43 protein-coding genes (2 of these 43 running past the window's edge) are annotated in these 57671 nt (G+C 57.5%); 27 read left to right on the forward strand and 16 right to left on the reverse strand.

Annotated features, from left to right (window positions below):
* Positions 1-302: the end of an ATP-dependent Clp protease ATP-binding subunit ClpA gene (clpA, locus tag KOL70_RS02520; protein ID WP_021508362.1), read on the forward strand. It extends 1978 nt beyond the left edge of the window; the window shows 302 of its 2280 coding nt (coding positions 1979-2280); its start codon lies beyond the left edge, outside the window; its stop codon occupies positions 300-302.
* Between the two features lie 93 nt (positions 303-395).
* Here the strand turns inward: clpA and infA are convergent, their stop codons facing one another.
* The 5 genes from infA to trxB all read right to left on the reverse strand — a co-directional run bounded on the left by infA (position 396) and on the right by trxB (position 6299).
* Positions 396-614 carry a translation initiation factor IF-1 gene (infA, locus tag KOL70_RS02525; protein ID WP_002211347.1) on the reverse strand — a complete coding sequence of 73 codons (219 nt, stop codon included), beginning with the start codon at positions 612-614 and terminating at the stop codon, positions 396-398.
* 346 nt (positions 615-960) lie between these two features.
* A complete protein-coding gene (aat, locus tag KOL70_RS02530; protein ID WP_058769537.1) occupies positions 961-1653 on the reverse strand; it encodes a leucyl/phenylalanyl-tRNA--protein transferase in 693 nt (230 codons plus the stop codon).
* Between the two features lie 32 nt (positions 1654-1685).
* Positions 1686-3416 (reverse strand): cysteine/glutathione ABC transporter ATP-binding protein/permease CydC, encoded by a 1731-nt coding sequence (cydC, locus tag KOL70_RS02535; RefSeq protein ID WP_215480161.1) that lies wholly within the window; start codon positions 3414-3416, stop codon positions 1686-1688.
* Positions 3416-5188, reverse strand: coding sequence for a cysteine/glutathione ABC transporter permease/ATP-binding protein CydD (gene cydD / locus KOL70_RS02540; RefSeq protein WP_215480162.1), 1773 nt, complete (start codon positions 5186-5188; stop codon positions 3416-3418). Before cydD ends, cydC begins: the two co-directional genes overlap by 1 nt.
* A gap of 145 nt (positions 5189-5333) precedes the next feature.
* Positions 5334-6299: a thioredoxin-disulfide reductase gene (gene trxB, locus KOL70_RS02545; protein ID WP_058775366.1), complete on the reverse strand. Its 966-nt coding sequence runs from the start codon at positions 6297-6299 to the stop codon at positions 5334-5336.
* A 521-nt stretch (positions 6300-6820) separates the two neighbouring features.
* On the opposite strand from trxB, the gene lrp reads away from it, so the two are divergent.
* The 6 genes from lrp (at position 6821) to KOL70_RS02575 (ending at position 15848) form a co-directional block, all read left to right on the forward strand.
* Positions 6821-7315 carry a leucine-responsive transcriptional regulator Lrp gene (gene lrp, locus KOL70_RS02550; RefSeq protein WP_006118610.1) on the forward strand — a complete coding sequence of 165 codons (495 nt, stop codon included), beginning with the start codon at positions 6821-6823 and terminating at the stop codon, positions 7313-7315.
* A gap of 119 nt (positions 7316-7434) precedes the next feature.
* The gene (locus tag KOL70_RS02555; RefSeq protein ID WP_215480163.1) at positions 7435-10854 is read left to right on the forward strand and encodes a DNA translocase FtsK 4TM domain-containing protein; all 3420 of its coding nucleotides are present in this window, start codon (positions 7435-7437) and stop codon (positions 10852-10854) included.
* A 173-nt stretch (positions 10855-11027) separates the two neighbouring features.
* Positions 11028-11639 (forward strand): outer membrane lipoprotein chaperone LolA, encoded by a 612-nt coding sequence (gene lolA / locus KOL70_RS02560; RefSeq protein WP_010618286.1) that lies wholly within the window; start codon positions 11028-11030, stop codon positions 11637-11639.
* A 7-nt stretch (positions 11640-11646) separates the two neighbouring features.
* On the forward strand, positions 11647-12993 hold the full coding sequence (locus KOL70_RS02565) for a replication-associated recombination protein A (protein ID WP_021508355.1): 1347 nt from the start codon (positions 11647-11649) through the stop codon (positions 12991-12993).
* Between the two features lie 97 nt (positions 12994-13090).
* Positions 13091-14383 (forward strand): serine--tRNA ligase, encoded by a 1293-nt coding sequence (serS, locus tag KOL70_RS02570; RefSeq protein WP_215480164.1) that lies wholly within the window; start codon positions 13091-13093, stop codon positions 14381-14383.
* Positions 14384-14696: 313 nt separating this feature from the next.
* Complete coding sequence (locus KOL70_RS02575; RefSeq protein ID WP_058769542.1) at positions 14697-15848, forward strand: MFS transporter; 1152 nt, start codon at positions 14697-14699, stop codon at positions 15846-15848.
* A gap of 98 nt (positions 15849-15946) precedes the next feature.
* Here the strand turns inward: KOL70_RS02575 and pflA are convergent, their stop codons facing one another.
* The 4 genes from pflA to ycaO all read right to left on the reverse strand — a co-directional run bounded on the left by pflA (position 15947) and on the right by ycaO (position 22180).
* Positions 15947-16687 carry a pyruvate formate lyase 1-activating protein gene (pflA, locus tag KOL70_RS02580; RefSeq protein ID WP_058757766.1) on the reverse strand — a complete coding sequence of 247 codons (741 nt, stop codon included), beginning with the start codon at positions 16685-16687 and terminating at the stop codon, positions 15947-15949.
* Between the two features lie 163 nt (positions 16688-16850).
* Positions 16851-19133, reverse strand: a complete 2283-nt coding sequence (gene pflB, locus KOL70_RS02585; RefSeq protein WP_058769544.1) for a formate C-acetyltransferase — start codon at positions 19131-19133, stop codon at positions 16851-16853.
* A 69-nt stretch (positions 19134-19202) separates the two neighbouring features.
* A complete protein-coding gene (focA, locus tag KOL70_RS02590; RefSeq protein ID WP_215480165.1) occupies positions 19203-20063 on the reverse strand; it encodes a formate transporter FocA in 861 nt (286 codons plus the stop codon).
* A 353-nt stretch (positions 20064-20416) separates the two neighbouring features.
* Positions 20417-22180: a 30S ribosomal protein S12 methylthiotransferase accessory factor YcaO gene (gene ycaO, locus KOL70_RS02595; protein ID WP_215480166.1), complete on the reverse strand. Its 1764-nt coding sequence runs from the start codon at positions 22178-22180 to the stop codon at positions 20417-20419.
* Between the two features lie 311 nt (positions 22181-22491).
* Here ycaO and serC point away from each other — a divergent pair, with 311 nt between their 5' ends.
* From serC to KOL70_RS02655, 12 genes are all read left to right on the forward strand, one after another.
* On the forward strand, positions 22492-23577 hold the full coding sequence (gene serC / locus KOL70_RS02600; RefSeq protein WP_215480167.1) for a 3-phosphoserine/phosphohydroxythreonine transaminase: 1086 nt from the start codon (positions 22492-22494) through the stop codon (positions 23575-23577).
* A gap of 85 nt (positions 23578-23662) precedes the next feature.
* A complete protein-coding gene (aroA, locus tag KOL70_RS02605; RefSeq protein WP_215480168.1) occupies positions 23663-24949 on the forward strand; it encodes a 3-phosphoshikimate 1-carboxyvinyltransferase in 1287 nt (428 codons plus the stop codon).
* A 198-nt stretch (positions 24950-25147) separates the two neighbouring features.
* On the forward strand, positions 25148-25828 hold the full coding sequence (gene cmk, locus KOL70_RS02610) for a (d)CMP kinase (RefSeq protein ID WP_215480169.1): 681 nt from the start codon (positions 25148-25150) through the stop codon (positions 25826-25828).
* A 122-nt stretch (positions 25829-25950) separates the two neighbouring features.
* Positions 25951-27624: a 30S ribosomal protein S1 gene (rpsA, locus tag KOL70_RS02615; protein ID WP_021508345.1), complete on the forward strand. Its 1674-nt coding sequence runs from the start codon at positions 25951-25953 to the stop codon at positions 27622-27624.
* Between the two features lie 86 nt (positions 27625-27710).
* Positions 27711-27995 (forward strand): integration host factor subunit beta, encoded by a 285-nt coding sequence (gene ihfB / locus KOL70_RS02620; protein WP_010618275.1) that lies wholly within the window; start codon positions 27711-27713, stop codon positions 27993-27995.
* Between the two features lie 231 nt (positions 27996-28226).
* On the forward strand, positions 28227-30455 hold the full coding sequence (locus tag KOL70_RS02625; protein WP_254185830.1) for a DNA internalization-related competence protein ComEC/Rec2: 2229 nt from the start codon (positions 28227-28229) through the stop codon (positions 30453-30455).
* Between the two features lie 34 nt (positions 30456-30489).
* A complete protein-coding gene (gene msbA / locus KOL70_RS02630; protein WP_021508343.1) occupies positions 30490-32238 on the forward strand; it encodes a lipid A ABC transporter ATP-binding protein/permease MsbA in 1749 nt (582 codons plus the stop codon).
* Positions 32235-33236, forward strand: coding sequence for a tetraacyldisaccharide 4'-kinase (lpxK, locus tag KOL70_RS02635; RefSeq protein ID WP_215480171.1), 1002 nt, complete (start codon positions 32235-32237; stop codon positions 33234-33236). Before msbA ends, lpxK begins: the two co-directional genes overlap by 4 nt.
* 20 nt (positions 33237-33256) lie before the next feature.
* Positions 33257-34474, forward strand: coding sequence for a winged helix-turn-helix domain-containing protein (locus KOL70_RS02640; RefSeq protein ID WP_215480172.1), 1218 nt, complete (start codon positions 33257-33259; stop codon positions 34472-34474).
* A gap of 78 nt (positions 34475-34552) precedes the next feature.
* Complete coding sequence (locus KOL70_RS02645) at positions 34553-34735, forward strand: Trm112 family protein (RefSeq protein WP_010618270.1); 183 nt, start codon at positions 34553-34555, stop codon at positions 34733-34735.
* On the forward strand, positions 34732-35481 hold the full coding sequence (kdsB, locus tag KOL70_RS02650; RefSeq protein ID WP_215480173.1) for a 3-deoxy-manno-octulosonate cytidylyltransferase: 750 nt from the start codon (positions 34732-34734) through the stop codon (positions 35479-35481). Before KOL70_RS02645 ends, kdsB begins: the two co-directional genes overlap by 4 nt.
* A 109-nt stretch (positions 35482-35590) precedes the next feature.
* On the forward strand, positions 35591-36484 hold the full coding sequence (locus KOL70_RS02655) for a YcbJ family phosphotransferase (RefSeq protein WP_215480174.1): 894 nt from the start codon (positions 35591-35593) through the stop codon (positions 36482-36484).
* Here the strand turns inward: KOL70_RS02655 and elyC are convergent.
* A complete protein-coding gene (elyC, locus tag KOL70_RS02660) occupies positions 36464-37249 on the reverse strand; it encodes an envelope biogenesis factor ElyC (RefSeq protein ID WP_021508338.1) in 786 nt (261 codons plus the stop codon). The two genes, KOL70_RS02655 and elyC, sit on opposite strands and share 21 nt — an antisense overlap.
* Before the next feature lie 124 nt (positions 37250-37373).
* On the opposite strand from elyC, the gene cmoM reads away from it, so the two are divergent.
* From cmoM to KOL70_RS02695, 7 genes are all read left to right on the forward strand, one after another.
* A complete protein-coding gene (gene cmoM, locus KOL70_RS02665; protein ID WP_127833876.1) occupies positions 37374-38144 on the forward strand; it encodes a tRNA uridine 5-oxyacetic acid(34) methyltransferase CmoM in 771 nt (256 codons plus the stop codon).
* 11 nt (positions 38145-38155) lie between these two features.
* Complete coding sequence (gene mukF / locus KOL70_RS02670) at positions 38156-39478, forward strand: chromosome partition protein MukF (protein ID WP_058757757.1); 1323 nt, start codon at positions 38156-38158, stop codon at positions 39476-39478.
* The gene (mukE, locus tag KOL70_RS02675) at positions 39459-40187 is read left to right on the forward strand and encodes a chromosome partition protein MukE (protein ID WP_031279857.1); all 729 of its coding nucleotides are present in this window, start codon (positions 39459-39461) and stop codon (positions 40185-40187) included. The genes mukF and mukE overlap by 20 nt, the downstream gene beginning before the upstream one ends.
* The gene (gene mukB, locus KOL70_RS02680) at positions 40184-44650 is read left to right on the forward strand and encodes a chromosome partition protein MukB (protein WP_127833877.1); all 4467 of its coding nucleotides are present in this window, start codon (positions 40184-40186) and stop codon (positions 44648-44650) included. Before mukE ends, mukB begins: the two co-directional genes overlap by 4 nt.
* Before the next feature lie 156 nt (positions 44651-44806).
* Complete coding sequence (ldtD, locus tag KOL70_RS02685; protein WP_215480175.1) at positions 44807-46609, forward strand: L,D-transpeptidase; 1803 nt, start codon at positions 44807-44809, stop codon at positions 46607-46609.
* Positions 46610-46797: 188 nt separating this feature from the next.
* Positions 46798-47349, forward strand: a complete 552-nt coding sequence (locus tag KOL70_RS02690) for a YcbK family protein (protein ID WP_031279855.1) — start codon at positions 46798-46800, stop codon at positions 47347-47349.
* A gap of 36 nt (positions 47350-47385) precedes the next feature.
* The gene (locus KOL70_RS02695; protein WP_127833878.1) at positions 47386-48015 is read left to right on the forward strand and encodes an MBL fold metallo-hydrolase; all 630 of its coding nucleotides are present in this window, start codon (positions 47386-47388) and stop codon (positions 48013-48015) included.
* A gap of 33 nt (positions 48016-48048) precedes the next feature.
* On the opposite strand, the gene KOL70_RS02700 is transcribed toward KOL70_RS02695, so the two are convergent.
* From KOL70_RS02700 to pncB, 4 genes are all read right to left on the reverse strand, one after another.
* Entirely contained in the window at positions 48049-49239 is a 1191-nt protein-coding gene (locus KOL70_RS02700; RefSeq protein WP_127833879.1) for an amino acid aminotransferase, read from the reverse strand.
* 200 nt (positions 49240-49439) lie between these two features.
* Positions 49440-50540, reverse strand: coding sequence for a porin OmpC (ompC, locus tag KOL70_RS02705; RefSeq protein ID WP_276469386.1), 1101 nt, complete (start codon positions 50538-50540; stop codon positions 49440-49442).
* 300 nt (positions 50541-50840) lie between these two features.
* A complete protein-coding gene (asnS, locus tag KOL70_RS02710) occupies positions 50841-52241 on the reverse strand; it encodes an asparagine--tRNA ligase (protein WP_127833880.1) in 1401 nt (466 codons plus the stop codon).
* Between the two features lie 155 nt (positions 52242-52396).
* Positions 52397-53602, reverse strand: a complete 1206-nt coding sequence (gene pncB, locus KOL70_RS02715) for a nicotinate phosphoribosyltransferase (protein ID WP_215480176.1) — start codon at positions 53600-53602, stop codon at positions 52397-52399.
* 245 nt (positions 53603-53847) lie between these two features.
* Between pncB and pepN the strand changes: the two genes are divergently transcribed.
* The gene (pepN, locus tag KOL70_RS02720; protein ID WP_215480177.1) at positions 53848-56463 is read left to right on the forward strand and encodes an aminopeptidase N; all 2616 of its coding nucleotides are present in this window, start codon (positions 53848-53850) and stop codon (positions 56461-56463) included.
* A gap of 164 nt (positions 56464-56627) precedes the next feature.
* Here the strand turns inward: pepN and ssuB are convergent, their stop codons facing one another.
* Positions 56628-57419 carry an aliphatic sulfonates ABC transporter ATP-binding protein gene (ssuB, locus tag KOL70_RS02725; protein WP_021508325.1) on the reverse strand — a complete coding sequence of 264 codons (792 nt, stop codon included), beginning with the start codon at positions 57417-57419 and terminating at the stop codon, positions 56628-56630.
* Positions 57416-57671, reverse strand: the 3' end of a protein-coding gene (ssuC, locus tag KOL70_RS02730; RefSeq protein WP_125308465.1) for an aliphatic sulfonate ABC transporter permease SsuC. It continues 536 nt past the right edge of the window; 256 of the gene's 792 nt are visible here — the last part of the coding sequence; its start codon lies off the right edge, out of view; it ends in the stop codon at positions 57416-57418. Before ssuC ends, ssuB begins: the two co-directional genes overlap by 4 nt.

Here is a 57671-nt window from a genome sequence, read left to right on the forward strand (position 1 = left end):
AGGTGGTGGATAAATTTATTGTTGAGCTGCAGGCACAGCTGGATGCGAAAGGTGTGTCGCTGGAAGTCAGCGATGATGCGCGCGACTGGCTGGCCGAAAAAGGTTACGACAAAGCGATGGGCGCGCGTCCGATGGCGCGTACCGTGCAGGAAAACCTGAAGAAACCGCTGGCTAACGAGCTGCTGTTTGGCTCGCTGGTAGATGGCGGATCGGTGTCGGTTGGACTGGATAAAGAGAAAAACCAGCTCACCTACCACTTCATGAGTGCGGAAAAACGCAAAACCGAGGGCACCGTGCATTAAGCCGGTGCGCAGATAAGAAAAAGGCCGGATTAAAATCCGGCCTTTTTTTTCGCGCTTAGTTTACATCAGCAAACGCGAGGCGAGTGCAACAACTTAGCGACTACGGAAGACAATGCGGCCTTTGCTCAGGTCGTACGGGGTCAACTCGACAGTCACTTTGTCGCCCGTCAGGATGCGGATGTAGTTTTTACGCATTTTACCGGAGATATGAGCGGTAACCACGTGCCCGTTTTCAAGCTCTACGCGGAACATGGTGTTAGGTAACGTATCCAGTACGGTACCTTGCATTTCAATATTGTCTTCTTTGGCCATCGAATCCTCTGGGTGAACTACCAAACTGTTGAACCGGCAAGATAATGCCGAATTCCATGATTTATGTAAAGAAACGTTGGTTGTTTTTGCCAACGCTTCGCCGTGCGTCGCGCCGCTGCGCGTGCATTACGGATAAATTCGGGTGTTTTTGACGTCTGCGGGGGATTAGCGGGCTAAGAATCTGCAGCAATCGGCATCGGGTGCGCAACTGAAACAGCTTCGGGAACAGGGTGAGATTCCCAGCCTGGCAATTCCGGCTCGCCACAGCGAAGCGCGGACGACATACCAAACTTGCTTATTGTATCACTTTTGTCGGGAATTGTGTGCAAAACATCTGCGGGGTCGGTCAAAAAAGGGTTTGTGTTTGCCAGCAGCCGGTCTGCACCGGTTGCCACGCCAGCGTTTGCACGTATTGCAGATAGTCGACACGCGGAATTTCAACTGCGCCCAGCGAGGCGGTATGCGGATTCAGCACCTGACAATCGATCAGCCGTCCCTGATGCGCAATAAAGTGCTGTGAGAAAACCCACAGCGCGGTTTTAGAGGCATTTTCCGCCCGGCTAAACATCGACTCGCCGCAAAAAATCTGTCCGAGCGCCAGGCCATACATGCCGCCAACCAGGCGTTGATCCTGCCAGACCTCAATTGAGTGCGCATGACCCAGCTCATACAGGCGAAGCCAGGCGCGTTTCACTTCAAAGGTGATCCAGGTGCCTTCCTGACGCCCGCTGGCGCAACCTTCCACCACCTGAGCAAAGGCGTGATTCATGGTGACGCGATAGGGCGAACGGCGATGGAAGCGCGCCATGCTGCGGCTGAGATGAAACGACTCCGGCAGCAGGACCGCGCGTGGATCTGGCGACCACCATAAAATTGGATCGCCGGGCGAAAACCACGGAAAAATACCGCGCTGATAGGCATTCATCAGGCGGGCAGGGGAGAGATCGCCGCCCATGGCCAGCAGGCCGTTTGGTTCACGCAGCGCCATCTCCGGCGGCGGGAAATTGAGCGAATCCCGGGAAAGTTGTACCAGTCTCATGGCGTCGGTCACCCTCAGGCTAAACGCATAGACTATAGCGCAAAGCGCTGCTGGAAACGCCAGTAGCGTCCAGCTTTTGAGATTAATTCGTCATGGCTGCCGGATTCGATAATCTGCCCACCGTCAAGCACACAGATGCGATCCATTTTTTCCAGTCCGCTCAGGCGATGCGTCACCATGATCAGCGTTTTTCCCTGGCTAACCTGCTGTAGCAACGTGAGAATCTGCTGCTCGGTCGCGGCATCCAGACCTTCGGTCGGCTCATCCAGCAGCCACAGGTCGCCATCGTGCAGCAGCGCACGGGCAATCGCCAGCCGGCGCAGTTCACCGCCGGACAGCGGTCGGCCGCCTTCTCCCATCCACGCATTCAGCCCTTCACTTTGCTGCGCCAGATGCGCCAGCCCAACCCGCTGCAATACGTCAATCAGCTGTGCATCGCTGGCGTGTGGTGCTGCCAGTAGCAGATTAGCGCGCAGCGTCTGGCTGAACAGATGGACGCGCTGCGTGACAACGCTGATGCGCTGACGCAGGCTGGCTTCGTCCCACGCCGTCAGATCAATCCCGTTCAGGCGAATCGTGCCGCGCTGCGCTTCCCAGCCGCGCGTGATCAGCGCCAGCAGGCTGGATTTCCCGCAGCCGGTCGGGCCCAGCAGCGCCAGATGTTCACCGGCTGCTAACGTCAGGGAGAAATTGTGCAGCACCGCTTCTGGCCGCTGCGGATAGCTGAAATCGATCTGTTCCAGCGTCAGGCTGAGGCCGCGCTGCGTCGCAACCGGTTGTGTCGGGAAGTGAATGGCTGGCGGTTGATCGATGATCTCCTGCACGCGCTGCGCCGCGTGCGTCACCTGCGCCAGTGGCAGAAATGCGCCGGCCACCGGTGCCAGCGCTTCAAACGCGGCCAGCGCGCAAAACACAAACAGGGCAATCAGTGCACCCGGTGTGCTATTGGTGCCGACGCCGCTGGCGGCCAGCCACAGCAGCAGCGTAACGGTACTGCCGGCGATCAACGTAAGCAGGCTCTGCGCCACCGCCTGCAGCCGGTGTTGCTGCTGCTGCGCCTGTTGCCACGCACGTTCTTCCTGATCCAGCCGCTGTCGCCACAGCGCCGCCGCGCCGTAAATCTGCAGCTCGGCCAGTCCGCTGAGCCAGTGCGTCAGTTGCAGGCGCCAGCGAGCCTGGTAACGGGCAATCTGCGCGCCGGTGCGCGCGCCGAGCCGCCAGAATAGCGGCGGCATCAGCAGCAGCGTCAGCAACATGATCGCCCCAAGCAGCAGCGCCAGTCGCATATCGAGTAGCGCCAGGCCACAGGTCACCACCACAATCACCACCGCCGCACCCAGCAGTGGAGAAATAACGCGTAAATAGAGATGGTCGAGAGTATCGACATCGCTGACAAAGCGGTTCAGCAGTTCGCCGTGACGAAAGCGCGCCAGCTGCGCCGGTGCCAGCGCCATCAGCCGGCTGAAGGTAAAGACGCGCAGATGTTGCAGCACGCGGAAAGTGGCGTCATGGCTGACCAGCCGTTCAAAATAGCGCGCGGCGGTGCGGGTGATTGCCGCGCCACGCACGCCGGCTGCGGGCAGCATGTAATTTAAGCTGTACAGGCCGGCGACGCCAGCCAGCGAGGAGGCAGCAAGAAACCAGCCGGACAGCGTCAGCAAGCCGATGCTGGCGAGCAGCGTGACAATCGCCAGCACCACGCCAAGACCTAAACGCCACGGATGGCGGCGATACAGGCGCAGGAAAGGCAGTAACGTGCGCATCAGGCAATCTCCTTCTGACGATGCTGCGCCAGCTCGCGCAGCGGGCCGGCTTCTGCGATCAGCTGTTGCCAGTGGCCCTGCTGCACCAGTTGTCCGGCCTGCATCACCCACACTTCATCCCACTGGTCGAGAGCGTGCAGCTGATGGGTAATCATTAACGTAGTTTGCTGCTGTGCGGCCTGCTGTAGTGCGCCCATCACGTGCTGCTCGCTCTGGCTGTCGAGCCCGGATCCCGGTTCGTCCAGCAGCAGCAGGCGAGCCGGTTTCAGCAGCGCCCGCGCAACGGCGATGCGCTGTGCCTGCCCAACGGACAGGCCGATGCCGCCATCGCCAACTGGCGTATCCAGCCCCTGCGGCAGACGCGATAAAAATTCGCTGACGCCAGCGCGCTGCAGCACGGCGGTCAGCGTGGCCTCGTCCACCGGCGTGTCAGTGAGCTGGAGATTGTCACGCAGCGTCGCCGCCGGCAGCTGCGGATTTTGTCCTACCCAGGCCAGCTGCTGCTGCCAGCTGCTGCGGCTGATGTCGCGCAGTTCCTGGCCGTTAATGCACAGTGAACCCTGATAGGGCAGAAAACCGAGCAGGACATTCATCAGCGCACTTTTTCCGGCCCCGCTTTGTCCGACCAGCGCCACGCGCTGACCGGGAGTAAAGCTGAAATTCAGCGGCTGTGACAGCGCCTCGCCGTTGGCGGTCATGATCACCAGATCCTGCGCCCGTAGGGAGAGTGGCGCGTCAGCATCCAGCGTCTGCGTGGCCGCCTGCGGCGCGCGCTGGGGCGTTTCGCGCAGGAAGGTATCCAGCGCGTCTGCGCCGCCCACCGCCTGCGCTTTGGCATGGTAAAAGGTGCCAAGATCGCGCAGCGGCTGGAAAAATTCGGGGGCAAGAATCAGCGCGAGGAAACCGGCGAACAGCGTCACGCCGGTGTCGTAGTGGCCAAAATTGAGTTCACCCAGGTACGAGAAGCCGAAATAGACCGCGACCACGGCAATCGCCAGCGAGGCGAAAAACTCCAGCACCGCAGAGGAGAGAAAGGCGAGGCGCAGCACTTCCATGGTGCGCTGACGAAAATCCTGCGTAGTGGCGGCAATCGCCTGCTGCTCAGCGTCCGCGCGGTGAAACAGGCGCAGCGTTTCGCGTCCGCGCAGCCGGTCATAGAAATCGCCGCTCAGACGCGCCAGCGCAAGGAAATTACGCCGGTTGGCATCGGCCGCTCCCATGCCGACCAGCGCCATAAACAGCGGAATCAACGGCGCGGTCGCCAGCAGAATCAGTCCGGCGGCCCAGTTAATCGGGAAAATGGCGATCAGGATGGCGCAGGGCATAAAAACCGCCAGCGACATCTGCGGCAGATAGCGCGCGTAATATTCCTGCATCTCTTCGATCTGTTCCAGCAGCAGCGTCGCCCAGCTCCCGGCCGGTTTGCCCTGAATCCAGGACGGACCGAGCGCGTTCAGCCGGTCCAGCACCTGTTGCCGCAGCGCACGGCGAATCGCCACGCCGGCCCTGAAGCCGGCCATCTCACGACCGTAGTGCAGCGCGGCGCGCAGTGCGAAGCACAGCAGTAGTAACAGGAAATCACTCACCAGTTCAGCGCGGGGTTGCTGTTCCACCAGCAGTTTTTGCAGCAGGGAGGCCAGTAGCCAGGCCTGGGCGATGAGAATTAACGCCGCAGCAAAACCTGCCAGCGAGGCCAGTCGCAGGCTGCGTGCGCCATGATGACGTTGCTGGCGTAACCAGCGCAGCAGTTCGTGTTGCCGTGATTTGTTCATGCGAAGCCGTTTGATCACCGTGACGAGAGGCAAAATCCGACGCTAAATGCCGGACAGACGGGTGGCAGAACTGTAGCACGCAGGCGATAAAAAAGGCGACCAAAAGTGGCCGCCTCAGTGCAATTATGATCAGATAATTAACAACTTACTTATCGTTTTTAACCAGACCATCCAGATAACGTTCCGCATCCAGCGCGGCCATACAGCCGGTACCGGCAGAGGTAATGGCCTGACGATAGATGTGGTCCATTACGTCACCGGCAGCGAACACGCCCGGCACGCTGGTCTGCGTGGCGTTGCCCTGCAGGCCGGACTGCACTTTGATATAGCCGTTTTCCAGATCCAGCTGGCCATCGAAAATCGCCGTGTTCGGACTATGACCGATGGCGACAAACAGGCCCGCCACTTCCAGCGAGAGCGGGGCTTCACCTTTGGTTGACGAGAGTTTCAACCCGGTGACACCCATCTGATCGCCTACCACCTCGTCCAGCGCGCGGTCAGTGTGCAGCACGATGTTGCCGTTACGCACTTTCTCCATCAGACGGTCGATCAGGATTTTCTCAGCGCGGAAGCTGTCACGACGGTGAATCAGGTGCACTTCGGAAGCGATGTTCGCCAGATAGAGGGCCTCTTCAACGGCGGTGTTACCGCCGCCGATAACCGCGACTTTTTGGTTACGATAGAAGAAACCATCACAGGTGGCGCAGGCCGAAACCCCTTTGCCTTTGAATGCCTCTTCTGACGGCAGGCCGAGGTAGCGCGCTGAAGCACCGGTCGCGATGATCAGCGCATCCGCCGTGTATTCGCCGCTGTCGCCGGTCAGGCGGAACGGACGGTTCTGTAAATCAACCGTGTGAATATGGTCAAAGATGATTTCGGTGTTGAACTTCTCAGCATGCTCCTGCATGCGTTCCATCAGCGCAGGGCCGGTCAGATCGTGCGGGTCGCCCGGCCAGTTTTCGACTTCAGTCGTGGTGGTGAGCTGGCCGCCTTTTTCCAGTCCGGTAATCAAAACCGGGTTCAGGTTAGCGCGGGCGGCATAAACCGCTGCGGTGTAACCGGCAGGGCCGGAGCCCAGAATGAGCAGCTTACTGTGTTTGGCCGTACTCATGCGTTCCTCAGTGTGTGTCTGACAACATAGTTTTCGATTGTAGGGAAATTACTGTCGCAAAAAAAGGTTTCAGCAATTTTGTTAACAATCACTGCAAGCGGCGTAGACGATGAATGGCAATTCTGCACGCGTGCTGCGCCAAAAGGGGGCATTGCTCGGCAATTTGTGGTGCAGCTGTATAAAAATTCTCATTTAAAAACAGCAACCCAGTACGCTGTCTGGCATCTTGTACTGAATTTGGATGTTTTACTTTGACAATCGCCTGCGCTTTTGCGAAAACATTGTCAGAAGCAGAGAAAATTTAGCGGTTCGAAACAGAATTTCAGCTCTGTTTTGCGCAATTTCGCCAAATAAACTCAGCCTGACATTGGTAATGACGCATGATGTGGACAGACAGCATGCGTCATACGGATGGTCGCGTTACTGCACAGGCTTAAAGACTTCACTTCAGTAAGGCCCTGAACATTGAACGTTTTCAGGGTTTGGCAGGTAAAGGGAAGGAATTAAGAGAGACAATAATAATGGTAGACAACAAGAAACGCCCCGGAAAAGATCTGGATCGGATCGACAGAAATATTCTGAATGAACTGCAGAAAGACGGTCGTATTTCCAACGTTGAGCTTTCAAAACGTGTCGGCCTCTCGCCAACACCTTGTCTTGAACGCGTACGTCGCCTGGAACGTCAGGGTTTCATTCTGGGCTACACCGCGCAGCTGAACCCGCACTATCTCGATGCTTCACTGCTGGTATTCGTTGAGATTACTCTGAATCGCGGCGCGCCGGATGTGTTTGAACAATTTAACGCCGCCGTACAAAAACTTGAGGAAACTCAAGAATGTCACCTCGTTTCCGGTGACTTTGACTACCTGTTGAAAACCCGCGTGCCGGATATGTCCGCCTACCGTAAACTGCTGGGTGAGACCTTGCTGCGCCTGCCGGGCGTCAACGACACCCGTACCTACGTGGTGATGGAAGAGGTCAAACAGAGCAATCGTCTGGTGATTAAGACCCGGTAACGCAGGGCAGGTGCAAAGCTTGCAGGATTTCGGTACACTCCTGTGAATTCATACAGGACCAGCGTCAGGCAAGCCTGGCGCTGTTGCCTTCTTAATTTACAGGCACCTGGAGAGTTCTCTTGAGCCAGGAATATACAGAAGACAAAGACGTTTCATTACAACCACTGAGCAGCGGACGTCGGCTGCTGGAAGCGTTGCTCATTTTGGTGGCCTTGTTTGCCATCTATCTGATGGTGTCGCTGGTTAGCTTTAATCCCTCCGATCCCAGCTGGTCACAAACCGCCTGGCACGAGCCGATCCACAATCTGGGCGGCAGCGTGGGCGCATGGCTGGCCGATACCCTGCTGTTTATTTTTGGTGTGATGGCCTACGCCATTCCGCCAGTGATTATTGGTCTGTGCTGGATCACCTTCCGTCAGCGCGATCGCCAGGATTACATCGACTATTTTGCGGTGGGCCTGCGGCTGATTGGTGTGCTGGCGCTGGTGGTGACCACCTGCGGACTGGCTGCGCTGAACGTGGACGATATCTGGTATTTTGCCTCCGGCGGCGTAATTGGCAGCCTGGTGAGCAATGCGATGGCGCCGTGGTTCAGCGGTGCCGGTGGCACGCTGACGCTGCTGTGCGTCTGGGCGGCGGGTATCACGCTTTATACCGGCTGGTCCTGGCTGGCGATTGCCGAGAAGATCGGCAGCGTGGTGATGGGCGTGCTGACCTTTGCCAGCAACCGCTCGCGCCATGATGAACCCTGGCAGGAAGAAGACGACTACGACGAGGCGCAACCCGACGAAGCGGTTCCGCCACTGCGCGCTGCGCCGGCTCAGGACGACGAAGATGACGTACTGCTGGCTAAGCCCCGACAGGTAGCGGAACCTGCGGCTGAAGTCGCCAGCGACGATCCCCTGCTGGCGAAAGCCAGTGCGGCTACCGTGGCTGCGCTGGCCGCCACCAGTGACGCCGCACGTCAGGCGCCGGCCGTCGCTGCGCCTGAACCATCCGCACCGCCGGTAAACGTAGCTCCACAACCTGCGCCGTCACAGCTGGCTGCGGCTGCTCCGGCATCGGTATCCGTTGCCAGTGCGCCTGCGGCTCCAGCTATTCCGCCAGCAGAACCCACGCCAGCGGCTCCCCCGTTATATCGCTTCGAAGTGCCTGAGTCACCGGCCGCCGACGCCTTCTCGCTCGCTGAAGAAGACGATGGCCCGCGCATGGGTAACTGGCAGAGTGCCGATCAGGCCGCCACACCGCTGAATACGGCAGCCGCTGCCGCACTCGGTTCAGCGACGGCTACTGCTGCTGCCCGCTCTGCGGCTTACACGCCAGCCTTTGATGTCGTGCCGGAGCGCGATTACAATCCGCAGGTGAAACAGGGCATCGGCCCGGAACTGCCGCGTCCTAACAAGGTTAAGCTGCCAACCCGGCGTGAGCTGGCCTCATACGGTATCAAACTGCCATCGCAACGCATGGCAGAAGAGAAGGCCCGTGAAGAGGCCGACCAGCAGCAGCCGGAAATCAGCGCCAGCTGGCAAGTGCCACAGCCGCACGATGATGATAATGCTGCGCTGCAGGAAGCCCAGCTGCGCGAAGCGTTCCATTCGCAGCAGCAGCAGCGGTACGGCGACAGCTGGCAGCAGCAGCCGGCAGAGGAAGAAGATGAAGAGGCGCTGCAGCAGGCTCAGCTGGCGCAGCAGTTTGCTCAGCAGCAGCAACAGCGTTACAGCCAGCCTGAGCAGGAGAGCGCGCCGGTATTTAATCTGGATACCTCAGCCGCGTTTGATTTCTCTCCGATGAAAGATCTGGTTGATGACACGCCGAGCGAACCGCTGTTTACCATTGCCGCCACGCCAGAGCAGGACGCTCCGGCCCAGTGGCAGCAGTCAGCGGCACCTGAGCCGGCGGTACCCGCATCGCTGAGTGAGGAAACCAGCCCGTGGTCAACGCCAGACGACGAGGTTTACGCCGCGCCGGCTGAAACGCCGAAGCCTGTCGCCCCTGCGCAGGACAGCCTGTTCCACCCCTTCCTGGTACGTCACGAACAGCCGCTGGAGAAACCTTCCACGCCGCTGCCGACGCTGGATCTGCTGACGTCGCCGCCGGCGGAAGAGGAGCCGGTGGATATGTTCGCACTGGAACAGACCGCGCGTCTGGTTGAAGCGCGTCTGGCGGATTACCGCGTGAAAGCCGAAGTGGTGGGCATCTCTCCGGGGCCGGTAATCACCCGCTTTGAGCTGGAGCTGGCGCCGGGCGTCAAGGCGGCACGTATTTCTAATCTGTCGCGCGACCTGGCACGTTCGCTCTCTGCCGTTGCGGTGCGCGTGGTTGAGGTGATTCCGGGCAAGCCTTATGTCGGCCTGGAGCTCCCCAATAAACATCGTCAGACCGTTTACCTGCGTGAGGTGCTGGACTGCGATAAGTTCCGCGACAACCCTTCGCCGCTATCGGTGGTGCTGGGTAAAGATATTTCTGGTCAGCCCGTGGTGGCCGATCTGGCGAAGATGCCGCACCTGCTGGTGGCCGGTACCACCGGTTCCGGTAAGTCGGTTGGCGTCAACACCATGATCATCAGCATGCTGTATAAAGCCACGCCGGAAGAAGTGCGCTTTATCATGATCGACCCGAAAATGCTCGAGCTGTCAGTGTATGAGGGCATTCCCCATCTGCTGACGGAAGTGGTCACCGACATGAAAGACGCGGCCAACGCGCTGCGCTGGAGTGTGGTCGAAATGGAGCGCCGCTATAAGCTGATGTCTGCGCTGGGCGTGCGTAATCTGGCTGGCTATAACGAGAAGATCGAGCAGGCGGCCGCGATGGGCCGGCCAATTCCGGACCCGTTCTGGAAACCGGGCGACAGCATGGACACCACGCCGCCGGTGCTGGAAAAACTGCCGTACATTGTGGTGTTGGTTGATGAGTTTGCTGACCTGATGATGGCGGTGGGCAAGAAGGTCGAAGAGCTAATCGCGCGCCTGGCACAGAAAGCCCGTGCCGCAGGTATTCACCTGGTGCTGGCTACCCAGCGTCCGTCGGTGGATGTGATTACCGGCCTGATTAAAGCCAACATTCCGACGCGTATCGCCTTTACCGTATCCAGTAAAATTGACTCGCGTACCATTCTCGATCAGGGCGGTGCGGAATCCCTGCTGGGTATGGGTGACATGCTTTACATGCCACCTAACTCCTCCATGCCGGTACGTGTTCACGGCGCCTTTGTGCGTGACCAGGAAGTGCATGCAGTCGTGCAGGACTGGAAAGCGCGTGGGCGACCGCAGTACATCGACAGCATTACCGCCGGTGAAGAGAGTGAAAGCGGTGCTGGCGGCCTGGACGGCGATGAAGAGCTGGATCCGCTGTTTGACCAGGCGGTGGCGTTCGTGGTGGAGAAACGCCGCGCGTCGATCTCCGGCGTGCAGCGCCAGTTCCGTATTGGCTACAACCGCGCGGCGCGGATTATCGAACAGATGGAGGCGCAGGGCATTGTCTCGGAGCCAGGTCACAACGGTAACCGTGAAGTGCTGTCACCGCCACCTCACGAAATGTAAGACTTTTCTCCGCAGTGTTATGCCGGGCCAGTGTAAACTGGCCCGTTGTTTATCTGTGGTCCGATCCCCATATCATTGGGAGCTTTCGGCTTTTTCTCCTGTCGAACTGACGGAGCGGCGACTACGGTTAATGCAGTAAGTGTCAGGAAACCATGAATAAGGAATCGTATCAGATGAAATTTCGCGTTATTGCCTGTGGCCTGCTGGCCGGTTTTGTTGCTTCTTCTGCCCTGGCGGATGCTTCCAGCGATCTGCAGCAGCGCCTTAATAAAGTGAACAGCTTCCATGCCAGCTTCAGTCAGAAGGTGACTGACGGTAGCGGCGCAAATGTGCAGGACGGCGAAGGCGAACTGTGGGTAAAACGTCCGAGCCTGTTTAACTGGCACATGACTGCACCGGACGAAAGCGTGATTATCTCCGACGGTAAAAATCTGTGGTTCTATAATCCTTTTGTGGAACAGGCGAGCGTAAGCCTGCTGCAGAATGCCACCAGCAACACGCCGTTTATGCTGATTGCGCGTAACCAGCCCTCTGACTGGCAGCAGTACAACATTAAGCAGCAGGGTGATAATTTTGAGCTGACGCCTAAAAGCAGCGATGGCAACCTGAAACAGTTCACCATCAATGTCACTTCCGCAGGCACCATCAATCAGTTCAGCGCGATCGAGCAGGATGGACAGCGCAGCAGCTATCAGCTGAAGAGCCAGAAAAACGGCGCTATCAGCCCGGATAAATTCACCTTTACGCCGCCAAAAGGGGTAACGGTGGACGATCAACGTCAGTGAGGTGAGGGTGAGTAACCTGTCGCTGGATTTTGCACCGTCAAATGAGTTCAGACCGCTGGCTGCGCGTATGCGGCCAGCGACGCTGCAGCAATATATTGGTCAGCAGCATCTGCTCGCGGCCGGTAAGCCGTTGCCGCGCGCTATTGAGGCGGGTCAGCTGCACTCCATGATCTTATGGGGACCGCCGGGTACCGGTAAAACCACGCTGGCGGAGATCATCGCGCATTACGGCAAAGCCGATGTCGAACGCATTTCAGCGGTGACTTCCGGCGTTAAAGAGATCCGCGAGGCCATTGAGCGCGCGCGGCAGAATCGCCAGGTGGGGCGTCGCACTATTCTGTTTGTTGATGAGGTGCATCGCTTCAATAAGAGCCAGCAGGATGCGTTTTTGCCACACATTGAAGACGGCACCATCACCTTCATTGGCGCAACCACGGAAAATCCCTCCTTTGAACTGAACTCGGCACTGCTGTCGCGCGCCCGCGTTTATCTGCTTAAATCGCTGACCAGCGCGGATATCGAACAGGTGCTGGATCAGGCGATGCAGGATAAAACGCGCGGTTACGGCGACAGCGATATTCTGTTACCGGACAATACCCGGCGCATGATCGCTGAACTGGTCAATGGTGATGCACGACGCGCACTGAATACGCTGGAAATGATGGCCGATATGGCTGAGCTCAATGCGCAGGGACAGCGGGAGCTAACGCCACAGCTGCTGAATGAAGTATCGGGTGAACGCGCGGCGCGTTTCGATAACAAAGGCGACCGCTTTTACGATCTCATCTCGGCACTGCACAAATCGGTTCGTGGTTCAGCCCCGGATGCGGCGCTTTACTGGTACGCGCGCATCATCACTGCCGGTGGCGATCCGCTGTACGTGGCGCGGCGGCTGCTGGCGATTGCTTCGGAAGATGTCGGTAATGCTGATCCGCGCGCCATGCAGGTAGCAATTGCCGCGTGGGACTGTTTTACCCGCGTCGGGCCTGCGGAAGGGGAACGTGCAATTGCCCAGGCAATTGTTTATCTGGCCTGTGCGCCAAAAAGCAATGCTGTTTATACCGCCTTCAAAGCGGCGATGCGTGATGCGCGTGAGTTCCCGGATTACGATGTGCCGGAACATCTGCGTAATGCACCGACGAAGCTGATGAAAGAGATGGGCCTCGGCAAAGAGTACCGTTACGCGCATGACGAACCCAATGCCTATGCGGCCGGCGAGGTGTTTTTCCCGCCGGAAATGGCGCAGACGCGCTACTATCAACCCACCAATCGTGGCCTTGAAAGCAAGATCGGTGAAAAACTCGCCTGGCTTGCTGAACAGGATCAAAATAGCCCGATAAAACGCTACCGCTGATAAACGCGTTACGGTAAGGTGAGCAAGGATTTCAATGCATTCCGGTGGAATGCATCCCTCCATTCGTTCAATCAACCTTTTATTACACAGGATAAGCATGCTCGATCCCAATCTGCTGCGTAATGAGCCAGACGCAGTCGCAGAAAAACTGGCACGCCGGGGATTTAAACTGGATGTGGATACGCTGCGCTCCCTCGAAGAGCGTCGTAAGGTTTTGCAGGTAGAAACTGAAAACCTGCAGGCTGAGCGTAACTCCCGCTCCAAATCCATCGGTCAGGCCAAAGCACGTGGGGAAGATATCGAGCCGCTGCGTCAGGAAGTGAACGCGCTGGGCGAACGCCTGGATGCGGCGAAAGCAGAGCTGGATACCCTGCAGAACGAAATTCGTGACTTTGCGCTTGCGCTGCCTAACCTGCCGGCCGACGAAGTGCCGCTGGGTAAAGATGACAGCGAAAACCAGGAAGTGTGCCGCTGGGGCCAGCCGCGCCAGTTCGATTTCCCGGTGAAAGACCATGTAGAGCTGGGTGAAGCGGTCAAAGGGCTGGATTTCGCCTCGGCGGTGAAACTGACCGGTTCGCGCTTTATCGTGATGCAGGGCCAGATTGCTCGTCTGCATCGCGCGCTGAGCCAGTTCATGATCGATCTGCACAGCCAGCAGCACGGTTATCTGGAAACCTACGTGCCGTATCTGGTGAACCACGAGACGCTGTACGGTACCGGTCAGTTACCAAAATTTGGTGAGGATCTGTTCCATACCAAACCGCTGGGCGAAGAAGCAGGCAGCAGCAACTATGCGCTGATCCCGACCGCCGAAGTGCCGCTGACTAACCTGGTGCGCGATGAGATCGTTGAAGAGGAATCTCTGCCGATCAAACTCACTGCCCACACGCCTTGCTTCCGTTCCGAAGCCGGTTCTTACGGCCGCGACACGCGCGGTTTGATCCGTATGCACCAGTTCGACAAAGTGGAGATGGTGCAGATCGTCGCACCGGAAAACTCCATGGACGCGCTGGAAGAGCTGGTCGGCCATGCAGAAAAAGTGCTGCAGTTGCTGAACCTGCCGTACCGTAAAGTGCTGCTGTGCACCGGCGACATGGGCTTCGGCTCAGCCAAAACCTATGACCTGGAAGTCTGGCTGCCGGCGCAGGACACCTATCGTGAAATCTCCTCCTGCTCGAATATGTGGGATTTCCAGGCGCGCCGCATGCAGGCTCGCTGCCGCAGCAAAACGGACAAAAAACCGCGTCTGGTGCACACGCTGAATGGTTCAGGCCTGGCGGTGGGGCGTACGCTGGTAGCCGTGCTGGAAAACTATCAGCAGGCGGATGGTCGCATTGCGGTGCCGGACGTGCTGCGCCCGTATATGGGCGGGCTGGAATATATCGGCTAATTTGCACTCATGCACAAACCCGGCTCAGGCCGGGTTTTTTATTTCTTAAGCGCATCAGCCATTATTTTTTAACCGGAATTAATCAGAAATAAACGTTATCGTCATGGCTGCGCGTCAAACCATCAAAAATGTATAAATTCATGTAGATAGATTCAGACATAAGACCTTTCTCAAGCCCTGTAACCCGCTGAAGATAAAAATAATAAATTGTTCAGCAGCAAAATGTGCGGCGCTGTTTTTTTGCACATTGACTTTGCCATCGCCAATGGCAAACTGCGCGCAAATCTGTTCATTTCTTTTGGTTTTATTCCCTATGTCAACCTGGTCGCGCCCCGTCCTGCTGCTGCTTTGCGGCTTAATGCTGATGACGGTGTCTATTGCTGTGCTTAATACGCTGGTGCCGCTGTGGCTCACCCACGATCAACTGCCGACCTGGCAGGTGGGCATGGCGAGCTCTGCTTATTACACCGGTAACTTACTGGGCACCTTGCTGGCGGGCTGGTTGATTAATCGCTATGGCTTTAACCGCTGCTTTTACCTTGCCAGCGTACTGTTTGCGCTGGCAACCATGGGCATGGTGCTGCTGGACGGCTTTTACAGCTGGACGCTGCTGCGCTTCACCGCGGGCGTAGGCTGTGCACTGATTTGGGTGGTGGTTGAGAGTGCACTGTTGTGCAGTGGTACCGTGCGCAATCGCGGTCAGCTGCTGGCCGCTTACATGATCATCTATTATCTTGGCACCGTTGCCGGTCAGCTGCTGGTGAGCCGTGTCTCGACAGAACTGCTGCACGTCATTCCCTGGGTGAGCGCGCTGATCGTCTGTGCCGTGCTGCCCGTGGTATTTGTGCAGGTCAACGCCGGTGCGGCTACTGAAGAAGCCTCAACCGGGCGTATCTGGAGCATGCTGCGCCGCCGCAGTTCGCGCTTGGGTATCAACGGCTGCATTATCTCCGGTATCGTGCTCGGTTCGCTCTACGGCCTGATGCCGCTTTATCTTTCGCATCAGGGTATGAGCGATGCCACCGTGGGTTACTGGATGGCGCTGCTGGTCAGTGCCGGGATTGTCGGTCAGTGGCCGGTAGGACGTCTTGCCGACCGCTTTGGTCGCCTGATGGTGCTGCGCGTGCAGGTGTTCGTGGTGATTCTGGGTGCGATTGCTATGCTGAGCGGAACGGCAATGGCACCGGCACTGTTTGTGCTGGGGCTGGCTGGCTTTACGCTTTATCCGGTGGCCATGTCCTGGGCGTGTGAAACGGTGGCGCATCATGAACTGGTGGCGATGAATCAGGCGCTGCTGTTCAGTTATACCGTTGGCAGTCTGGTCGGGCCGGGGATGACCGCGATGCTGATGCAGAACTATTCCGATCGCCTGCTGTTTGTGATGATTGCGGTGGTGGCGCTGGTCTATCTGGTGATGCTGCTGCGTAAAGCCGATCAGCACGCAACACCGGTGGCGCATGCCTGATGGCGGTGCTTAAACGGGACATTCGCAACCTGTCGCAAATGTCCCGGCGGTAACGCTCTGTTTCTTGCCGGTAAAGCTTCAGCTACAGGCCAACCGTCTTAATACATGACGTTATGGCCGTAACCGGCAAGAATATTTTTCACCCGCTCCATGGTCTCTTTCGTTGGCGGCTTCACGCCTTCCAGCTTGTACTCTTCACCCATCGCAATCCATTTATGCTTGCCGAGTTCGTGATAAGGCAGAAGCTCGATCTTTTCAATGTTACTCATGTCTTTAGTAAATTCACCGAGGCGATGCACCGAATCGTCATCGTCCGAATAACCCGGCACCACCACATAGCGAATCCAGGTCCTTTTACCGCGCTTTTGCAGATAGCGGGCGAAATCCAGCGTGCGGTGGTTTGACACGCCGACCAGAATCTCATGGATATCGTCATTGATCTGCTTGAGGTCGAGCATCACCAGGTCAGTTGCATCAAGCAGTTCATCGATCACCGGATCGTAACGGCGCACAAAGCCGTTGGTGTCGAGGCAGGTATGGATGCCCTCGGCCTGGCAGGCGCGGAACCAGTCGCGCACAAATTCAGCCTGCAGAATGGCTTCACCGCCGGAGGCCGTCACGCCGCCACCAGACGCATTCATAAAGTGGCGATACGACAGCACATCCCTCATCAGCTCATCGACGGTAATTTCCTTACCGCCGTGAGTGTCCCAGGTATCGCGGTTGTGGCAGTACAGGCAGCGCATCAGGCAGCCCTGGAAGAAGGTGATAAAACGGATGCCGGGACCGTCAACGGTGCCGCAGGATTCAAACGAGTGGATACGACCGATGGTTGACATTGCGATGTATTCTCCGGTTCAGCCTGGCGTGCAGGCGGCACAATCTGTGTTGTGCTCTGAGGATGTAAGTCGGTTTTGCCAGACTGCCTGCAAAAGCAGACTGGCAAAACTGGCTTGTGGAGAAAAGGCTCCCGCAGGAGCCTTTCGATTACAGTGAGGAGGATTACAGCGACTGAGTAAAGGTACGGGTAATCACATCCTGCTGCTGCTCTTTCGTCAGCGAGTTGAAACGTACGGCATAACCGGAAACGCGGATGGTCAGCTGTGGATATTTCTCAGGGTGCTCCATGGCATCCAGCAGCATTTCACGGTTCATGACGTTAACGTTCAGGTGCTGGCCGCCCTCGATACTGGCTTCGTGATGGAAGTAACCATCCATCAGGCCAGCAAGGTTGGTTTTACGCACGTTATCATCTTTGCCCAGCGCATTCGGTACGATAGAGAAGGTATAAGAGATACCGTCTTTGGCGTAGGCAAATGGCAGTTTGGCCACGGAAGTCAGTGAAGCGACAGCACCTTTCTGGTCACGGCCATGCATTGGGTTGGCACCTGGTCCAAATGGCGCACCGGAGCGACGACCATCCGGGGTGTTACCGGTTTTCTTACCGTATACCACGTTGGAGGTGATGGTCAGTACCGACTGCGTTGGCACCGCATTACGGTAGGTCTGCAGTTTCTGAATTTTCTTCATGAAACGTTCAACCAGGTCACAGGCCAGGTCATCCACGCGCGGATCATTGTTACCGAACTGCGGATATTCACCTTCAATTTCGAAGTCCACTGCCAGACCATCGGCGTCCCGGACAGGTTTCACTTTGGCATATTTAATCGCTGAAAGTGAGTCCGCGGCGACTGACAGGCCCGCGATACCACACGCCATGGTACGATAAACGTCACGGTCGTGCAGTGCCATCAGCGCGGCTTCATAACTGTACTTATCATGCATGTAGTGGATGATGTTGAGTGACGTGACGTACTGTTTTGCCAGCCAGTCCATGAAGTGGTCCAGACGCGCCATCACGGTGTCATAATCCAGCACATCGTCAGTGATTGGCGCTTCTTTCGGGCCGACCTGCATTTTCAGCTTCTCGTCCACACCGCCGTTGATTGCGTACAGCAGTGTTTTAGCCAGGTTGGCACGTGCGCCGAAGAACTGCATTTGTTTACCGACAATCATCGGGCTCACGCAGCAGGCGATGGCGTAGTCATCATTGTCAAAGTCCGGACGCATCAGGTCATCGTTCTCATACTGCAGCGATGAGGTGTCGATGGAGACTTTTGCCGCATACTTTTTGAAGTTAACCGGCAGTTTCTCAGACCACAGGATGGTCATGTTTGGTTCCGGTGATGGCCCCATGGTGTACAGCGTGTTCAGGAAGCGGAAGGTGCTTTTCGTCACCAGCGTACGACCGTCAACGCCCATACCTGCCAGTGATTCAGTGGCCCAGATTGGGTCGCCAGAGAACAGCTCATCGTATTCCGGCGTACGCAGGAAGCGCACCATACGCAGTTTCATCACCAGATGGTCAATCAGTTCCTGTGCCTGCTCTTCGCTCAGTTTACCGGCTTTGATATCGCGCTCGATGTAAACGTCAAGGAAGGTGGACACGCGACCAAACGACATCGCGGCACCGTTTTGTGATTTCACTGCTGCGAGGTAACCGAAGTAGGTCCACTGTACTGCTTCCTGCGCGGTGGTGGCTGGCAGGGAGATATCAAAGCCATATTTGGCGGCCATCTCTTTGATCTGGCCCAGTGCGCGGTGCTGTTCAGAAATCTCTTCACGCAGGCGAATGGTGGCTTCGAGATCAACGCCATTTTCCATGTCACTCTGCAGTGAGTTGAACTGAGCCACTTTGTCTTTCATCAGGAAGTCGATGCCGTACAGCGCGACGCGACGGTAGTCACCGATAATACGACCGCGGCCATACGCATCTGGCAGACCGGTCAGCACGCCGGATTTACGGCAGCGCAGGATATCCGGGGTGTAAACGTCAAACACGCCCTGGTTGTGGGTTTTGCGGTAATCGGTGAAAACTTTCTTCAGCGCCGGGTCCAGCTCGCGGCCGTAAACTTTACAGGAGCCTTCCACCATTTTAATGCCGCCAAACGGGATAATGGCGCGTTTCAGCGGGGCTTCAGTCTGCAGACCAACGATGGTTTCCAGCGATTTGTTAATATAGCCCGCATCGTGTGAGGTGATGGTAGACGCTAAATCAGTGTCGAAATCAACCGGTGCATGGGTACGGTTTTCAATTTTGATGCCTTCCAGCACGCTGTCCCACAGTTTGGTGGTGGCTGGCGTCGCGCCGGCGAGGAATGCTTCGTCACCTTCATACGGCGTGTAGTTTTTTTGGATGAAGTCACGGACGTTGACGCTGTTCTGCCATTCACCGGCGCTAAATCCTTCCCAGGCTGACGCCATTTTTTCATTCAGTTCGGACATGATATACCTGCCTTATTTAGGGAGACTGTAACGTATGGCGCGCTGCTCAGCACGCCCGTACTTAATGACTCAGTGCGCGGACTCACCGTCGCGCAGATAGATAACCCAATAGGTCAACCCGACTAACAGACCGCCGCCAATGATGTTGCCGATGGTTACGGGAATCAGGTTATTAACAATAAAATCGCCAATGCCCAGTGCAGGAAATTGCGCCGCGCTGGCACCGGTCATCTGCCAGAATTCCGGGCTGGCAAAATCGCGAATCATGATGGCCATCGGGACCAGGAACATATTGGCGATGCTGTGCTCAAAGCCGCTGGCTACGAACATCGCAACCGGTAAAATCATTGCCACCATTTTGTCGAGCAGGCTACGGCCGGAGTAGCTCATCCACACCGCCAGACACACCATCAGGTTAGCCAGTGTACCGAGGCTTACCGCTTCGATAAACGTATGATGCATTTTGTGGTCGGCGGTCTGTAAGACATTTAATCCCCAGGCACCATTTGCGACCATATGCTCACCGGCCAGCCAAATCAGCGCCACAAAAAACAGCGCGCCGCACAGGTTGCCAACATAGACATTGAGCCAGTGACGACCCAGTTGCAGCCAGGTAATGCGTCCGCTGGCTTTAGCCACCACAATCAGCACCGTTGAAGTAAACAAATCAGCGCCACAGACGACAACCAGCATTAAACCCAGTGAAAAGCAGATGCCACCGATCAATTTGGCCATGCCATACGGCATAGTGCCGCTGCCGGTGGTGGCGGTGATATAAAACACAAAGGCAATGGAAATAAAGACGCCAGCAGTGATAGCCAGAAAGAAGGTGGTTAAGGGATGTTTAGTCGCTTTATAGACACCGGCATCTTCTGCGACTTTTGCCATCGCCGCCGGTAATAATGAATTAAAAGGGTTGTCAGCTTTCACACTAACGCTCTCCAGAAATTGTCTGTAAAGATACTAACAAAGGAGTATAGGTCAGGAGTTGATGTGGATCATATTTGCCGAAACGGCAGGGTTAAGCAAAGCCGTAAAATGGCCAAAAATTCAAGTAAGCTATTGAAATTTATTAAATAAATAATTTTTAATTTATGCAAAATAAGTTGAAGATGCGGCTGGCTTAAGGGCTATTTTGTTAAATGCTGTTTATCAATGATAGTGAATTGTTATTTATTATTTTCTGCGCCCGATGAATTTTCAGCGGCATTAAAAAAGGGCACTGGATACTGCCAGTGCCCGTTAATTTTCAGGCTAATTGGTCACAGACAAAATGAGCCGATTTATTTCGCAGACCAGTAACGACGTTTTGCTGCCTGTAATTTTTCATACGCGGCCAGCAGTGCCTGATGCGCCGGGAACGCGTGCAGATCGCGGTCAACCACCTGCAGACCGTAGAACGGTGCCTCACCGCTGATGGCAGCCGAAGCGGCGTCGACGGCGGCTTCGCCATACATGCGCACAAACGCGCGATGATACTGCAGCGGATCGCGATCTTCTTCCATCGCCAGCAGCAGCAGAGTCTGCAGGCAGCGATAGTAGTTGGCACGCTCAGGGCTGAAGATCGACTGGTTGAATTCCATGGTCCATTCCGTCCAAATCAGCGCCTGATCCAGATCGCCACCGGCCAGCGCCAGCATCGCTTTCAGCTCGCCAATACGCAGCGTGAACCAGCCGTTGTCTTTGCCGGTCGCCAGCCCCAGCAGCTCACGCACGCGGGTGAAGTCATCATGACCTTCTTCATCCAGCTGTTCGATCAGAGCCAGATACTCCTCGGGTTGCCACTGGGTTGCTGGCAGGGATAACAGCGTTTCACGCAGTGATGCACCCATGTTGTTATTCGCCAGCAGCAGGTCTTCGGCAGGGTAAATATCAGACATGCCCGGTACGATAATGCGGCAGGCGTAAACGCCCAGATGTTCGTAGTCGGCGATATACACTTCTTTATCTTCCGCACGGAAGATCGCCATCAGCGTATCGAACTCTTCATGGGTGGTGCCGGCAAAGCTCCAGTCGACAAAGGGATAGTCGGCATCGTCTTTGAACATATCCCAGGAGATCAGACCGCTGGAATCAATGAAGTGGGTTTCAAGGTTAGCGTGTTCAGCCACTTCTTCATCATCGAAGGTGGGCGGGGTAAACACGTCGAGATCTTTCAGGCCGCGGCCCTGCAGCAGTTCGGTGACGGTACGTTCCAGCGCGACACCAAAGTCCGGATGGGCGCCAAAAGAGGCAAAACAGGTGCCGTTAGCCGGGTTGAACAGCACCACACAGATCACCGGATAGTTGCCGCCCAGCGAAGCGTCATAGGAGAAAATCGGGAAACCTTCCGCTTCAAGACGATTGATGGCCTCTACCACGGCAGGATAGCGCTGCATCACCGCTTCAGGAATTTCCGGCAGGCTGATGGATTCCGCAATAATGCGGTTTTTAATATGGCGCTCAAACACTTCGGATAAGCCCTGTACGCGCGCTTCATTGGCGGTGTTGCCAGCGGACATGCCGTTAGACACATACAGGTTGCCGATGATGTTCATCGGAATGTACACGGTTTGCTGATCGGACTGGCGGGTAAATGGCAGGCCGCAAATACCGCGATCGGCATTACCAGACTGCAGATCCACCAGATCGGAGGCGCTCAGGCTCTGTTCCGGATCGTAAAACTTACGCAGGCGTGCATCCAGAATGCCTTCCGGCAGGCTGTCGTCGTCGGTCAGCGGGAACCATTTCTCGTTCGGGTAGTGCACGAAGTCGCCGTTAGCGATGGTTTCGCCCAGCCAGAAATCGGCAAAGAAGTAGTTGGTTGAGAGGCGCTCGAAATATTCGCCCAGCGCTGAGGCCAGCGCCGCTTTTTTACTGGCGCCTTTACCGTTAGTAAAACAGAGCGGGCAGTCGCGGTCGCGAATGTGCACAGACCAGACGTGCGGCACCGGGTTCAGCCAGGAAGCTTCTTCAATGTTGAAACCCAGATCCTGCAGTTTCTGCTGGAAGCGTGCGATGGAGTCTTCCAGTGCGGCGTCTTTACCTGGAATAAACGTTTGCGTCATGGTGGCGCTCTCTCAAGTCGATGGTTGGGCGTAAAGCGCGCAATAATACGGGTTTTGCGCCTGCTTCGCTATTGCTCCGCCAAATTTCTCAACGCATTGTTACGGCTTTTTCGCGCTCTGGCAGCTGTCTGATTTTACTTCACCGCGCTGCCTCACAAAATTCCGTGGCTTATTACATTTGTGACATAAGCTGCGGTGGAGCGGGATCTGGAAATGTGATCGCTGCCGGATAAATGATTGCAGCCATCCGGAGGCAATGATAAAACCGATGGGGTATTTATAACCGTTCGATATGACAATGGTGAGGGGAAATGGCGCAGGTTTATAATTTTAGCTCCGGACCGGCAATGCTGCCGGTGGAAGTGCTTCGTCGTGCAGAACAAGAACTGACAAACTGGCATGGCTTAGGCACCTCGGTGATGGAAATCAGTCACCGCAGCAAAGAGTTTATTGAAGTCGCGGAAGCGGCGGAGCAGGATTTTCGCGATCTGCTGAAAATCCCGGCCAACTACAAAGTATTATTCTGCCATGGCGGCGCGCGTGCGCAGTTCGCGGCAATCCCGGGCAATCTGCTGGGCGATGCCAGCCGCGCGGATTACATCGACGGCGGCTACTGGGCGCACAGTGCTATTAAAGAAGCAGAAAAATTCTGCTCGCCGAACGCCATTGACATCAAAACCACCCGTGAGGGTAAACGCGCACTGTTACCGATGCGTGAATGGCAGCTCAGCGATGATGCTGCTTATGTGCATTTCTGCCCGAATGAAACCATCGACGGTATTGCCATCGATGAAGAGCCAGACTTCGGCGATAAAGTTGTGGTGGCCGATCTCTCTTCCACCATCCTGTCCCGCCCGCTCGACATCAGCCGCTACGGCGTTATTTATGCCGGCGCGCAGAAGAACATCGGTCCCGCTGGCCTGACGATGGTGGTGGTGCGTGATGACCTGCTGGGCAAAGCGCAGCGCTGGGTGCCCTCCATTCTCGACTACAAAGTGCTGGCCGAAAACGATTCGATGTTTAACACGCCGCCGACGTTTGCCTGGTATCTCTCCGGCCTGGTGTTCAAATGGCTGAAAGAGAAGGGCGGTGTAGCGGAGATGGATAAGGTTAATCAGGCGAAAGCCGATCTGCTGTACGGCGTGATTGATAGCAGCAGCTTCTACCGTAACGACGTCGCCAGTGAAAACCGTTCCCGGATGAATGTGCCTTTCCAGCTGGCCGATGCTGCGCTGGATAAGGTGTTTCTTGAAGAATCACTGAAGGCGGGCCTGCATGCGCTGAAGGGGCACCGTGTGGTTGGCGGTATGCGTGCCTCGATCTACAATGCGATGCCGCTGGAAGGCGTTAAGGCGCTGACCGAATTCATGGTCGACTTCGAACGTCGTCACGGTTAATTATCTACTTTAGTGCCAGCCTGCCCGGCTGGCATCAGACCCTGTCACTGGACAGGGTCTCGTATTTCTGGAGATTTGGTTTCACATGCAGGACTCCCTGACTTTACAGCCGATTGCCCGCGTTGACGGCACGGTAAACTTACCGGGCTCAAAAAGCGTATCAAACCGCGCCCTGTTACTGGCTGCACTGGCGAACGGCACCACGCGCCTGACCAACCTGCTCGACAGCGATGATGTTAAACACATGCTTAATGCGCTGCAGGCGCTGGGTGTCAGCTATACCCTGTCAGCCGATCGCACCGTGTGTGAAGTGGTCGGCAATGGTGGACCGCTGCGTGCCGAACAGCCGCTGGAATTGTTCCTGGGCAATGCCGGAACCGCGATGCGTCCGCTGGCGGCCGCACTGTGCCTCGGCGAGCAGTCGGTGGTGCTGACCGGCGAACCGCGCATGAAAGAGCGTCCGATCGGCCATCTGGTCGATGCGTTACGGCAGGGCGGCGCGCGCATTGATTACCTCGAACAAACCGACTATCCGCCGCTGCGTCTGAACGGCGGATTTACCGGCGGCGAAGTCAGTGTCGATGGCAGCGTTTCCAGCCAGTTCCTGACGGCGCTGCTGATGACCGCGCCGCTGGCACAGCAGGACACCACGATCACCATCAAAGGCGAGCTGGTTTCCAAACCCTACATTGATATCACCCTGCACCTGATGCGTTGCTTTGGCGTGGACGTTGATAATCAGCACTATCAGCGCTTTGTGGTGAAAGGTCAGCAGCAGTATCAGTCGCCGGGTGATTATCTGGTGGAAGGCGATGCGTCGTCAGCGTCCTATTTCCTTGCCGCTGCGGCAATTCGCGGCGGTACGGTGCGGGTTACCGGCATTGGCCGCAATAGCGTGCAGGGCGACATCCGTTTTGCCGATGTGCTGGAGAAGATGGGAGCAGTGATCGAGTGGGGCGACGATTATATTGCCTGCACGCGTGGTGCGCTGAACGCCATTGATATGGACATGAACCATATTCCGGATGCGGCAATGACAATCGCTACCACCGCGCTGTTTGCCGAAGGCACCACGCTGATGCGCAACATCTATAACTGGCGCGTAAAGGAGACCGATCGCCTGGCGGCCATGGCGACCGAGTTGCGTAAAGTCGGGGCGGAAGTGGAAGAGGGGCACGATTTTATTCGGGTCACACCGCCTGCGCAGCTACAGCACGCCGATATCGGCACGTACAACGATCATCGTATGGCGATGTGTTTCTCGCTGGTTGCGCTGTCTGACACGCCGGTAACCATTCTCGATCCCGGCTGCACGGCAAAAACCTTCCCGGATTACTTCCAGCAGCTGGCAAAAATCAGCCACACATCCTAATCCACCCGCCCGGCACCGCTGTGCCGGGCTTCTGAACCCTCTGCTGGCCTCACTGGCGGGAAATTGTTCTGAAACTGTCGAAATTTCTGGCGCTGTCTACGCTAAAGGGTAACCAAGCGGACGCGGGCAGCGTATAATGCCGCGCAATCCAGACAGCCAAGAAGGCTGATCATCAGCACGCAGCAACAGGAGAGAACAATGACGGCAATCGCCCCGGTAATTACCATTGATGGCCCAAGCGGCGCGGGTAAAGGGACTTTATGTAAAGCGATGGCGGAGTCGTTGCAGTGGCACCTGCTGGATTCAGGGGCTATTTATCGCGTACTGGCTCTGGCCGCGCTGCATCATCAGGTGGATATCGAGTCGGAAGAAGCGCTGGTGCCCATGGCGGCGCACCTTGACGTGCGTTTTCTGTCGGTAGACGGTGAAATGCAGGTAGTGCTGGAAGGTGAGGATGTCACCGGCGAAATCCGCACCCAGGAAGTGAGCAATACGGCGTCGCGCGTGGCGGCATTTCCGCGCGTGCGTGAAGCCTTGCTGCGCCGACAGCGTGCTTTCCGCGAGGAGCCGGGTTTAATCGCCGATGGACGTGATATGGGCACCGTGGTTTTCCCGGACGCGCCCGTTAAAATTTTCCTCGATGCCAGCTCCGAAGAGCGTGCGCATCGCCGTATGCTACAGTTGCAGGAAAAGGGCTTTAGTGTTAACTTTGATCGCCTTTTATCCGAGATAAAGGAACGCGACGACCGCGATCGTAACCGCGCCATCGCGCCTTTAGTGCCATCCGCTGATGCTCTGGTGCTGGATTCAACCAGCATGACCATTGAGCAAGTGATTGAAAAGGCACTAGATTATGCCCGCCAGAAGCTGGGCATTTAATCTTTTCGGCGACCGAATTGTAGTAACCCTGTGCCAGGGAAGCGGTGCAGGGCATGTGAAACAACCCCATCCGACAATGACGTCAGGTGGACGTTAAATTGAAGAATCCTAAGATTATCAATATGACTGAATCTTTTGCTCAACTCTTTGAAGAGTCCCTGAAAGAAATCGAAACCCGTCCGGGTTCCATCGTTCGTGGCGTCGTTGTTGCTATCGACAAAGACGTCGTGCTGGTTGATGCGGGTCTGAAATCTGAATCTGCTATCCCTGCAGAACAGTTCAAGAACGCAGCCGGCGAACTGGAAATCCAGGTGGGCGACGAAGTTGACGTTGCTCTGGATGCAGTAGAAGACGGCTTCGGTGAAACCCTGCTGTCCCGTGAGAAAGCTAAACGTCACGAAGCTTGGATCACGCTGGAAAAAGCTTACGAAGACGCTGAAACTGTTACCGGTGTTATCAACGGCAAAGTTAAAGGTGGCTTCACAGTTGAGCTGAACGGTATTCGTGCGTTCCTGCCAGGTTCACTGGTTGACGTTCGTCCGGTCCGCGACACCCTGCACCTGGAAGGCAAAGAGCTTGAATTCAAAGTAATCAAGCTTGATCAGAAGCGTAACAACGTCGTGGTTTCTCGCCGCGCGGTTATCGAATCTGAAAACAGCGCTGAGCGCGATCAGCTGCTGGAAAACCTGCAGGAAGGCATGGAAGTCAAAGGTATCGTTAAGAACCTCACTGACTACGGCGCATTCGTTGACCTGGGTGGCGTTGACGGCCTGCTGCACATCACCGATATGGCGTGGAAGCGCGTTAAGCATCCAAGCGAAATCGTCAACGTGGGCGACGAAATCACTGTTAAAGTGCTGAAGTTCGACCGCGAGCGTACTCGTGTATCTCTGGGCCTGAAACAGCTGGGCGAAGATCCATGGGTCGCTATCGCTAAGCGTTATCCGGAAGGTACCAAACTGACCGGTCGCGTGACCAACCTGACTGACTACGGCTGCTTCGTTGAAATCGAAGAAGGCGTTGAAGGCCTGGTACACGTGTCTGAAATGGACTGGACCAACAAAAACATCCACCCATCTAAAGTTGTCAACGTAGGTGATGTGGTTGAAGTTATGGTTCTGGACATCGACGAAGAGCGTCGTCGCATCTCCCTGGGTCTGAAGCAGTGCAAATCTAACCCATGGCAGCAGTTCGCAGAGACCCACAACAAAGGCGATCGCGTTGAAGGTAAAATCAAGTCAATCACTGACTTCGGTATCTTCATCGGCCTGGACGGTGGCATCGACGGTCTGGTTCACCTGTCTGACATCTCCTGGAACGCGACTGGCGAAGAAGCCGTTCGTGAGTACAAGAAAGGCGACGAAATCGCTGCCGTTGTACTGCAGGTTGACGCAGAGCGTGAGCGTATTTCTCTGGGCGTGAAGCAGCTGGCTGAAGATCCATTCAACAACTACATCACCCTGAACAAGAAAGGCGCAATCGTGACGGGTAAAGTCACTGCAGTTGACGCTAAAGGTGCTACAGTAGAATTAGCTGACGGCGTAGAAGGTTACCTGCGCGCTTCTGAAGCTTCTCTGGACCGCATCGAAGACGCCACTCAGGTTCTGAGCGTAGGCGACGACGTTGAAGCGAAATTCACCGGCGTTGACCGTAAGAACCGCGTTGTGAGCCTGTCTGTTCGTGCTAAAGACCAGGCTGACGAGAAAGAAGCTATCAACACTGTTAACACCAAACAGGAAGATGGCAACTTCTCTAACGCAATGGCTGAAGCGTTCAAAGCGGCTAAAGGCGAGTAATCGACCCGAAGCACCGGACGATGAAAATCGTCCGGTTTCGGTAAAAGCTGTCATACCTTTCCAAACAGGGATTAACCGGAGGTTACATGACCAAGTCAGAACTGATTGAAAGACTTGCTGGCCAGCATACTCATATCCCGGCGAAAGTCGTTGAGGATGCGGTCAAAGAGATGCTCGAGCACATGGCCACTACGCTGGCCCAGGGCGAGCGCATTGAAATCCGGGGATTCGGCAGCTTTTCTTTGCACTACCGCGCACCGCGCACTGGTCGTAACCCGAAAACGGGTGACAAAGTGGAACTGGAAGGTAAATACGTTCCCCACTTCAAGCCAGGCAAAGAATTGCGTGACCGTGCAAATATCTACGGCTAAGCCGTTACCGAACGATAAAAACGACACCTGCAGGTGTCGTTTTTTTTGCCTCGCGTTCAGGCTTGCGATCCTGCTTCCATATTGCTGTTCATTTCCTGCAACCACCATAAACTGCGCGTAATCCCTCTCTGAAATCGACATTTAGCCGCATGCTTTTGCCTCTGCCAGCGCGCACAATGCGCGGCAATGACAGAAGAGGGCGTGCGCGTGACAATAACAGTGGTAGCCAGAATGATGCTCCTCGCGGCGCTGCCGCTGGGTATGCTGCCGCACATCCCCGCTTACAGTACCATTGTGCTGCTGTTAATAAGCGCACTGTTGCTGGCGTGTACGTCAGTAATGCTTTTGCGCTACGCCGGACTGGGCTTGCTGCTGTTGAGCTGGGCACTGATCGAGGCGCGTCAGACGGTCGATACCCTCGAGCAACTGACCATGGCACCGGTGGCGGCCACGCTTCAGATAACTGCAGTGAATCCCGCGAAGAACCAGCTCACGGCGCAGATAATCCGGGCAGGTGACCGCTACGTCTTTCCACCGTTGTTTGTCACGCTGCGTAATGTCAGCGATGAGGTCGCCTGGTGTGCCGGACAGCGCTGGCAGATGCAGCTGCGGCTACGTGCGGTGCACGCCCGGCTCAACGAGGGCGAATTTGATCTGCAGCGTTTTGCCATTGCTAACCACAGCGCGCTGCAGGGGCGTATTGTCAGCCAGCAGGCTGAGTATCTGCGCTGCAGCTGGCGGACGCGTTTTATCAATTATCATCTGGCGCGTTTCAGCGGGTTAACGCAGCCCGCAATACTACAGGCACTGGCCTTTGGCGTGCGTGACGCGATGACCCCGGCCCAGCGAGCCTTGCTGCGCGAAACCGGTACTGCGCACCTGATGGCCATCTCCGGCATGCATATCGCGCTGGCGGCCAGCGTAGGCTGGCTACTGGCGCGCGTCATCCAGTTAGTGTTACCTGCCAGGCAAATCGGCTATCTGATGCCGCTGCTGATCAGCGGGTTAACAGCGGCAGCCTATTGCTGGATCTCCGGCAGTCATCCGCCGGCACAGCGCGCGATGCTGGCGTTAACGCTGTGGCTGGCGACGCGTATAGCTGGCTGGCAGCTGAGCAACTGGCAGGTGTGGACGCTCTGCGTAGGGAGTTTGTTATGGCTTGATCCGCTGACGGTGCTGTCAGAAAGCTTCTGGCTGTCGGCGCTGGCCGTGGCGATGCTGATACTGTGGTTTCAGTGGTTTCCTCTGCCGCCACGTTTCCGTCAGCCGCGTCGCTGGCTCATGCTGCGACTGCTGCACCTGCAATTGGGCATGATGATTCTGATGGCGCCACTGCAGATCTTTCTGTTCCACGGGCTCAGCCTGAGCGCGCTAGTGGCCAACCTGCTGGCGGTGCCGGTAGTGTCGCTGATTACCGTGCCGTTGATTCTGCTGGCGATGCTGTTGCCGCTGCCTGCAATAGCCGTTCCGCTATGGCAGCTGGCCGATCTGTCGGTCAGCCTGGTGATGCAGGGGCTGGCGTGGCTGCCCGCCGGCTGGTGGCGCTGGAGCGATACGCTGCCGGCGGTGCTGCTGCTCTGGGCCGGGCTGGCGCTGTGGCGCAGCGGCTTGCTCGCGAAGGCGCTGATGCCCTGCTGCGCGCTGTTGCTCTCGCTGTGGTTCTGGCGCAGCAATGCCCAGCAGGACGACTGGCAGATTGACATGATCGATGTCGGACATGGTCTGGCGGTGGCGATCAGTCAGGGAAATGAGGTGATGCTGTATGACAGCGGACCCGGCTGGGCAGAGGACAATGCAGGCGTGCGGGTTTTGTTACCCTGGCTGCACTACACCGGGCGCCAACTGCGAGGAGTGATCCTGAGCCACAAGCATCTCGATCACCGTGGTGGATTAGCCGCGCTGCAACAGGCGCAGCCTGGTCTGCGGGTACGCAGCGCGCTCGGCGAGCCCGGGCATCTGCCGTGCTATCGCGGCCAGCAGTGGCAGTGGGGGCGTTTGCACTTTCACGCGCTATGGCCGCCGCGCGCGCAGACTGCCGGGCAAAATAACGACTCCTGCGTAGTGCGTGTGGATGATGGTCAGTTCAGCCTGTTACTGACCGGGGACATCGAGCTTGAGGCGGAGCGCAAGCTGGTCGCCCTGGAAAAGGGCGGCTTACAATCTACGGTTATCCAGGTGCCCCATCATGGCAGCCGGAGCTCCTCTGGCCCTTTACTGTTACGGAGTGTTGCCGGGCAGGCGGCGCTGGCTTCGCTGGCGCGCTATAACGCCTGGCGTATGCCCGCCATCGCCGTGGTCCAGCGTTACCGCGAGCAGGGCTATCGCTGGTATGACACTGCGCAATCAGGCCAGATTCACATCGCGATACGGCAGGGTCGCTGGCAGATTAAGGGGTTAAGAGAGCAAATAATCCCCCGCTGGTATCATCAGTGGTTTGGCGTCAAACGCGATTCCAGGTAGAATGAGCGGCTATTTCAAACAGCGTGAATAAATAATGCATCAAGACAAAGACCTCTCAACGTGGCAGACATTTCGCCGACTCTGGCCGATGATTGCACCGCACAAGGCTGGCCTGATTGTGTCCGCCGTGGCGCTGATACTCAATGCGGCAGGCGACACCCTAATGCTCTCCCTGTTGAAACCTTTACTGGATGATGGTTTCGGAAAAGCCGACAAATCCGTTCTGCTGTGGATGCCGCTGGCCGTCATCGGCCTGATGCTGATCCGCGGCGTAACCAGTTATATCTCCAGTTACTGCATCTCATGGGTCTCCGGCAATGTGGTGATGAACATGCGCCGTCGCCTGTTCGGCCACATGATGGGCATGCCGGTTGCATTCTTTGACCAGCAGTCTACCGGTACGCTGCTGTCGCGGATTACCTACGATTCTGAACAGGTGGCCTCTTCCTCCTCCAGCGCGCTGGTGACGGTGGTACGCGAAGGCGCATCGATCATTGGCCTGTTCATCATGATGTTCTACTACAGCTGGCAGCTTTCACTGATTCTGATCCTGCTGGCGCCGCTGGTCTCTTTTGCCATCCGCACCGTATCCAAGCGTTTCCGCAGCATCAGTAAAAATATGCAGAACACCATGGGGCAGGTAACCACCAGTGCTGAGCAGATGCTGAAAGGGCACAAAGAAGTACTGATTTTTGGCGGACAGGAAGTAGAAGCTGAGCGTTTCTCGCAGGTGAGCAATAAAATGCGCCAGCAGGGCATGAAACTGGTCTCGGCCTCTTCGATTTCCGATCCGGTGATCCAGCTGATCGCATCGCTGGCGCTGGCTTTTGTACTGTATGCGGCCAGCTTCCCGAGCGTGATGGATACCCTGACTGCCGGTACCATCACCGTGGTGTTCTCGTCGATGATCGCCCTGATGCGCCCGCTGAAATCACTGACCAACGTCAACGCCCAGTTCCAGCGCGGCATGGCGGCCTGTCAGACGCTATTCACCATTCTGGATAGCGAGCAGGAGATCGACAACGGCAAGCGCGAAATCACGCGTGCGAAAGGGGACGTTGAATTCCGCAACGTGACCTTTACCTATCCGGGCCGCGACATTCCGGCGCTGCGTGATATTAATCTCACGCTGCCTGCGGGTAAAACCGTGGCGCTGGTGGGCCGCTCCGGCTCGGGTAAATCCACCATGGCCAGCCTGCTGACGCGTTTTTACGATATCAACGAGGGCGAGATTCTGCTGGATGGCCACGACCTGCGGGAATACACCCTGCGCTCGCTGCGTAATCAGGTGGCGCTGGTCTCGCAGAATGTCCATCTGTTCAACGACACCATCGCCAATAACATCGCTTATGCGCGCAACGGTGAATACACCCGCGAGCAAATCGAGCAGGCGGCGACCATGGCGCACGCCATGGACTTCATCAACAAGATGGATAACGGTCTCGATACGGTCATTGGTGAAAACGGCGTGCTGCTGTCTGGCGGCCAGCGTCAGCGTATCGCCATTGCCCGTGCGTTGCTGCGTGACTGCCCGATTTTGATTCTCGACGAAGCCACTTCGGCGCTGGATACCGAATCCGAGCGCGCCATCCAGTCGGCGCTGGACGAGCTGCAGAAGAACCGCACGTCGCTGGTGATTGCGCACCGTCTCTCCACCATTGAAAAGGCCGACGAAATCGTGGTGGTCGAGGATGGGCGAATCGTGGAACGCGGTACTCATGAGGTGCTGCTGGCGCAGAAAGGCGCTTACGCGCAGCTGCACAAACTGCAGTTCGGTCAATGATTGAACGTATCTGGAGCGGACGCTCGCCGCTGTGGCTGCTGTTGTGGCCGCTGAGTCTGCTGTATGGCGCTATCACCTGGCTGATTCGCCTGAGCTATCAGCGCGGCTGGCGTAACCGCTGGCGCGCGCCCTGTCCGGTCATTGTCGTTGGCAACCTGACCGCGGGCGGCAACGGTAAAACACCGCTGGTGATTTGGCTGGTGCAGGCGCTGCAACAGCAGGGGCTGCGTCCGGGTGTGGTGTCGCGCGGTTACGGCGGTAAGGCGGAACGCTATCCGCTGCTGGTCAATCAGGATAGCACGACGGAACAGGCTGGTGATGAACCGGTGCTGATCGCCCAGCGCACCCAGGTGCCGGTGGCAGTAGCACCGCAGCGCCGGCTGGCAATCGAGGCCCTGCTGGCGGCGCATCCGCTGGATGTGATTGTGACGGATGATGGCCTGCAGCACTATGCGCTAGAGCGCGATCGCGAAATCGTGGTGGTGGATGGCGTGCGTCGCTTTGGCAACGGCTGGTGGTTACCGGCCGGACCGATGCGTGAACGCGCATCGCGGCTGGAGCAGGTTGATGCCGTGGTGGTCAACGGGGGCAGCGCACAGGCTGGCGAGATCGCCATGACGCTGCAGCCGGGTCTGGCGGTCAATCTGCTGACCGGCGAACAGGCCGCGCTGACGCAGCTGCCGCCAATTGTCGCGATGGCCGGCATCGGTCATCCGCCGCGTTTCTTCACTACGCTGCAGCAGCAGGGCGTGCAGCCGGTGGCAGAGATTGCCTTTGCCGATCACCACGCTTATAGCGAAGAAGAGTTACGCAGCCTGACTCAGGATGCACAGTGCCTGCTGATGACGGAAAAAGACGCGGTCAAATGCCGCCATTTTGCCCGCGCTAACTGGTGGTATCTGCCGGTGGATGCGCATCTGGCGGGCGCGCCGCTGGCCGCATTGCTGGCCGATCTGACGCAACTCTGTACGGCTGCGCGCGACGCCCGGTCGCGCTAACCATCTAAAGGGACGACGTAATGACCAGCACGCATTCCCTCTCTCTGCAAACCGCCCGCAACCTGCACCTCTCTGCCCAGGGCCTGCTACGCCCGCCGCGCCGTCAGGCGCGTTTTGCCGATATTCACGCCTGTGTGCGGCAGATGTCGCTGCTGCAAATCGATACCATTAATGTGGTCGCGCGCAGTCCGTATCTGGTGCTGTTCAGCCGCCTGGGCGCTTTTCCTGCTGAGTGGCTGGAGCAAACGCTGGCGGCAGGCGCGCTGTTTGAATACTGGGCGCATGAAGCCTGTTTTATCCCTTTTGAAGATTATCCGCTGCTGCGTCACCGCATGCTGGCTCCGCAGCGCCTGGGCTGGAAATACAATCAGCAATGGGTGGATCAGCATCAGCAGGAGATCGCCGATCTGCTGCAACATATCGCCACCACCGGTCCGGTACGCGCCGCTGATTTTGCCAGCGACAAGCACACCAAACCCGGCTGGTGGGCGTGGAAGCCGCACAAGCGACATCTGGAGAACCTGTTTAGCGCCGGTGAGCTGATGGTTGTTGAGCGCCGTAATTTCCAGCGCGTCTACGATCTGCGTAGTCGGGTGATGCCACACTGGCGCGACGAGCAGCATGCGCTGAGCGAGAACGAGGCGGTGATGCAGATGCTGGATCACAGCGCGCGCAGCCTCGGCATTTTCCGCGCCAGCTGGCTGGCCGATTACTACCGGCTGAAACGTGCGCCCATCGCACTCTGGCTGGCGCAGGCCGCTGAGCAGGGAGTGATTCAGCGCGTTGAGGTTGAGCAACTGGGCGAGATGTGGCTGCACCATACGCTGCTGCCGCAGCTGACGCAGCCGCAGGCCGCCACGCACAGCGCGCTGCTGTCACCGTTTGATCCGGTGGTATGGGATCGTCGCCGCGCGCTTGAGTTGTTTAATTTTGACTACCGCATCGAGTGCTATACGCCGGAGCACAAACGTAAATACGGCTATTTTGTCCTGCCGCTGCTGCACCGCGGCGTACTGAAAGGGCGCGTCGATGCAAAAATGGATCGCCAGGCGCAGCGCCTGATTCTGCGGGCCTTCTGGCTGGAGCCCGGCGTGCGCCTGAGCCAGCAGTTTCTCGCCGATGTGCATAAAGCCATTAACCGCTTCGCCGCCTGGCAGGGTGCCAGCGAAGTGGTGCTGGAAAACGCGCCTGATGCGCTGCGAGCCGCCTGGTCCACGCGCTGGCACGTCAGCATATAAGCCGATGGCGGCGCGCCGTCCCTGATTGCGCTATGGTATGCTAATCCTCTGACGTATCGGTCCTGAAAGGAGAAAAGTATGGATCACCGTTTACTTGAGATTGTGGCCTGTCCGGTCTGCAACGGAAAACTGTATTACAACAAAGAGCAGCAGGAGTTGATTTGCAAACCCGACGGCCTGGCGTTCCCGGTGCGTGACGGTATTCCGGTATTGCTGGAAGTAGAAGCGCGCACCCTGTCCGTTGAAGAGATTCATCCATGAGTTTCGTGGCGATTATTCCGGCACGCTACGCCTCCACGCGCCTGCCGGGCAAACCGCTGCTGGATATTCACGGTAAACCGATGGTGGTGCACGTGATGGAACGTGCACGCGAGTCCGGTGCCGAGCGGGTGATTGTGGCCACCGATCATCCTGACGTGGCGGCGGCGGTGACCGCTGCCGGCGGGGAAGTCTGCATGACGCGCGCCGACCACCAATCTGGTACCGAGCGTCTGGCCGAGGTGATTGAAAAATATCAGTTTGCTGACGATACCATCATCGTGAACGTGCAGGGCGACGAGCCGATGATTCCGGCCGAGATTGTGCGTCAGGTCGCGGACAATCTGGCCCAGGCGGATGCTGGCATGGCCACGCTGGCGGTACCGATTCACGAGGCAGAAGAGGCGTTCAATCCCAACGCGGTAAAAGTGGTCACCGATGCCAGCGGCTATGCGCTCTATTTTTCACGTGCGACCATTCCGTGGGATCGCGAACGTTACGCGCAGTCGCGTGAGCAGATTGGCGACACGCTGTTGCGCCACATCGGTATTTATGCCTATCGCGCCGGTTTCATCCGTCGCTATGTGGCATGGCAACCCTGTGCGCTGGAGCAGATCGAGTTGCTGGAGCAGCTGCGCGTGCTGTGGTACGGCGAAAAGATCCACGTGGCGGTAGCGGCTACCGTGCCGAGCGTCGGTGTGGATACGCCGGACGATCTGCAGCGCGTGCGTGAAGCGATGCAGGCATAATCGTCAGCGGCCAGCGCCCCGGCTGGCCGCAAAGTTTGATCTGGCGCTAAGTTTTGCGCCGTCATGACCTCCAGGATGGTGCAATGAGTTAACTCCGGAGGACTCTTCCATGGAACAACTCCGTGCAGAACTGGCGCTGGTGCTGGGCGAAGGCGTCAGCCGGCTGGAAACCATCAGCGAACAGGCACAATCGCGGCTTTACGCCCTCTATGATGACCACGGCAAGCCGATGCCGCTGGTGGCCAAATATTTTCGTCATCAGGGACGCGCCGCGCTCGAAGCGAAAAAACTCACCATGCTGGCGCATGAAGGGCTGATTACGCTGCCCACGGTGTACGGCCTGGTTTTGAGTCAGCAACCGCCGGCGCATGAAATGCTGCTGCTGGCACGCTTAAATGGCGTATCGGCCGAAGCGCCGGCGCGCACGGCAGCGCGCTGGGAGCAGCTGTGTGAACAGATTGTCGAAGGGCTGCTGGCGTGGCACCGCATTGACAGCCATGGCCTGGTCGGCAGCGTTGACAGCGTGCAGGAAAATCGCTGGCCGGCATGGTATCGCCAGCGGGTGGAAGTGCTGTGGTCCACGCTGGGCTACCTGTCGCCCCCCGGATTTACCCACGCCGATCGTCAGATTCTGTTTCGCAGTCGTGAACAGCTGGCGCAGCTGTTTGCCGGCTTTGACGATCCGTGCGTGCTAATGCACGGCAATCTGCGTCTCGCCAGTATGCTGAAAGACCCGCACAGCGATCAGCTGGTGGCGATGACCCAGCCGGGCACCATTTTGTGGGCACCGCGTGAGTATGAGCTGATGCGCCTGGCGGAAAACGGTGCTGAAGCATCGCTGCTGCAGCACTATTTACAGCGTGCGCCGGTGGATGACGGTTTCGTCTGGCGCCGCTGGCTCTATCAGCTGTGGGATTGCGTTGACATGCTGGTCAGCAGCGGCCAGTTTGATCGGCCGCGCTTTGACCATGCCCGCGCACAGCTACTCCCCTGGCTCGGCTGAAGGTTCGCCACTGCCGCGCAGCCGCTGCCAGATCAGCCCCAGCGTTTCGTACACTGCGCGCTGGCTATGGCTGAGCCATAGCGGCGAGGGCAGCGTGCGATCCCAGACGCTGATCGGTGAGGTGATCGCCAGCTGGTTAGCCGGTGCCGGTAGCGGATTCAGGCCGGCGCTCTGGAAAAAGTGCATGGCGCGTGGCAGATGGTTGGCAGACGTCACCAGCAAAAACGGATGCTGCCCGATGGTCTGCTTCACCGCCAGCGCTTCTTCGCCGGTGTCATGCGGCTGATCCAGCACGATAATGGCATCGTCGGGCACGCCAAGGCTGCGCGCCACGTCGGCGGCAACGCTGGCGTTGCTGCGCGGATTGTAGCCCGCAGCGGCACCGGTGAAGATCATTTTGGCCTGAGGATAGCGTCGCCACTGGCGAACGCCTTCGGTCACGCGCGGCAGGCTGTTGTTCAGCAGGTTGGAGCTGGGTGCCCACTGCCGGTTATAGGTGTAACCCCCGCCCAGCACCACGATATAGTCCACCGGCTCGCTGCCATTCCACGTGGCATACTGGTTTTCCAGCGGGGCCAGCAGCCGATCGGCCACCGGTTGCAGGCTCAGCAGTAACAGCATCAGCCAGCTCAATGAGATAAGGATTTTGCCGCTTTTTTGCCAGCGGCTGAACCAGAGCAGTAAAAGTCCTGCCGCCATAAGCGTTAACAGCAATGGCAAAGGCAGTAGCATCGCGCCAATCCATTTTTTTAAGGCAAAAAACATCGAAAACGTCTCCTTTTGTCCGAAAAAACAGCAGCCAGACAGTTACTGCGGCATGAAAGGTTCATTCTTGTCGAGCCTGTGACAAAATAGCACAAGTTGAATGCAGCAAAGCGGAGCCATCACCATGCAGGATCGTAACTTTGACGATCTGGCGGATAAATTCTCGCAAAATATTTATGGCACCCGTAAAGGCCAGGTGCGTCAGGCGATCATCTGGGATGAGCTGAACGCCATTCTGCCGACGCTGCCCGCCGGCCCGCTGACGGTGCTGGATGCCGGTGGTGGCGTCGGTCAGATCTCCAGCGGCCTCGCCGCGCAGGGGCACCAGGTACTGCTGTGCGACCTGTCGGGCGAGATGCTTAAGCTGGCCGCCGCCCATGCGCACAGCGCAGGTGTGAGCCACAACATGCAATTCAAACAAATTAGCGCGCAGCAGGTTGGCGAACATTTGGATAAGCCGGTGGATCTGGTATTGTTTCACGCTGTGCTTGAGTGGGTAGCGGATCCGCTGGCGGTGCTGCAGGCGCTGTGGCATACGCTGAAACCCGGTGGTGTGCTGTCGCTGATGTTTTATAACGCGCACGGCCTGACGTTCCGCACTCTGACGCTCGGCAATTTCGGCTATCTGCGCGCCAACATGAGCAAGCGCAAAAAACGCACGCTGTCGCCGGATTTCCCCCGCGATCCTGACGATGTACAGCGCTGGCTGACGCAGTGCGGATTTATCACCGAGCAGCGTGCCGGTATCCGCGTGTTCAGTGACTACATGAAGCCGCAGCCCGGCGCCGGGAAGAGCGTTGAGGAAATTATTGAGATGGAACGGCGCTACTGTCGTCAGGAGCCCTTTTTGAGCTTAGGGCGCTATATCCACGTGACTGCGCGCAAACCCAGGTAGAAGGATCAACTATGAGCGAATTTTCCCAGACGGTCCCCGAACTGGTGGCATGGGCGCGCAAGAATGACTTTTCCCTTGCGCTGCCGGTAGAACGTCTGGCGTTTTTGCTGGCCATCGCCACCCTCAACGGGGAGCGCATGGACGGCGAGATGAGTGAAGGTGAGCTGATTGACGCCTTTCGTCACGTCAGCAAAGCGTTTGAACAAACCCACGAAACCGTTCAGGTCCGTGCCAACAACGCCATCAACGACATGGTGCGTCAGCGCCTGCTTAACCGCTTTACCAGCGAGCTGACCGAAGGTCACGCCATCTATCGTCTGACGCCACTGGCGATCGGCATCACCGACTATTACATCCGCCAGCGCGAATTTTCCACGCTGCGCCTGTCGATGCAGCTGTCGATTGTTGCGCAGGAGCTGAAGCGCGCCGCCGACGCCGCCGAGGAAGATGGCGACGAGTTTCACTGGCACCGCAACGTCTTTGCGCCGCTGAAATATTCGGTCGCGGAAATCTTCGACAGCATCGACATGACGCAGCGCCTGATGGACGAACAGCAGCAGGCGGTGAAAAGCGATATCGCCGATCTGCTGAATAAAGACTGGCGCGCGGCCATCTCCAGCTGTGAGCTGCTGCTGTCGGAGACCTCCGGCACGCTGCGCGAACTGCAGGATACGCTGGAAGCGGCAGGCGACAAGCTGCAGGCTAACCTGCTGCGGATTCAGGACGCCACGCTGAGCAGCCCGGATCTGGGCTTCGTCGACAAGCTGGTGTTTGACCTGCAAAACAAGCTCGATCGCATTATCAGCTGGGGCCAGCAGGCCATCGATCTGTGGATCGGTTACGACCGCCACGTGCACAAATTTATTCGTACTGCCATCGACATGGATAAAAACCGCGTGTTCGCGCAGCGTTTACGCCAGTCGGTGCAGAACTATTTCGATCAGCCGTGGGCGCTGACCTACGCCAATGCCGACCGTCTGTATGACATGCGCGATGAAGAGATGACGCTGCGTAACGACGAGGTGATGGGCGAGCTGCCGCCGGAGATGGAGTACGAAGAGTTTAACGAAATCCGCGAGCAGCTGGCGGCGATGATTGAAGAAGCGTTGCAGATTTATAAGCAGCAGCAGAAGCCGCTGCATCTCGCCACGGTGATGCGTGACTATCTGGCGCAGTATCCCCGCGCGCGCCACTTCGACCTCGCACGCATCGTCATCGATCAGGCGGTGCGACTCGGCGTGGCCGAAGCCGATTTAGCCGGTCTGCCTGCGGAATGGCAGACCATCAATGATTACGGAGCCAAGGTGCAGGCACATGTCATCGACAAATATTGAACAAGTGATGCCAGTCAAACTGGCGCTGGCACTGGCAAACCCGATTTTTCCCGCGCTCGATAGCCAGTTACGTGCCGGCCGCCACATTGGTATTGAAGAGCTGGATAATCACGCTTTTCTGATGGATTACCAGCCGTTTTTAGAAGAGTTTTATGCGCGCTACAACGTTGAGTTGATCCGCGCGCCGGAAGGTTTTTTCTATCTGCGTCCGCGCTCAACCACGCTGATCCCGCGTTCGGTGCTGTCCGAGCTCGACATGATGGTGGGTAAAATTCTCTGTTATCTCTACCTGAGTCCGGAGCGGCTGGCCAACGAGGGCATTTTCACCCAGCAGGAGCTGTACGACGAGTTGCTGTCGCTGGCGGATGAAAGCAGGTTGCTGAAGCTGGTTAACCAGCGCTCCACCGGGTCGGACCTGGACCGCGCCAAACTGCAGGAGAAGATGCGTGCGTCGCTCAGCCGTCTGCGCCGTCTCGGCATGGTGTGGTTTATGGGCAACGACAGCAGCAAGTTCCGCATTATGGAGTCCGTTTTCCGCTTTGGTGCGGATGTGCGCAGCGGTGACGACGCACGTGAAGCGCAGCTGCGCCTGATTCGTGACGGTGAAGCGATGACGCTGGAGAACGCACCGGTCGCCAGTGAGAGCGACGAGGCAGAAAATGACAGCGAACACGACGCGAGCGAGCGCGCGGAGGATGAACAGGCATGATTGAACGCGGTAAATTTCGATCGCTCACGCTGATCAACTGGAACGGTTTCTTTGCCCGCACCTTTGATCTGGATGAGCTGGTCACCACGCTGTCCGGCGGTAACGGTGCCGGTAAATCGACCACCATGGCGGCGTTTGTTACGGCACTGATTCCGGACTTAACCCTGCTGCATTTCCGTAACACCACTGAAGCCGGTGCCACGTCCGGCTCGCGCGACAAGGGCCTGCACGGCAAACTGCGCGCGGGCGTCTGCTATGCGGTGCTGGACGTGGTCAACTCGCGGCATCAGCGCGTGGTGGCTGGCGTGCGCCTGCAGCAGGTGGCCGGACGCGATAAGAAAGTCGACATCAAGCCGTTCAGTATTCACGGGCTGCCGACCGATACGCTGCCAACCGATATGCTGACCGAAATTCTCGGCAGCCGTCAGGCGCGCGTGCTGCCGCTGGCAGAAGTGAAGGAGCGGGTGGAAGCGCAGGAGGGCGTGCAGTTCCGCCAGTTCAGCTCGGTCACGGACTACCACGCCATGATGTTTGAACTCGGCGTGGTACCGCGTCGTCTGCGCACCGCCGGCGATCGCAGCAAATTCTACCGTCTGATCGAAGCCTCGCTGTATGGCGGTATCTCCAGCGCCATTACCCGCTCGCTGCGCGATTACCTGCTGCCGGAAAACGGCGGCGTGCGTAAAGCGTTCCAGGATATGGAAGCGGCGCTGCGCGAAAACCGCATGACGCTGGAAGCGATTCGCGTCACGCAGTCGGACCGCGATCTGTTTAAGCATCTGATCTCTGAAGCCACCAGCTACGTTTCTGCCGACTACATGCGCCACGCCAACGAGCGTCGCATCCATCTCGACGGTGCGCTGCAGCTGCGTAACGAGCTGTTCACCAGCCGCAATCAGCTGGCATCAGAACAGTATCGTCACATCGAAATGGCGCGCGAACTCTCTGAGCACAACGGCGCAGAGAGCGATCTGGAAACCGATTATCAGGCGGCGAGCGATCACCTTAATCTGGTCCAGACGGCGATGCGTCAGCAGGAGAAGATTGCGCGTTACGACGCCGATCTGGAAGAGCTGACTTATCGCCTCGAAGAGCAGAATGAAGTGGTGGCCGAAGCGCGTGAGGTGCAGGAAGAGAACGAAGCGCGCGCTGAAGCGGCGGAAATTGAAGTCGACGAGCTGAAAAGCCAGCTGGCCGATTTTCAGCAGGCGCTTGATGTGCAGCAAACCCGCGCCATTCAGTATCAGCAGGCGCTGCAGGCGCTGGAAAAAGCGCGGGCGCAGTGCCAGCTGCCGGACCTCACCATCGACAACGCCGCAGAGTGGCAGGAAACCTTCCAGGCGCGCGAAGAAGAGGCCACCGAACGGCTGCTGCGCCTGGAGCAGAAGCTGAGCGTGGCGGAAGCGGCGCACAGCCAGTTTGAACAGGCGCTGGCGCTGGTCACCAGTATTGCTGGCGAGGTAAGCCGGCAGGATGCGTGGCAGGTCGGGCGCGAATTGCTGCGCGATGCCGCTAATCAGCGCCATCATGCCGAACAGCTCTCTTCGCTGCGTCTGCGTCTCAACGAACTGGAAACCCGCCTGCGCGAGCAGCATGACGCCGAACGTCTGCTGGCCGACTTCTGTAAACGTCAGGGGCAGCAGTATGACGCTGACGCGCTGGAAGGCCTGCAGCGTGAACTGGAAGCGCAGATAGAGCAGCTGAACGAAAGCGTGGCCGACGCCGGTGAACGCCGCATGCTGATGCGCCAGGAGCTGGAGCAGCTGCGCGAGCGCATCACTACGCTGACCGCGCGGGCACCGCACTGGCTGGCGGCGCAGGAGATTCTCACCCAGCTGAGCGAGCAGACCGGCCAGACGCTGAGCAGCAGCCAGCAGATCACCGAATATATGCAGCAGCTGCTGGAGCGCGAGCGTGAAACCACCGTTGAGCGTGATGAAGTGGCGGCGCGCAAGCGTGAAGTTGAGCAGCAGATTGCGCGACTCAGCCAGCCGGGCGGCGCGGAAGATGCGCGCCTGACCCAGCTGGCGGAGCGGTTTGGCGGCGTGCTGCTGTCAGAAATTTACGATGACGTGACGCTGGATGATGCGCCGTACTTCTCCGCGCTGTATGGCCCATCGCGTCACGCCATTGTGGTACCGGACCTGTCGCTGGTGCGCGAGATGCTCGACGGCCTGGAAGAGTGTCCGGAAGATCTCTATCTGATCGAAGGCGATCCGCAGTCGTTTGATGACAGCGTCTTTAGCGTCGACGAGCTGGAAAATGCGGTCGTTGTCAAAGTGGCGGAGCGCCAGTGGCGTTATTCGCGCTTCCCGAAAGTGCCGCTGTTTGGTCGCGCGGCGCGGGAAAATCAGCTGGAGCTGTTGAACAATGAGCGCGACCAGCTGGCCGAACGTTTTGCCACACTGTCGTTTGACGTGCAGAAAACCCAGCGTCTGCATCAGTCGTTTAGCCGCTTTATCGGCAGCCACCTGGCGGTGGCCTTCGACGAAGATCCGGAAGCGCAGATGCGTCAGCTCAACAGCCGTCGGGGCGAGCTGGAGCGCGCGCTGGCGCAGCACGAGAATGACAACCAGCAGCAGCGTGCCCAGTTCGAGCAGGCAAAAGAGGGTGTGGCGCAGCTCAACCGCCTGCTGCCGCGCGTTAACCTGTTGCTTGACGACTCGCTGGCCGACCGCTGCGAAGAGATTCGTGAGCGGGTGGAAGAGGCCCAGGAAGCCGCGCGCTTCCTGCATCAGCACGGCGCGAAACTCAGCAAGCTGGAGCCGCTGGTGGCGGTGCTGCAGAGCGATCCGCAGCAGCACGAACAGCTGACGCGTGATTATCAGCAGGCGCAGCAGCAGCAGCGCGAAGCGCGTCAGCAGGCATTTGCCCTGACCGAAGTGGTGCAGCGCCGCGCGCACTTCAGCTATGAAGATTCGGCTGGCATGCTGACCGGTAACAGCGATCTCAACGAAAAACTGCGCCAGCGTCTGGAGCAGGCGGAAGGCGAACGCAGCCGCGCGCGCGAACGCCTGCGCGAACATCAGGCGCAGCTGACGCAGTATTCCCAGGTGCTGGCGTCGCTGAAGAGTTCGTACGATGCCAAGCGCGACATGCTGAAAGAGTTGCAGCAGGAGATGCAGGATATTGGCGTGCACGCCGATGCCAGCGCCGAGGAGCGCGCGCGCAGCCGGCGTGACGAACTCTACACGGCGCTCAGCCACAACCGTGCGCGTCGCAATCAGCTGGAGAAACAGCTCACCTTCTGCGAAGCCGAGATGGATAGCCTGCAGAAGAAACTGCGCAAGCTGGAGCGTGATTATCACCTGATGCGTGAGCAGGTGGTCAGCGCCAAAGCGGGCTGGTGCACCGTGCTGCGTCTGGTGAAAGAGAACGGCGTCGAGCGCCGTCTGCATCGCCGCGAACTGGCTTACCTGAGCGGCGACGAGCTGCGCTCGATGTCGGATAAAGCCCTCGGTGCGCTGCGCCTGGCGGTCGCGGATAATGAACACCTGCGCGATGTGCTGCGCATGTCGGAAGATCCAAAACGGCCGGAGCGCAAGATTCAGTTCTTTATCGCCGTCTATCAGCATCTGCGTGAACGTATCCGTCAGGACATTATTCGTACCGACGATCCGGTTGAAGCCATCGAGCAGATGGAGATTGAGCTGAACCGTCTGACCGAAGAGCTGACGGCGCGTGAGCAGACGCTGGCGATCAGCTCGCGCAGCGCGGCCAATATCATCCGCAAAACCATTCAGCGCGAGCAGAACCGCATCCGTCAGCTGAACCAGGGCTTGCAGGCGGTGAGCTTTGGCCAGGTGCGCAGCGTGCGGCTGAACGTCAACGTACGCGAAACGCACGCCATGCTGCTGGATACGCTGTCGGAAGAGCATGAACAGCATCAGGATCTGTTTACCAGCAATCGCCTCACGTTCTCGGAAGCGCTGGCGAAGCTGTATCAGCGTCTCAATCCGCAGATTGATATGGGCCAGCGCACGGCGCAGACCATCGGTGAAGAGCTGCTCGACTACCGCAACTACCTTGAGATGGAAGTGGAAGTGAACCGCGGCTCAGACGGCTGGCTGCGCGCCGAAAGCGGGGCGCTGTCGACCGGTGAAGCGATCGGTACCGGTATGTCGATTCTGGTGATGGTGGTGCAGAGCTGGGAAGAGGAGTCACGGCGTCTGCGTGGTAAAGATATTTCACCGTGCCGCCTGCTGTTCCTCGATGAAGCCGCGCGTCTTGATGCGCGCTCCATCGCCACGCTGTTCGAACTGTGCGAGCGTCTGGAAATGCAGCTGGTGATCGCCGCGCCGGAGAATATCAGTCCGGAAAAAGGCACCACTTATAAGCTGGTACGTAAAGTCTTTAACAATACGGAGCATGTGCACGTGGTCGGACTGCGCGGTTTCTCCGCCGACCCGACGCCGGTGAAACAGGAAAATCCCGGCGCAGGCGTGGCCACTGAAAATAGCTAGCAGCAAATCTGGTTAAAAATTCAGGCTGCGGTTAATCTGTAAACGGCATCGGCCCTGCGAGGCGGATGCCGTTTTTTATTTTATACTCAACCATAAGAGTACAGGCGGTACACGGCGTTTTCAGGATGCTGTGTCTTTGGTAAGAAGGGGGCAGGGATGTTGCTGAACAAGAAGAGCAGAGTTAATCGTGCTGCAATAGCACTCAGTTTGTCACTGATGGCGGCACCGCTGGCTTTCAGCCAGGCGGCAGACGTCGGCGCGCTGCCGCACAGCACGCTGTCAGTGGCTGCCAGCCAGCAGCAAATTCAGCAGGCATTTAGCCCCAGCGAACGACCCTTTTATCTGCCCGGCCTCGCCGGCATCTATGCGGCACGCAACATGGCGCCGCTGTGGCAGGATCGCGACGCCGTGCAGGCTTTCCAGCAGCAGCTGGCAGAAGTGGCGCTCTCCGGCGTACAGCCGCAGTTTACCCGCTGGGTAGAGTTGCTCACCAATCCGGATATCAAAGGCTTCGCGCGGGACGTGGTGCTGAGCGACGCCATGCTTGGCTATCTGCAGTTTGTCGCTAACGTACCGACCCAGGGCGAAACCTGGCTGTACAGCAATGTGCCGTACAAGCTGACCATGCCGTCACTCTCCGCCATTAATCAGTGGCAGAACGCGGTGAACGGCGGCGGCAGCCGCGCCTTTGTGGTGTCGCTGCAGCCGCAGCATCCGCAGTACGCACCGATGCACAGTGCGTTAAAAGCGTTGCTGACCGATAACCGGCCGTGGCCGCAGCTGCGCGATAAGGGCACGCTGCGCCCGGGGCAGATCAGCGATGATATGCCGGCGCTGCGTGAGATTCTGCAGCGCACCGGGATGCTGACCGGCACGCACAGCGCGACGCCCACGCCAGCCGACGATGCCGTCCCGACGGCGCCGCAGCCGGTGAGCCAGAGCGATCAGCCCGTGGCCGTCAGCCCGTCGGCCACCAGCGTCAGCGATCTGCCGGCGCAGGTTCCGCAGGCCAGCGGCAACATCAGCACGGTCACCCCGGCTGCCAGCAATAATGTCTACGACAACACGCTGGTGGAGGGGGTAAAACGCTTCCAGCACTGGCAGGGACTGGCAGACGACGGTGCCATCGGCCCGCGCACCCGCGAGTGGCTGAATGTTTCCCCACAGATGCGTGCAGCGCTGCTGGCGCTGAATATCCAGCGTCTGCGTCTGCTGCCGGATGACATGCACAACGGCATTATGGTGAATATTCCCAACTATTCCCTGACCTACTACAACAACGGCAATACCATTCTGTCCTCGCGGGTGATTGTCGGTCGTCCGGACCGCAAAACGCCGCTGATGCGCAGCGCGCTCAATAATGTGGTGCTCAATCCACCGTGGAACGTGCCCACCACGCTGGTGCGCCAGGATATCGTGCCGAAGGTGAAGCAGGATCCGAGCTATCTGTATAAGCACGGCTACACGCTGCTGTCGGGCTGGAGCGCCGATGCGGAAGTGATCGATCCGTCGATGATTGACTGGCACATGGTGTCCGCCGCCAGTTTCCCGTATCGCATTCGTCAGGCGCCGGGTGCCAGCAACTCGCTGGGCCGTTATAAATTCAACATGCCGAGTTCAGACGCGATTTATCTGCATGACACGCCAAATCATGGCCTGTTCCAGCGTGATATCCGCGCGCTCAGCTCCGGCTGCGTGCGCGTTAACAAAGCTTCTGAACTGGCCGATCTGCTGTTGCAGGACGCGGGCTGGAACGACAGCCGTATCTCTGACACGCTGAAGCAGGGCGATACGCGCTACGTGCCGATTCGCCATCGTATTCCGGTCAATCTCTACTACCTTACGGCCTGGGTGGCGGACGATGGCCAGCCGCAGTATCGTACAGATATTTACAATTATGATAACCCGGCGCGCTCCGGCAGCCAGGTGCTGACCAAAGCGGGGCAGCTGCTGCTCTAAGCGTTGATTTCCCTGTTATCCTTCCCTTAAAGAAAATGGCAAGACCGGTCTGGAAAATTGATTTCAGACCGGTTTTGCGCATTCTGTGACAGATTGCGGGTTGACTGCTCTCCAGGCTGCGGTTACTGTTCGGCCTTGTGTACTTTTTGCACATATTTTTATCGTTTTAGATTAGGTAACCCCGCTTCATGGCTAATTTTGATTCTCAACGTCGTCGTTTATTGCTGCTGGGTGGCGCAGCGGCTGGATTGTCACTGCTGCCGGGTGCAGCGCTGGCGTCAGTTTCCACCTCCCGCCCCCGGGTATTAACGCTCAGTAACATGCATACCGGTGAAACCCTCAAAACTGAGTTTTTTAACGGTAAGAGTTATGACAAGGATGAGTTAGCTCGCTTAAACCACTTCTTCCGTGATTACCGCGCCAATCAGGTTAAACACATCGATCCGCATCTGTTTGACCAGCTGTATCGTCTGCAGACGCTGCTCAACACGCGCAAACCGGTGCAGCTGATCTCCGGCTACCGTACGCTGGCGACCAATAATATGCTGCGTGAATCGGGCCCTGGCGTGGCCAAACACAGCTATCACACCAAAGGGCAGGCGATGGATTTCCACATTGAGGGCATTTCTCTGAGCAATGTTCGCAAAGCGGCGTTATCTATGCGCGCCGGTGGTGTAGGATATTACCCGCGCAGCAACTTCGTACACATTGATACCGGGCCTGCAAGGCACTGGTCCTGATACCGGCAGCGCTGCGTGTGTCGGTCATGGAGCGCTATGAATTACCTGATTATTCCGGTCACCGCCTTTTCACAGAACTGTTCCGTTATCTGGGATGACGAGACGCAACAGGCTGCGCTGGTTGATCCCGGCGGCGATGCCGAAACCATTATTGCCGTGCTGGCGGAGCGAGGCTTAACGCCGTCGCAAATCCTGCTGACCCACGGCCATCTCGATCACGTCGGTGCTGCTGCCGAACTGGCGCAGCACTATCAGGTGCCGATCGTCGGGCCGCAGCCAGCCGATGCCTTCTGGCTGGATAACCTGCCCACTCAAAGCCGGATGTTTGGTTTGCCGGAGTGTGCGCCGCTGACGCCAGATCGCTGGCTGGAAGAGGGCGAAACGGTACAGCTGGGCAACGTGACGCTGGAAGTGCTGCATTGTCCCGGGCATACGCCAGGCCATATCGTGTTCTTTGACCGTGTTGGCCGTCTGCTGATCTCAGGTGATGTGATTTTTAACGGTGGCGTCGGACGCACCGATTTTCCGCAGGGCAGCCACAGCGATCTGATCGCGGCCATCCGGGATAAACTTCTGCCGCTGGGTGATGATGTGACGTTTGTCCCCGGCCATGGCCCGATTTCCACCCTCGGCCACGAGCGCGTCAGTAATCCTTTCCTGCAATAAAAAAAATGGGCCATCAGGCCCATTTTTCGTTGGTTACAGCACCGCGACTATCGCTTCGCACAGCGCCGACATATTATCCGGCGTCATGCCTGCCACGTTAACGCGACCGGAATTCACCGCATACACGCCAAACTCCTCACGCAGACGCACCACCTGATCTTTGGTCAGACCGCTGAACGAGAACATGCCGTTCTGTTTGATGATGAAGCTGAAATCGCGCTGTGCGCCTTTCTCCGCCAGGGTATTCACAAACAGCTGACGCATGCGCTGAATGCGCTGACGCATGTCGGTCAGCTCCTGCACCCAGATGGTACGCAGCGCGTCGTTACCGAGAATGGTGGCGACCACGGCAGCACCGTGCGACGGCGGGTTAGAGTAGTTGGCGCGGATGCTGTATTTCACCTGGCTGAATGCTGTCTTCGCCACGTCGGCCGTTGCCGCTACCAGCGTCAGCGCACCGACACGCTCGTTGTACAGACCAAAGTTCTTCGAGTAGGAGCTGGCGACAATCAGTTCCTGATGGGATGCCGCGAAAATGCGCAGGCCTTCAGCATCTTCATCCAGACCGCGCGCGAAGCCCTGATAGGCGAAATCGAACAGTGGCAACCAGCCTTTCTCCAGCGACAGCTGCGCCAGCTGTTGCCACTGTTCGGCCGTTGGATCGATACCGGTCGGGTTATGGCAGCAGCCGTGGAACAGCACCACGTCGCCCGCCTGCGCTTCCTGCAGCGAGGCCAGCATGCCGTCGAAGTCGAGGCTGTGGGTCGCCGCATCGTAATACTGGTAATCACACACTTCCAGACCGGCGGCGTTGAACACGTTTTTGTGGTTCGGCCAGCTGGGATTGCTCACCCAGACGCGTTTGACGTTGGTTTGCGTAGCGAGGAAATCCGCGGCGACGCGCAGCGCACCGGTGCCGCCCGGCGTCTGCGCGGTGCAGGCGCGGCCAGCGCTAATCAGCGCGTTCTCTTTGCCAAACAGCAGTTCCTGCGTGCAGCGCGCGAAATCAGCCAGACCATCAATGCTGAGGTAGTTTTTGGTGGTCTCGTTCTCCAGCAGATACTGCTCAGCTTTTTTCACACTGGTCAGCACCGGCGTTTTGCCGGTTTCATCTTTATAAACACCAATGCCAAGATTGATTTTATTCGGGCGGTCGTCGGCGCGAAACAGGTCAGCCAGTCCCAGAATAGGATCGGCTGGTGCGGCAGAGATTGATTCAAACATGAGTCAGTTCCGTTAGGGTGAACTTTAGCAAAATGAGCTATCAGGTTAACGTCAGACGCAACGCTTGCCAACCGCTGACATAAAAAAGAAATAACTGTGGCGTATAAAGTAATGGCGCTAATCGGGAGCCCGATCACTGAAATGCAAAACGGAGCCCGAAGGCTCCGTTTCTGAGGTGTTACGCAGTTCGAATCGGCAGATTAGAACTGGTAAACCAGGCCAACACCAACCACGTCGTCGGTGCTGATGCCCTTCGCACGGGTAAAGTCGTTGTCGTCCAGCAGGTTGATTTTGTAGTCAACATAGGTGGACATGTTTTTGTTGAAGTAGTAGTAGGTACCGACTTCGATGTATTTAACCAGGTCAGCATCGCCGCCAGCGAAGGTTGAACCGTTGCCAGTCGCGCCGCTCAGGTCCTTACCTTTAGACTGCAGGTAAGCGATGGATGGACGCAGACCGAAGTCGAACTGGTACTGTGCAACCACTTCGAAAGCCTGAACTTTATTAGCAGTCTGGGTGTTGGTGCCACCGTAAGGCGTGGTGTTACGTGATTCACCGTAGAATGCAGCCAGGTATACGTTGTTCGCGTCATATTTCAGACCGAAACCGTAAGCGTCAGCTTTATCGCCGTTGCCATCAAGAACCTGTGCATCGGTACGGTCAGAAGAGAAGTATGCACCTACAGCGCTGATGCCCATACCGGTGTCATACGCTACAGAAGAACCCCAGCCGTCGCCATTCTGGTTCAGGACGTCACGGCCTTCGTTTTTGCCCTGATACTGCACGGCAAAGCTCAGACCATCAACCAGACCGAAGAAGTTGCTGTTACGGTAGGTAGCCAGACCGTTTGAACGACCAACCATGAAGTTGTCGTTGTCCTGATACAGGGTATCGTCACCGAATACTGGCAGCTGGTCAGTGTAAGACATTGCGTCGTACAGAACACCGTAGTTACGGCCGTAGTCGAAGGAGCCTGCATCACCAAATTTCAGACCGGCAAAGCCCAGACGAGTTTTAGAGCCTTGGGTGCCCTGGTTCTCAGTCACGTTAGCCTGAATGTTGTATTCCCACTGGCCGTAACCGGTCAGCTGGTCGGTAATCTGAGTTTCACCCTTGAAGCCAAAACGAACGTAAGATTTGTCGCCGTCATCACCAGCGTTGTCAGAGAACTGATGACGCGCATCAACTTTACCGTAGAGGTCCAGTTTGTTGCCGTCTTTATTATAAATTTCTGCTGCGTTTGCTGCGCCGGCAGCTAACAGAGCAGGGATAACCACTGCAAGAATGTTGCGCTTCATCATTATTTATTACCCTCATTGGAGTTATTTGGACATCTGCCACTGCCGTCAAGAAACCTTTACGGGAGCCTTGAAAGAAGTTTGATGTCTCCTGTGTCTGCACGCATCTTTCCATCACAGGGTTGCTAATTCTAGCCCGAAAATGATTCAATTCTCGTAATTGCGTATCAAAAAGCAAAATTGTATTACAATTTGTAAAATATCGGGAACTTTGTGAGAGAACTCAAAATTTACAAAAATAAAAAAAGGCCGGCAGGGCCGACCTCAATATATATATGAATTTCTTATATTTAATCTTAAATCTTAGAAATTCGCGTTACGTGGCGTGCGTGGGAACGGGATAACGTCTCTTACATTTTGTACGCCGGTGACATAGGCGATCAAACGTTCGAAACCTAAACCGAAGCCGGCATGCGGCACGGTGCCATAGCGACGCAGGTCACGATACCACCAGTAATCTTCTTTATTCAGGCCCATTTCAGCGAGGCGCGCATCCAGCACATCAAGACGCTCTTCACGCTGGGAACCGCCGATGATTTCACCGATGCCCGGTGCCAGCACGTCCATCGCCGCCACGGTTTTGCCGTCGTCGTTCATACGCATGTAGAACGCTTTAATATCTTTCGGGTAGTTCTTCACCACCACCGGCGCTTTAAAGTGTTTCTCCGCCAGATAACGCTCGTGTTCGGAAGAGAGATCGACGCCCCATGACACCGGGTTCTCGAAGCTCTGGCCGCTTTTCAGCAGAATGTCGACGGCGTCGGTATAGTCTACCTGGGCGAAATCCGTGGTGATGAAGCGCTCCAGACGGGCGATGGCCTCTTTATCCACGCGCTCGGCGAAGAACGCCATATCATCAGCGCGCTCTTCCAGCACCGCTTTAAACACATACTTCAGCATCGCTTCCGCCAGGGCAGCCGCATCGTCCAGCGTGGCGAACGCCACTTCCGGCTCCAGCATCCAGAATTCCGCTAAGTGACGGCTGGTATTCGAGTTTTCGGCACGGAACGTCGGGCCAAAGGTATACACTTTGGACAGCGCACAGGCGTAGGTCTCGGCGTTCAGCTGGCCGGAAACGGTCAGGAAAGCCTCTTTACCAAAGAAGTCTTTATCGAAATCGACTTTGCCCTGCGGGTCGCGCGGCAGGTTTTCCAGATCCAGCGTTGAGACGCGGAACATCTCGCCGGCACCTTCGGTGTCAGAGGCGGTGATCAGCGGCGTGGAAACCCAGAAATAGCCGTTTTCATGGAAGAAGCGATGCAGCGCCTGCGCCAGCGTATGACGCACGCGCGCTACGGCACCAACAATGTTGGTGCGCGGACGCAGGTGCGCCACTTCACGCAGGTATTCGATGCTGTGACGTTTCGCCGCCATCGGATAGGTATCCGGATCGTCAACCCAGCCGGTGACCTCAACCCGGGTCGCCTGCAGTTCGAATGCCTGGCCTTCACCTGGCGACTCCACCACTTTACCGGTGACGATCACCGAACAGCCGGTGGTCAGACGCAGCACTTCATCCTGATAATTATTCAGAGAATTATTGACGACGGCCTGAACGGGATTAAAGCAGGAACCGTCATAAACGGCGATAAAGGAAAGACCGGCTTTGGAATCTCTTCGGGTACGCACCCAACCACGTACGGTGACTTCACTGTCAACCGCGACACGGCCGTGCAGTACATCCGCTACAGGCACTACGCTCATAAAAATCTCTCTATATAAATGAAGATGGAGTGAAATAAGCCCCATTCCGGGGTTTAGCTATGTTACTTGCGAGCCACCAGGAAACAAGCAAAATTGCCGGAGAATAAAGAGATTTTCTGGCGCAGAGCAGGGCGCAGGCACCCTGCTCAGGCCAATTAGCTGGCGCGTTTGACCAGCGGCAGGTCGAAGGCTTTGCGCAGGGCGCGCACAAAGGCTTTATCCTGGCAGATGGTTTTACCGGGACTGTCGGAGAGCTTAGCCACCGGTTTACCGTTGCAGCTCACCAGTTTGATCACGATATTCAATGGTGTTACGCCGGGAATATCGCAGGTGAGGCGGGTACCGATGCCAAATACCACGTTGGCGCGCTGGCCGAAATGACGATACAGCGCCAGCGCTTTATCGAGGTTGAGATTGTCGGAGAACACCAGCGTTTTGCTGAGCGGATCGATATTCAGCCGCTGATATTGCGCAATGGCTTTTTCTCCCCACTCCACCGGATCGCCCGAATCATGGCGCAGCCCCTGATAGCGATGGGCAAAACCGGGGCCGAAATCACGCAGGAAGGCGTCCATCGTGATGCAGTCGGTCAGGGCAATGCCGAGCTGGTTATCGTACTCATCCAGCCACGACTGCAATGCCGCGCGCTGGCTGTTGGCCAGTACCGGGCTAATCTGCTGATGCGCCTGGAACCATTCATGTGCCTGGGTTCCGACCGGGTTAAGCTGCAACCGGCGCGCCAGATCGTAGTTACTGGTGCCCAGCAGCCACGGGAATTCGTTTTTCAGCGTGCTGACAATCGCTTCCTGCACCGCGCGCGAATAACGACGGCGCGTGCCAAAGTCCATCAGCTGGAAGCGCGACATATCGAGATCGCCCACCTGCTCACGGAAGTGCACCAGCTTCTGCTGCAGATGCGCCACCGCCTGTTCCGCGCCGCTTTCCGGCGTCCGGTGGCGGTGTACCACTTCGCTGATCAGCGCCAGCAGCGGCACTTCCCACAGAATCACTTCACGCCACGGGCCGCGAATCTGAATGCGCAGATGCCCGTGATCGTCGCGCACCTCAACCTGCGAGGCATCGAAGCGGAACTGGCGCAGCCAGTCGAGATAATCCTGCTGGAAAAACGGTAAGCTGCTGAGGTAACGATATTCGTCATCGCTCAGCGCCAGAGATTGCATGGCAGTAATGTGCGTGCGGATGGCGTCGGCATACTGGCCGAGCTGCTCATCGCTGCGGCAGCGAAATTCTGCCGTTACCGGGACATCGTAGTAACGATGATAAACGGCCTGCTGCATGTGAAGCTTATAGGCATCGGTATCAAGCAGCGTGGTCAAAATCGGGGAAGCGTGTCCAGTCATGGTGCGTTTCAGCATCCTCTTCCGCGGAGCAGAGCCCGGTATTCAACAAAGTCATAAAGACGCAGGAGTATAAAACAGTAATCACCGCGATCACACCATAATTGCAGGTGACAGGTCGAGGGTCATTTGTGCCATTGTTAATGAATTGTAGACTTTTGGCGCAACGCACGCATTGTGCGTGGCAACCCGGGCGCAACCCGCTTAGACTCTGAGGGTTGACTATATTAACGATGCGAGAAGGATTTATGACGCAACAGCCGCAAATTAAATATCGCCACGACTACCGGGCGCCGGACTACACCATCACCGATATCGACCTGACGTTTGATCTTGATGCGGCGACCACGCGCGTCACCGCCGTCAGTCAGGTAAAACGCCTTGGCGCGCAGCAGGCTGAACTGCGTCTGGACGGTGAGGCGCTGACGCTGCTGTCGCTGGCGGTGGATGGCAATCCGTGGCCGCACTACCGCGAAGAGCAGGGCGCACTGATCATCAGCCAGCTGCCGGACAACTTTACCCTGACCATCATTAATGAAATCCATCCGGATAAAAACACCGCGCTGGAAGGGCTGTATAAATCCGGCGAGGCGCTCTGCACCCAGTGTGAAGCCGAAGGCTTCCGGCATATCACCTGGTATCTCGATCGCCCGGACGTGCTGGCGCGCTTCACCACCACCCTGATCGCCGACGCGGCTAGCTATCCGTACCTGCTGTCCAACGGCAACAAGCTGGAGAGCGGTCAGCACGAGGATGGGCGTCACTGGGTGAAATGGCAGGATCCGTTCCCGAAACCCTGCTACCTGTTTGCGCTGGTCGCCGGCGATTTCGATGTGCTGCGTGACAGCTTTACCGCCCGTTCCGGCCGTAACGTGGCGCTGGAAATTTTTGTCGATCGCGGCAACCTCGACCGTGCGGACTGGGCGATGACCTCGCTCAAAGCCAGCATGAAGTGGGACGAAGAGCGTTTCGGCCTCGAATATGACCTCGATATCTTTATGATCGTCGCGGTGGATTTCTTCAACATGGGCGCGATGGAGAATAAAGGCCTCAACGTCTTCAACTCCAAATACGTGCTGGCTAAAGCGGAAACCGCCACCGACAAAGACTATCTCGGCATTGAAGCCGTGATTGGTCACGAATATTTCCACAACTGGACCGGTAACCGCGTCACCTGCCGCGACTGGTTCCAGCTCAGCCTGAAAGAAGGTCTGACGGTCTTCCGCGATCAGGAGTTCAGTTCCGATCTCGGCTCGCGCGCGGTCAACCGTATTGATAATGTGCGCGTGATGCGCGGCGCGCAGTTTGCCGAGGATGCCAGCCCGATGGCCCATCCGATCCGTCCGGATCAGGTGATTGAAATGAACAACTTCTATACCCTGACGGTGTATGAGAAGGGTTCTGAAGTGATTCGCATGCTGCACACGCTGCTGGGTGAAGAGCAGTTCCAGCAGGGGATGCAGCTCTATTTCGAGCGTCACGATGGCAGCGCCGCCACCTGTGATGATTTCGTGCAGGCGATGGAAGATGCCTCCAACGTCGATTTGTCACAGTTCCGCCGCTGGTACAGTCAGTCGGGCACGCCGGTGCTGACGGTGCGTGATGACTACAACCCGGAGCTGGAGCAGTACACGCTGCACGTCACGCAGCACACGCCACCGACCGCCGATCAGAAAGAGAAGCTGCCGCTGCACATTCCGCTGGATATCGAACTGTATGACGGCGAAGGCAAGGTCATTCCGTTGCAGCACAACGGTCATCCGGTTCATCACGTGCTGAACGTCACCGACGAGTTCCAGACCTTCATTTTCGACAAGGTCTATTTCCAGCCGGTGCCGTCGCTGCTGCGGGAATTCTCCGCACCGGTCAAGCTCGACTATAAATGGAGCGATGCGCAGCTGACTTTCCTGATGCGCCACGCGCGCAACGACTTCTCGCGCTGGGATGCCGCGCAAAGCCTGCTGGCGACGTATATCCGCCTCAACGTGGCGCGCCATCAGCAGGGCCAGCCGCTGTCGCTGCCGCTGCACGTCGCTGATGCTTTCCGCGCGGTGCTGCTGGATGAGCAGGGCGATCCGGCGCTGATGGCGCTGATCCTGTCGCTGCCGTCAGAGAATGAGATCGCCGAGCTGTTCGAGGTGATCGACCCGCTGGCGATTGCCGCAGTCCGCGCGGCGCTGGTGCGCACGCTGGCGAATGAGCTGAGTGATGAATTCTATGCGGTGTATCTCGCCAACCAGAGCAGCGACTACAAAGTTGAGCATGCCGAGATCGGCAAGCGCGCGCTGAAGAATGTCTGCCTGAGTTATCTGGCGTTTGCGGACGCGGAGCAGGCCAGCAAACTGGTGCAGGCGCAGTACGACAAAGCCAGCAACATGACCGATGCGCTGGCCGCGCTGTCTGCGGCGGTGGCGGCCCAGTTGCCGTGCCGTGATGCGCTGCTGGCGGCGTACGACGAGCGCTGGCATCAGGATGGTCTGGTGATGGATAAGTGGTTTATGTTGCAGGCCACCAGCCCGGCGGCTGACGTGCTGAGCAAGGTACGTAGCTTGCTGACGCATCGCTCGTTCACCATGGGTAACCCGAACCGCATCCGTTCGCTGATTGGCGCGTTTGCCTCGGCCAACCCGGCAGCCTTCCACGCTAAAGATGGCAGCGGCTACCAGTTCCTGGTGGAGATGCTGACCGATCTCAACCGCCGCAACCCGCAGGTGGCAGCGCGCATGATTGAGCCGCTGATTCGTCTGAAGCGTTATGATGCCGAACGTCAGGCGCTGATGCGTCAGGCGCTGGAGACGCTGAAAGGGCTGGAGAATCTGTCCGGCGATCTGTACGAGAAGATCACCAAAGCGCTGAACGCGTAATCACTCAGGTCGCCAGGAATGGCGGCCCTGTACGACTCCCGTAGTAATTCCCAGGTCGCCATAAATGGCGACCCTACACGGATCTCGCACGGTACGTGTTTCATTACCATTAATGGCAATGATGCACGACCCCGTAGGGTGCGCATTTATGCGCACCTGTTCCTTCAGCGCTGCTGCGCGAACTGCAGGGGCTGCTCTGAGGTTCCCCGCTTCATCACCCGATCCAGCACCTCGGCCTCCAGCTCGGCAAGGCGCGCCGATCCTTTGCGGCGCGGACGCGGTAAATCCACCGCCAAATCCAGCCCGATCTGACCCTCTTCAATCAGCAATACGCGATCGGCCATCGCCACCGCTTCGCTGACATCGTGCGTCACCAGCAACACGGTAAAATTATGCTGCTGCCACAGCGACTCAATCAGGCCCTGCATTTCAATGCGCGTCAGCGCATCAAGTGCGCCGAGCGGTTCATCGAGCAGCAGCAGGCCGGGACGATGAATCAGCGCCCGCGCCAGGGCCACCCGCTGTTTCTGTCCGCCGGAGAGCGCTGCCGGCCACTCATGTGCGCGATCGGCCAGACCGACCGCCGCCAGCGCTTCCAGCGCGGCGCTGCGCCACTCGCGGCCTTTCAGACCGAGGCCAACGTTATCGATCACTTTCTTCCACGGCAGCAGACGCGCATCCTGAAACATCAGGCGGGTATCTTCGCGCGCCTCGGCCAGCGGCGCGTTGCCCGCCAGCAGTTCACCGTGCGTGGTGGATTCCAGCCCGGCCAGCAGGCGCAGCAGGGTACTTTTACCGCAGCCGCTGCGGCCGACCACCGCGACAAACTGGCCGGCCGGAATATGTAAATCGATATGATTCAGGATGGTGCGATTGCCATACTGCTTGGTGACGCCATTGACGCCTACCGGGGTACCGCGGTTCAGACGCGCCGGGCTTAGCGTTGCGTTGCTCATGCGTTCTCCTCCTTCAATTGGTAAGCCGGATGCCAGCGCAGCCAGACACGCTCCAGCAGCTGTGCCGTCACGTCGGCCAGTTTGCCCAGCAGGGCATAGAGAATGATGGCGACCACCACCACATCGGTTTGCAGAAACTCACGGGCGTTCATTGCCAGATAGCCAATACCGGAGTTGGCCGAGATGGTTTCGGCCACGATCAGCGTCAGCCACATCAGACCGAGGGCAAAGCGCACGCCAACCATGATTGAC

This window comes from Pantoea sp. B270 (assembly GCF_018726825.1).
GTDB classification, from domain to species: Bacteria; Pseudomonadota; Gammaproteobacteria; order Enterobacterales; family Enterobacteriaceae; genus Pantoea; species Pantoea dispersa.

Coding starts and splice junctions, on each gene's coding strand:
- infA (WP_002211347.1), bottom strand. CDS start 614: ATGGCCAAAGAAGACAATATTGAAATGCAAGGTACCGTACTGGATACG.
- aat (WP_058769537.1), bottom strand. CDS start 1,653: ATGAGACTGGTACAACTTTCCCGGGATTCGCTCAATTTCCCGCCGCCG.
- cydC (WP_215480161.1), bottom strand. CDS start 3,416: ATGCGCACGTTACTGCCTTTCCTGCGCCTGTATCGCCGCCATCCGTGG.
- cydD (WP_215480162.1), bottom strand. CDS start 5,188: ATGAACAAATCACGGCAACACGAACTGCTGCGCTGGTTACGCCAGCAA.
- trxB (WP_058775366.1), bottom strand. CDS start 6,299: ATGAGTACGGCCAAACACAGTAAGCTGCTCATTCTGGGCTCCGGCCCT.
- lrp (WP_006118610.1), top strand. CDS start 6,821: ATGGTAGACAACAAGAAACGCCCCGGAAAAGATCTGGATCGGATCGAC.
- lolA (WP_010618286.1), top strand. CDS start 11,028: ATGAAATTTCGCGTTATTGCCTGTGGCCTGCTGGCCGGTTTTGTTGCT.
- serS (WP_215480164.1), top strand. CDS start 13,091: ATGCTCGATCCCAATCTGCTGCGTAATGAGCCAGACGCAGTCGCAGAA.
- KOL70_RS02575 (WP_058769542.1), top strand. CDS start 14,697: ATGTCAACCTGGTCGCGCCCCGTCCTGCTGCTGCTTTGCGGCTTAATG.
- pflA (WP_058757766.1), bottom strand. CDS start 16,687: ATGTCAACCATCGGTCGTATCCACTCGTTTGAATCCTGCGGCACCGTT.
- pflB (WP_058769544.1), bottom strand. CDS start 19,133: ATGTCCGAACTGAATGAAAAAATGGCGTCAGCCTGGGAAGGATTTAGC.
- ycaO (WP_215480166.1), bottom strand. CDS start 22,180: ATGACGCAAACGTTTATTCCAGGTAAAGACGCCGCACTGGAAGACTCC.
- serC (WP_215480167.1), top strand. CDS start 22,492: ATGGCGCAGGTTTATAATTTTAGCTCCGGACCGGCAATGCTGCCGGTG.
- aroA (WP_215480168.1), top strand. CDS start 23,663: ATGCAGGACTCCCTGACTTTACAGCCGATTGCCCGCGTTGACGGCACG.
- cmk (WP_215480169.1), top strand. CDS start 25,148: ATGACGGCAATCGCCCCGGTAATTACCATTGATGGCCCAAGCGGCGCG.
- rpsA (WP_021508345.1), top strand. CDS start 25,951: ATGACTGAATCTTTTGCTCAACTCTTTGAAGAGTCCCTGAAAGAAATC.
- ihfB (WP_010618275.1), top strand. CDS start 27,711: ATGACCAAGTCAGAACTGATTGAAAGACTTGCTGGCCAGCATACTCAT.
- KOL70_RS02625 (WP_254185830.1), top strand. CDS start 28,227: ATGATGCTCCTCGCGGCGCTGCCGCTGGGTATGCTGCCGCACATCCCC.
- msbA (WP_021508343.1), top strand. CDS start 30,490: ATGCATCAAGACAAAGACCTCTCAACGTGGCAGACATTTCGCCGACTC.
- lpxK (WP_215480171.1), top strand. CDS start 32,235: ATGATTGAACGTATCTGGAGCGGACGCTCGCCGCTGTGGCTGCTGTTG.
- KOL70_RS02640 (WP_215480172.1), top strand. CDS start 33,257: ATGACCAGCACGCATTCCCTCTCTCTGCAAACCGCCCGCAACCTGCAC.
- KOL70_RS02645 (WP_010618270.1), top strand. CDS start 34,553: ATGGATCACCGTTTACTTGAGATTGTGGCCTGTCCGGTCTGCAACGGA.
- kdsB (WP_215480173.1), top strand. CDS start 34,732: ATGAGTTTCGTGGCGATTATTCCGGCACGCTACGCCTCCACGCGCCTG.
- KOL70_RS02655 (WP_215480174.1), top strand. CDS start 35,591: ATGGAACAACTCCGTGCAGAACTGGCGCTGGTGCTGGGCGAAGGCGTC.
- elyC (WP_021508338.1), bottom strand. CDS start 37,249: ATGTTTTTTGCCTTAAAAAAATGGATTGGCGCGATGCTACTGCCTTTG.
- cmoM (WP_127833876.1), top strand. CDS start 37,374: ATGCAGGATCGTAACTTTGACGATCTGGCGGATAAATTCTCGCAAAAT.
- mukF (WP_058757757.1), top strand. CDS start 38,156: ATGAGCGAATTTTCCCAGACGGTCCCCGAACTGGTGGCATGGGCGCGC.
- mukE (WP_031279857.1), top strand. CDS start 39,459: ATGTCATCGACAAATATTGAACAAGTGATGCCAGTCAAACTGGCGCTG.
- mukB (WP_127833877.1), top strand. CDS start 40,184: ATGATTGAACGCGGTAAATTTCGATCGCTCACGCTGATCAACTGGAAC.
- ldtD (WP_215480175.1), top strand. CDS start 44,807: ATGTTGCTGAACAAGAAGAGCAGAGTTAATCGTGCTGCAATAGCACTC.
- KOL70_RS02690 (WP_031279855.1), top strand. CDS start 46,798: ATGGCTAATTTTGATTCTCAACGTCGTCGTTTATTGCTGCTGGGTGGC.
- KOL70_RS02695 (WP_127833878.1), top strand. CDS start 47,386: ATGAATTACCTGATTATTCCGGTCACCGCCTTTTCACAGAACTGTTCC.
- KOL70_RS02700 (WP_127833879.1), bottom strand. CDS start 49,239: ATGTTTGAATCAATCTCTGCCGCACCAGCCGATCCTATTCTGGGACTG.
- ompC (WP_276469386.1), bottom strand. CDS start 50,540: ATGATGAAGCGCAACATTCTTGCAGTGGTTATCCCTGCTCTGTTAGCT.
- asnS (WP_127833880.1), bottom strand. CDS start 52,241: ATGAGCGTAGTGCCTGTAGCGGATGTACTGCACGGCCGTGTCGCGGTT.
- pncB (WP_215480176.1), bottom strand. CDS start 53,602: ATGACTGGACACGCTTCCCCGATTTTGACCACGCTGCTTGATACCGAT.
- pepN (WP_215480177.1), top strand. CDS start 53,848: ATGACGCAACAGCCGCAAATTAAATATCGCCACGACTACCGGGCGCCG.
- ssuB (WP_021508325.1), bottom strand. CDS start 57,419: ATGAGCAACGCAACGCTAAGCCCGGCGCGTCTGAACCGCGGTACCCCG.